Source organism: Clostridium sp. YIM B02569 (genome assembly GCF_022320765.1).
GTDB classification, from domain to species: domain Bacteria; phylum Bacillota; class Clostridia; order Clostridiales; family Clostridiaceae; genus Clostridium; species Clostridium beijerinckii.
In genome coordinates this window covers 57,672-115,342 of sequence record NZ_JAKJJX010000019.1, presented here as the reverse complement: position 1 = coordinate 115,342, position 57,671 = coordinate 57,672, and the positions used below count along the sequence as shown (strand labels likewise).

At 30.0% G+C, this 57,671-nt stretch carries 48 protein-coding genes, 7 tRNA genes, 1 riboswitch and 1 other annotated feature (1 of these 57 only partly in view); of the genes, 8 read left to right on the top strand and 47 right to left on the bottom strand.

Features of this window, described 5'->3' with window-relative positions; all coding sequences use genetic code 11:
- Positions 1–184: 184 nt before the first annotated feature.
- The 29 genes from ftsH to purR all read right to left on the bottom strand — a co-directional run bounded on the left by ftsH (position 185) and on the right by purR (position 26,764).
- Entirely contained in the window at positions 185–1,993 is a 1,809-nt protein-coding gene (gene ftsH, locus L3B96_RS17545) for an ATP-dependent zinc metalloprotease FtsH (protein ID WP_023976915.1), read from the bottom strand.
- A 74-nt stretch (positions 1,994–2,067) separates the two neighbouring features.
- Positions 2,068–2,607, bottom strand: a complete 540-nt coding sequence (gene hpt, locus L3B96_RS17540; protein ID WP_011967463.1) for a hypoxanthine phosphoribosyltransferase — start codon at positions 2,605–2,607, stop codon at positions 2,068–2,070.
- A 2-nt stretch (positions 2,608–2,609) separates the two neighbouring features.
- Positions 2,610–4,016 (bottom strand): tRNA lysidine(34) synthetase TilS, encoded by a 1,407-nt coding sequence (gene tilS / locus L3B96_RS17535; RefSeq protein WP_011967462.1) that lies wholly within the window; start codon positions 4,014–4,016, stop codon positions 2,610–2,612.
- A gap of 266 nt (positions 4,017–4,282) precedes the next feature.
- The gene (spoIIE, locus tag L3B96_RS17530; RefSeq protein ID WP_238948199.1) at positions 4,283–6,694 is read right to left on the bottom strand and encodes a stage II sporulation protein E; all 2,412 of its coding nucleotides are present in this window, start codon (positions 6,692–6,694) and stop codon (positions 4,283–4,285) included.
- 664 nt (positions 6,695–7,358) lie between these two features.
- Positions 7,359–7,434, bottom strand: a tRNA-Met gene (locus L3B96_RS17525).
- A gap of 21 nt (positions 7,435–7,455) precedes the next feature.
- Positions 7,456–7,544: transfer RNA gene (locus tag L3B96_RS17520), tRNA-Leu, on the bottom strand.
- A 71-nt stretch (positions 7,545–7,615) separates the two neighbouring features.
- Positions 7,616–7,691: transfer RNA gene (locus L3B96_RS17515), tRNA-Met, on the bottom strand.
- A 21-nt stretch (positions 7,692–7,712) separates the two neighbouring features.
- A tRNA-Leu gene (locus L3B96_RS17510) sits at positions 7,713–7,801 on the bottom strand.
- 6 nt (positions 7,802–7,807) lie between these two features.
- A tRNA-Met gene (locus L3B96_RS17505) sits at positions 7,808–7,884 on the bottom strand.
- Positions 7,885–7,891: 7 nt separating this feature from the next.
- Positions 7,892–7,967 (bottom strand) — tRNA-Met (locus L3B96_RS17500).
- Between the two features lie 21 nt (positions 7,968–7,988).
- Positions 7,989–8,077, bottom strand: a tRNA-Leu gene (locus L3B96_RS17495).
- A gap of 273 nt (positions 8,078–8,350) precedes the next feature.
- The gene (locus L3B96_RS17490; RefSeq protein WP_011967460.1) at positions 8,351–8,761 is read right to left on the bottom strand and encodes a S1 domain-containing RNA-binding protein; all 411 of its coding nucleotides are present in this window, start codon (positions 8,759–8,761) and stop codon (positions 8,351–8,353) included.
- A gap of 149 nt (positions 8,762–8,910) precedes the next feature.
- Positions 8,911–9,198, bottom strand: a complete 288-nt coding sequence (locus L3B96_RS17485; protein ID WP_077837368.1) for a septum formation initiator family protein — start codon at positions 9,196–9,198, stop codon at positions 8,911–8,913.
- Between the two features lie 77 nt (positions 9,199–9,275).
- Positions 9,276–9,668, bottom strand: a complete 393-nt coding sequence (gene yabQ, locus L3B96_RS17480; protein WP_238948197.1) for a spore cortex biosynthesis protein YabQ — start codon at positions 9,666–9,668, stop codon at positions 9,276–9,278.
- A 9-nt stretch (positions 9,669–9,677) separates the two neighbouring features.
- Positions 9,678–9,971, bottom strand: coding sequence for a sporulation protein YabP (gene yabP / locus L3B96_RS17475; RefSeq protein ID WP_011967457.1), 294 nt, complete (start codon positions 9,969–9,971; stop codon positions 9,678–9,680).
- 203 nt (positions 9,972–10,174) lie between these two features.
- Complete coding sequence (locus L3B96_RS17470) at positions 10,175–10,435, bottom strand: RNA-binding S4 domain-containing protein (protein ID WP_011967456.1); 261 nt, start codon at positions 10,433–10,435, stop codon at positions 10,175–10,177.
- Between the two features lie 70 nt (positions 10,436–10,505).
- The gene (locus L3B96_RS17465) at positions 10,506–10,781 is read right to left on the bottom strand and encodes an HU family DNA-binding protein (protein ID WP_008422747.1); all 276 of its coding nucleotides are present in this window, start codon (positions 10,779–10,781) and stop codon (positions 10,506–10,508) included.
- Positions 10,782–11,001: 220 nt separating this feature from the next.
- Positions 11,002–12,453: a nucleoside triphosphate pyrophosphohydrolase gene (mazG, locus tag L3B96_RS17460; RefSeq protein WP_017209501.1), complete on the bottom strand. Its 1,452-nt coding sequence runs from the start codon at positions 12,451–12,453 to the stop codon at positions 11,002–11,004.
- Positions 12,454–12,470: 17 nt separating this feature from the next.
- Positions 12,471–14,006, bottom strand: a complete 1,536-nt coding sequence (locus tag L3B96_RS17455) for a polysaccharide biosynthesis protein (protein ID WP_011967454.1) — start codon at positions 14,004–14,006, stop codon at positions 12,471–12,473.
- 95 nt (positions 14,007–14,101) lie between these two features.
- Positions 14,102–14,650, bottom strand: coding sequence for a stage V sporulation protein T (spoVT, locus tag L3B96_RS17450; RefSeq protein WP_011967453.1), 549 nt, complete (start codon positions 14,648–14,650; stop codon positions 14,102–14,104).
- A 254-nt stretch (positions 14,651–14,904) separates the two neighbouring features.
- A complete protein-coding gene (locus L3B96_RS17445; protein ID WP_238900300.1) occupies positions 14,905–15,939 on the bottom strand; it encodes a peptidylprolyl isomerase in 1,035 nt (344 codons plus the stop codon).
- A gap of 287 nt (positions 15,940–16,226) precedes the next feature.
- Positions 16,227–19,727: a transcription-repair coupling factor gene (mfd, locus tag L3B96_RS17440; protein WP_238948196.1), complete on the bottom strand. Its 3,501-nt coding sequence runs from the start codon at positions 19,725–19,727 to the stop codon at positions 16,227–16,229.
- Positions 19,728–19,741: 14 nt separating this feature from the next.
- Positions 19,742–20,317: an aminoacyl-tRNA hydrolase gene (gene pth, locus L3B96_RS17435; protein WP_238900302.1), complete on the bottom strand. Its 576-nt coding sequence runs from the start codon at positions 20,315–20,317 to the stop codon at positions 19,742–19,744.
- A gap of 22 nt (positions 20,318–20,339) precedes the next feature.
- Positions 20,340–21,761, bottom strand: a complete 1,422-nt coding sequence (locus L3B96_RS17430; RefSeq protein ID WP_238900303.1) for a HAMP domain-containing sensor histidine kinase — start codon at positions 21,759–21,761, stop codon at positions 20,340–20,342.
- Positions 21,762–22,448, bottom strand: a complete 687-nt coding sequence (locus tag L3B96_RS17425; RefSeq protein ID WP_011967448.1) for a response regulator transcription factor — start codon at positions 22,446–22,448, stop codon at positions 21,762–21,764.
- 318 nt (positions 22,449–22,766) lie between these two features.
- Positions 22,767–23,732, bottom strand: coding sequence for a ribose-phosphate diphosphokinase (locus L3B96_RS17420; RefSeq protein WP_011967447.1), 966 nt, complete (start codon positions 23,730–23,732; stop codon positions 22,767–22,769).
- A gap of 47 nt (positions 23,733–23,779) precedes the next feature.
- Positions 23,780–25,147, bottom strand: coding sequence for a bifunctional UDP-N-acetylglucosamine diphosphorylase/glucosamine-1-phosphate N-acetyltransferase GlmU (gene glmU / locus L3B96_RS17415; RefSeq protein ID WP_238948195.1), 1,368 nt, complete (start codon positions 25,145–25,147; stop codon positions 23,780–23,782).
- 195 nt (positions 25,148–25,342) lie between these two features.
- On the bottom strand, positions 25,343–25,618 hold the full coding sequence (gene spoVG / locus L3B96_RS17410; RefSeq protein ID WP_011967445.1) for a septation regulator SpoVG: 276 nt from the start codon (positions 25,616–25,618) through the stop codon (positions 25,343–25,345).
- 330 nt (positions 25,619–25,948) lie between these two features.
- Positions 25,949–26,764 carry a pur operon repressor gene (gene purR, locus L3B96_RS17405; RefSeq protein WP_011967444.1) on the bottom strand — a complete coding sequence of 272 codons (816 nt, stop codon included), beginning with the start codon at positions 26,762–26,764 and terminating at the stop codon, positions 25,949–25,951.
- 286 nt (positions 26,765–27,050) lie between these two features.
- On the opposite strand from purR, the gene murC reads away from it, so the two are divergent.
- The 3 genes from murC to asnS all read left to right on the top strand — a co-directional run bounded on the left by murC (position 27,051) and on the right by asnS (position 30,892).
- Positions 27,051–28,430, top strand: a complete 1,380-nt coding sequence (gene murC / locus L3B96_RS17400; protein WP_238948194.1) for a UDP-N-acetylmuramate--L-alanine ligase — start codon at positions 27,051–27,053, stop codon at positions 28,428–28,430.
- Between the two features lie 36 nt (positions 28,431–28,466).
- Positions 28,467–29,165 (top strand): metallophosphoesterase family protein, encoded by a 699-nt coding sequence (locus tag L3B96_RS17395; protein ID WP_238900305.1) that lies wholly within the window; start codon positions 28,467–28,469, stop codon positions 29,163–29,165.
- 332 nt (positions 29,166–29,497) lie between these two features.
- Complete coding sequence (gene asnS, locus L3B96_RS17390) at positions 29,498–30,892, top strand: asparagine--tRNA ligase (RefSeq protein ID WP_238948193.1); 1,395 nt, start codon at positions 29,498–29,500, stop codon at positions 30,890–30,892.
- Positions 30,893–31,395: 503 nt separating this feature from the next.
- Here asnS and serC read toward each other — a convergent pair.
- Positions 31,396–32,478, bottom strand: a complete 1,083-nt coding sequence (gene serC, locus L3B96_RS17385; RefSeq protein WP_011967440.1) for a 3-phosphoserine/phosphohydroxythreonine transaminase — start codon at positions 32,476–32,478, stop codon at positions 31,396–31,398.
- 381 nt (positions 32,479–32,859) lie between these two features.
- On the opposite strand from serC, the gene L3B96_RS17380 reads away from it, so the two are divergent.
- Positions 32,860–33,945, top strand: a complete 1,086-nt coding sequence (locus L3B96_RS17380) for an HD-GYP domain-containing protein (protein WP_011967439.1) — start codon at positions 32,860–32,862, stop codon at positions 33,943–33,945.
- Positions 33,946–34,020: 75 nt separating this feature from the next.
- Positions 34,021–34,986 (top strand): glycosyltransferase family 2 protein, encoded by a 966-nt coding sequence (locus tag L3B96_RS17375; RefSeq protein ID WP_011967438.1) that lies wholly within the window; start codon positions 34,021–34,023, stop codon positions 34,984–34,986.
- Between the two features lie 55 nt (positions 34,987–35,041).
- On the opposite strand, the gene L3B96_RS17370 is transcribed toward L3B96_RS17375, so the two are convergent.
- The 6 genes from L3B96_RS17370 to L3B96_RS17345 form a co-directional block, all read right to left on the bottom strand.
- Entirely contained in the window at positions 35,042–35,239 is a 198-nt protein-coding gene (locus tag L3B96_RS17370) for a hypothetical protein (protein WP_038457010.1), read from the bottom strand.
- Positions 35,240–35,365: 126 nt separating this feature from the next.
- Entirely contained in the window at positions 35,366–35,977 is a 612-nt protein-coding gene (locus tag L3B96_RS17365; RefSeq protein WP_238948192.1) for a DNA-3-methyladenine glycosylase, read from the bottom strand.
- A gap of 166 nt (positions 35,978–36,143) precedes the next feature.
- Entirely contained in the window at positions 36,144–36,653 is a 510-nt protein-coding gene (gene nrdG, locus L3B96_RS17360; RefSeq protein WP_011967436.1) for an anaerobic ribonucleoside-triphosphate reductase activating protein, read from the bottom strand.
- Between the two features lie 205 nt (positions 36,654–36,858).
- Positions 36,859–38,781, bottom strand: a complete 1,923-nt coding sequence (locus tag L3B96_RS17355; RefSeq protein WP_011967435.1) for an aconitate hydratase — start codon at positions 38,779–38,781, stop codon at positions 36,859–36,861.
- Between the two features lie 14 nt (positions 38,782–38,795).
- On the bottom strand, positions 38,796–39,965 hold the full coding sequence (gene nifV / locus L3B96_RS17350) for a homocitrate synthase (protein WP_011967434.1): 1,170 nt from the start codon (positions 39,963–39,965) through the stop codon (positions 38,796–38,798).
- A gap of 595 nt (positions 39,966–40,560) precedes the next feature.
- Positions 40,561–42,669 carry an anaerobic ribonucleoside triphosphate reductase gene (locus tag L3B96_RS17345; RefSeq protein WP_238948191.1) on the bottom strand — a complete coding sequence of 703 codons (2,109 nt, stop codon included), beginning with the start codon at positions 42,667–42,669 and terminating at the stop codon, positions 40,561–40,563.
- A 460-nt stretch (positions 42,670–43,129) separates the two neighbouring features.
- Here L3B96_RS17345 and L3B96_RS17340 point away from each other — a divergent pair, with 460 nt between their 5' ends.
- The 3 genes from L3B96_RS17340 to thiT all read left to right on the top strand — a co-directional run bounded on the left by L3B96_RS17340 (position 43,130) and on the right by thiT (position 45,215).
- Positions 43,130–43,978 carry a DegV family protein gene (locus tag L3B96_RS17340; RefSeq protein ID WP_238948190.1) on the top strand — a complete coding sequence of 283 codons (849 nt, stop codon included), beginning with the start codon at positions 43,130–43,132 and terminating at the stop codon, positions 43,976–43,978.
- A 161-nt stretch (positions 43,979–44,139) separates the two neighbouring features.
- On the top strand, positions 44,140–44,346 hold the full coding sequence (locus L3B96_RS17335; RefSeq protein WP_238948189.1) for a hypothetical protein: 207 nt from the start codon (positions 44,140–44,142) through the stop codon (positions 44,344–44,346).
- Between the two features lie 35 nt (positions 44,347–44,381).
- A riboswitch (TPP riboswitch) is annotated at positions 44,382–44,482 on the top strand.
- 55 nt (positions 44,483–44,537) lie between these two features.
- Positions 44,538–45,215, top strand: coding sequence for an energy-coupled thiamine transporter ThiT (thiT, locus tag L3B96_RS17330; RefSeq protein ID WP_017209520.1), 678 nt, complete (start codon positions 44,538–44,540; stop codon positions 45,213–45,215).
- Between the two features lie 230 nt (positions 45,216–45,445).
- Here thiT and L3B96_RS17325 read toward each other — a convergent pair whose 3' ends face one another.
- The 11 genes from L3B96_RS17325 to metG all read right to left on the bottom strand — a co-directional run bounded on the left by L3B96_RS17325 (position 45,446) and on the right by metG (position 57,349).
- Positions 45,446–45,637: a ferredoxin gene (locus L3B96_RS17325; protein ID WP_011967430.1), complete on the bottom strand. Its 192-nt coding sequence runs from the start codon at positions 45,635–45,637 to the stop codon at positions 45,446–45,448.
- Between the two features lie 129 nt (positions 45,638–45,766).
- Complete coding sequence (locus tag L3B96_RS17320; protein ID WP_238948188.1) at positions 45,767–46,606, bottom strand: Mrp/NBP35 family ATP-binding protein; 840 nt, start codon at positions 46,604–46,606, stop codon at positions 45,767–45,769.
- 18 nt (positions 46,607–46,624) lie between these two features.
- A complete protein-coding gene (locus tag L3B96_RS17315; RefSeq protein ID WP_011967428.1) occupies positions 46,625–47,461 on the bottom strand; it encodes a hypothetical protein in 837 nt (278 codons plus the stop codon).
- Positions 47,451–48,221, bottom strand: a complete 771-nt coding sequence (locus L3B96_RS17310) for a prolipoprotein diacylglyceryl transferase (RefSeq protein WP_077854027.1) — start codon at positions 48,219–48,221, stop codon at positions 47,451–47,453. The genes L3B96_RS17315 and L3B96_RS17310 overlap by 11 nt, the downstream gene beginning before the upstream one ends.
- Before the next feature lie 219 nt (positions 48,222–48,440).
- Positions 48,441–49,013: a hypothetical protein gene (locus L3B96_RS17305; protein ID WP_011967426.1), complete on the bottom strand. Its 573-nt coding sequence runs from the start codon at positions 49,011–49,013 to the stop codon at positions 48,441–48,443.
- Positions 49,014–49,024: 11 nt separating this feature from the next.
- The gene (locus L3B96_RS17300; RefSeq protein ID WP_238948187.1) at positions 49,025–51,184 is read right to left on the bottom strand and encodes a hypothetical protein; all 2,160 of its coding nucleotides are present in this window, start codon (positions 51,182–51,184) and stop codon (positions 49,025–49,027) included.
- A gap of 169 nt (positions 51,185–51,353) precedes the next feature.
- Positions 51,354–52,199 (bottom strand): 16S rRNA (adenine(1518)-N(6)/adenine(1519)-N(6))-dimethyltransferase RsmA, encoded by an 846-nt coding sequence (gene rsmA / locus L3B96_RS17295; RefSeq protein WP_011967424.1) that lies wholly within the window; start codon positions 52,197–52,199, stop codon positions 51,354–51,356.
- Positions 52,200–52,757 (bottom strand): ribonuclease M5, encoded by a 558-nt coding sequence (gene rnmV / locus L3B96_RS17290; protein WP_238948186.1) that lies wholly within the window; start codon positions 52,755–52,757, stop codon positions 52,200–52,202. It abuts the gene before it with no gap.
- A gap of 162 nt (positions 52,758–52,919) precedes the next feature.
- Positions 52,920–53,972 carry a 3D domain-containing protein gene (locus L3B96_RS17285; RefSeq protein ID WP_011967422.1) on the bottom strand — a complete coding sequence of 351 codons (1,053 nt, stop codon included), beginning with the start codon at positions 53,970–53,972 and terminating at the stop codon, positions 52,920–52,922.
- A 295-nt stretch (positions 53,973–54,267) separates the two neighbouring features.
- The gene (locus tag L3B96_RS17280) at positions 54,268–55,053 is read right to left on the bottom strand and encodes a TatD family hydrolase (protein ID WP_026015684.1); all 786 of its coding nucleotides are present in this window, start codon (positions 55,051–55,053) and stop codon (positions 54,268–54,270) included.
- Positions 55,054–55,411: 358 nt separating this feature from the next.
- A complete protein-coding gene (gene metG / locus L3B96_RS17275) occupies positions 55,412–57,349 on the bottom strand; it encodes a methionine--tRNA ligase (protein WP_238948185.1) in 1,938 nt (645 codons plus the stop codon).
- 265 nt (positions 57,350–57,614) lie between these two features.
- Positions 57,615–57,671 (bottom strand) — a binding site (T-box leader); it runs 187 nt beyond the window's last position.

Here is a 57,671-nt window from a genome sequence, read left to right as displayed (position 1 = left end):
TAAACCCAAAATCATACTTAATATAATTTATTATATCATTTCACTATACATAATAAAAGTTTTTTCGAATAATAAGTATAAATAAACTCCGAATATTCGTATTAATATGAATATTCTATGATTCTACATATAAAAAATTAAATGGCTATTTCAAACCCATTTTGTGTCTGAAATAGCCTGTGTATTAATTATTTACAAAAATATCTTCGAATTCTTCTGCATCAAGTTTTTCTTTTTCAATTAAAGCTTTTGCAACAGCATGTAATTTGTTTATATTTTCTTTTAGAAGCTTATTAGCTCTATCATAAGCCTCATCTATAAATTTCTTTATTTCTTTATCTATTTTAGAACCTATCTCTTCGCTAAAGTTTCTCCCCTTACCTAAGTCTCTTCCAAGGAAAACTTCATCATGCCCTGAAGTACTAAATGATATAGTTCCAATTTCTTCGCTCATACCATAATCCATAACCATACTTCTAGCTATATGACTTGCTCTATCTATATCATTTTTTGCACCAGTACTTATATCTCCCATAATCAATCTTTCAGCAACTCTTCCACCTAGGAGTCCAACCATCTCATCTTTTAATTTAGACTTAGATGTATAGGAAGTATCCTCCTTTGGAAGATGCATAGTATATCCACCAGCTCTACCTCTTGGAATTACACTTATTTCGTGAACCGGATCACAGTGTGGAAGCAATCTCATAACGACCGCATGACCTGCTTCATGATAAGCCGTTAATTTCCTATCATGTTCAGTTATTACCCTACTCTTTTTCTCAGGACCTGCAATTACTTTTGTTATTGCTTCTTCCATTTCAGACATAGAAATTTGTTTTTTGTCTTTTCTAACAGCAAGTAATGCCGCTTCATTTGTTAAGTTTTCTAAATCTGCTCCCGAAAACCCTGGAGTTCTTCTAGCAAGGACATCTAACTTCACATCATCATTTAGTGGTTTCTTTCTTGTATGAACTTTAAGAATTTCCTCTCTACCTTTTACATCTGGAGCTCCAACAATTATTTGCCTATCAAATCTTCCTGGTCTTAATAACGCTGGATCTAATATATCAGGCCTATTTGTTGCAGCTATCATTATGATACCTTCATTAGCACCGAATCCATCCATTTCAACAAGAAGTTGATTTAATGTCTGTTCTCTTTCGTCATGTCCTCCACCTAAGCCTGCACCTCTCTGTCTTCCAACTGCATCAATTTCATCTATAAATACTATACAAGGTGAATTTTTCTTTGCTTCTTCAAATAAGCTTCTAACTCTCGATGCACCAACACCAACAAACATTTCAACAAAATCTGATCCTGATATACTAAAGAATGGCACGCCTGCCTCTCCCGCTATCGCTTTTGCAAGTAATGTTTTTCCAGTCCCAGGAGGCCCAACTAATAAAACCCCTTTAGGAATTCTTGCGCCTATCTGTATATACTTTGATGGCAATTTTAAAAATTCAACAATTTCTTCAAGCTCAGCTTTCTCTTCATCCGCACCTGCTATATCTTCAAATGTAACTGTTTGTGTATCTGGAGTTACCATTTTAGCTTTGCTTTTACCAAAATTCATAACCCCTCTTCCACCACTTCCGCTTTGGGATTGTTGAGTAAATATAAATAGGAATATAAATATAAATACTGCCATTAATATAAATGGAAGTAATGTTGCTATCCATGTTGCATTATTAGATGGTTTCTCAAAAACGACTTTAACATCTAATTTAGGCTGATTTACTATAAGCGAACTAACAAGTTCACCCGGAGCAATAGTAACAAAACTTTTATTATCAGTAGTTTTTCCTTCTATAGTCATGCTGTCTTCCTTGACTAAGATACTTTCTATTTCATTTGAATTCCACTTTTGTATAAATGAACTATAAGTTATCTCATTAGAACCTTTTCCTGTTTGCCACATAGTAACTGCTGCTAAAATCAGCATAACTGAGCATACAATCCATACAGCCGCACTTGAATATTTTTTCATTCAAGGCCCCCCTCTCTCATCATATTTAAAATTTTACCATAGGAATATTTTTATTACAATTAAATTTGAACTTTCTATTTTTCATATACTTCAGGCTTTAATATCCCTATAAAAGGTAAATTTCTGTATTTTTCAGCATAATCTATTCCATAACCTACTATGAATCCATCAGGAACCTCAAATCCAATATATTTAACATCTAAATCAGATTTACGCCTCGCTTGCTTATTTAGTAATGCAACTATTTCTATACTATTTGCTTTTCTCGCTTTTAAATATTTAAGTAAATATGTTAATGTTACTCCTGTATCAACGATATCCTCAACCACTAAAATATCTTTTCCTTCTATACTATTATCTAAGTCTTTTAATATTCTTACGACACCAGATGTTTCTGTAGAACTTCCATAGCTTGAAACTGCCATAAAATCTATTTCACATTTAATAGATATGTTTTTTATTAGCTCGGCAGCAAATATTACTGATCCTTTTAAAATACCAACTATAAGTAAATCTTTTCCTCTATAATCTGTACTTATTTCACTTGCAAGTTCTTTAATTCTCTTACTTAAAATTTCTTCTGAGTATAGTATCTCTTGTATATCTTGTTTCATATTTAATATTCCTTTCTTTGAACGACTACTTTTAATATATTCGTACTTTTACTTGTAAGTTTATATTCTTCTGAGATTCTAATTCCAATAACCCATGCAATCCTTTCATCAAAGCATAAAATAGGGATGCATTCTCTTTCATTCTTAGGAATCTTCATATCAATAAAAATATCTTTTAATTTTTTGCTACCACTCATTCCTAGTGGAATAATTTTATCTCCATTCTTTCTATTTCGTATTGAAATATTATTATTAATTTTATCAAAATCAAAATACTTAACGAAATCTCCTTGCTTTAAGTTTATAGAATTTTCATTATAACCATTAATTATAGAAAATTGAATAACATACTTATGAAACTCAACTGTATTTATATATATGTTATCTTTACCTAAAATTATTTCTTCTTTTTTACTATTTATATCTGATTTTTTTGTCTTTGTTTTTATGTATATATCTCCATAAACATTTTCAGCACAAACTCCATTTGGAAGATGCACTAACTTTCCAGAGTATTTTTGAGCCAAACAAGATATTTCATATATATGCTTAACTTCAAAATCGTAATTAGACTTTGAATACCTTGTTAACGCATGCCTTAATACTCTATTAACCAAAGGTTCTTCCTCTTTAAATATTTCCTTTTTTATTATAAAATAATCATTACATTCCATACAATATTTATTGTATAAACCAGCGGATAATTTTTCAAGGAATTCATTATCTTTTTGCAATAATGTAGACATCCTATTCAAAGTTTGTACTATATCTTCATTAAAATTTTCTTTCATATATGGCAATATATCTAATCTTATTTTATTTCTATTATAAATTTTTTCAAAGTTAGTTTTATCGATTCTTGGATTTAAGTTCTTTAGTTTTACGTAGTTTTCTACTTCTTCTCTACTCAAGCATAAAATAGGTCTTATTATTTTATCATCTCTAGAAGCCCTAATTCCTCCCAACCCTTCAAGGCCTGTTCCTCTCATAAGCCTAAATAAGACTGTCTCCGCCTGATCATTTGCATTATGCGCAGTAGCAATCTTATTAAAGCCTTCTTTTTCTAAGATTTCATCAAAAAAATCATATCTAGCATTCCTCCCAGCCATTTCCGAAGACAACTTACTTTCCTTAGAATAAGCATTAATATCTACACGTTTGACAAAACATTTTATTCCCATATCATTGCATGTATTAATGACATATCTCTCATCTTCAAATGCATCTTCGCCTCTTAAAAGATGATTTAAGTGTGCAGCAGCTATACTTATATTTAATTTTTCTCTTAGCTCAAATAAAACATTCAAAAGACATATAGAATCTGGTCCTCCAGAAAGAGCAATCAAAATTTTATCATTGGGTTTAATAAGGTTATTGTCTTTTATATAAGACAGTACTTTTCTATACAAAAATAACACTCCTACTTATTTATTATTATGTCATATACAATTCCGCTTCTTATATTTTACGTATATATGTTCTAAATGTAAACATTATTGCTTCAATTTAACAGTTCAAAACTCATTCTATATAAATATAACATTATTCTTAAAAACAATCTTATTTATTTACTTAAATATGAAACAAATATAAATAGCTGTTTCAAATTTAACTTACGATTTAAATTTTTGAAACAGCTATTTATAATATTTTAATAACTTATTGCATGATAATCTTAGCTATCTAAATAAACTTTTGAAACTACTACTGTCATATCATCTTTAATTGTTCCATTACTTAATTTTTTCGCTCTTTCTAGCACCTTTTCTGACAGTTCTCTAGGATCTGAATTAATTGTCTTTAAATAGTCTTCAATCCAAGTTGATTCTCCAGAGTTTGATTTATCTATATCTAAAATACCATCGCTAACATTAATTAAAATATCACCAGGTCGTAGCACTTCTCTTATAACTTCCACGTCCACTTCATCTACAAGTCCAAAAGGTAAATTCTTAGAATTAATAGATATTACATCACGGCCTCTTTTTATAAAGCTAGGTGCTGCGCCTATCTTTACAAATATTGCATTACCATTATATAAGTCAATTCTATTTAAATCTAAAGTTGCATATTTTTCATCTTCCGAAAATCTCATTCCCATTATAGAATTAACTGTGTTGACCGTTATATCTTCATCGAACCCTGCTTCAATAAGCTTTTCTACCAAATCAACAGTTGCTTTGCTTTCTTCCTTAGCCTCTGGTCCAGACCCCATCCCATCACTTAGAATCGTCATATACGTTCCATTTCTTGTCCTTCCAAAACTATAACTATCACCTATTTGAGTTTCTCCACCTTTTGGTTCCATTGCACCATAAGACACCATATAATACTTTGGTTTTTCTTCTATCGTTATAATACATTCATTTGTCTGTGGATTTATTTTACAACCATCATCCCCAATACATAATTTCATTCTCATAGCACTGCTCAATAGAGAAACTATGTTTTTTCCATAATAATCAGCTCCTTCGCAATTATTTACACTTAATCTAATCTTAACCCTACCGCTTTTATCTATATAGCAAAAAATATCATTGTAATATATGGAGTTTTTATTCAGTATACGTTTCGTCAATCTTTCTAAATCAGTATCTATTCTAACCTCCTTTTTAAAATCATTAAGAAGATTATCTAAAGTACACGATATGTTAGTTATATGGGATGATAATATATTTCTTCCTTCTGCTAATCTTTCCTTTATTGATTCATTTACATTATAATTAGTTACAATGCCCTCTGCATTTTTTAAAAGTGTAAAATTCTTAATACATCTTTTTTGCAAATCCATAGGAATTGCTAATTTGCCCTCCTCCTTACTTTGAATTAACATTTGAAAAGAATTAAATGTTTGATGAAACTCTCTTTCCCAGCATAAAGGCCTATTTTCGCAGCTTGAACAACTTCTATCTGCCAAGTTTTCTACCAATGCACTCCCTTTCGATTTAATCAATAAATTTTCATTATCATTGTTAGTTAATAAGCATCTTGATACATTTGTAAGTACACTTGTAAGCTCTTTTAATTTAAAAGTAAATTCCTCCTTTATTGCATTTAATTGAATTTCCCCTAAAGATGCTTTCTTTCTATATGGATTTATCTCAATTTCAATACTTGTAAATACAGGTTTTGGAACACACAAAAATAAAACAGAACTAGTAAGAACCTCAACTCCCAACTTCAATGTTACTGCATTAGAGTACAAAGCTAATGCAGTATAAATTATTATACCTGATAGTATTGAAAATATTTTCCCCGTATCTTTAAATATACCAACAATTAAGCCTCCAACTCCAAAAAAGGCTACACTATACATCATGTCATTTGAAGCAACTCCAAGCATTATACCCATAGAAACTCCAATCATAGTTCCATATGTTGCGCCACCTACATACGCAATTGTCAAAACTAATGTAAGTGCGCATATATTTCTTATAGAGTAATTACTAATATTTATATTACCTATTCCTGCAACTAATAAACACAAAAATATTCCAATACTTACTATTTCCTCTGAAGAAAAGAAGTAATTGGTATTAATCTCTTCCAAAGAATTTAACGCATACTTTATAACATAGTATATGGGCAATACAATTAATGTCTGTATTAAACATAAAGTTATATTTACGCCAAGTTCATATTTATTAACTAGTAAACCATAACAAAAAAAACTACTTAGAATTATTACAAAACCTACTAATTCTTTTTTTCTATTTTTAGCTGTTGCTATAAACACATAGTAAATTGTAACTAAAGCTACAGCTACTAAATATACATAACCGTCTGTCAGTAAACTACTTATTGTTAGATATCCTATAGCGATTCCTATCGCCACAGTTAAACTATTTCTCCTATTCTCTTTTGTAACTACAGCTATCAAATACGCAATTCCTATTGGAGCTATACCAAGACTATCTGATTGATTTAATAATAAATTCACTCTACCGAGCAAGATTCCTGACATTAGAATAATCCCTAACTTCACTATAGATGTTTTCATCCACAACTTTTTTCTTAAGTTTTCTACTCTAGTTATTCCTTCATACTTATCCAACCCTAATCCATACTGCACATTAGCTCGCCTCATTTCCAAATAATGTAATTTGATTATAGCATCATGACCTTACGATAAATGTCATAAGGTGTTTATCGCATAAAGTTTTCGTAGGACAACTTCATCTATATTTCTCTAATATCTAATGATTTAATAGATTATTTTCTTTATTACATTTTGATCTAATATCATACTTAGTCAAGGTAAATCAAGATATCTGGCTAATTATTAAAATTAGAACGTTATAATTAATTTGTCGTTAATCTTATTTTATTAGAAATTTATATATAAAATATTTTTCATAAAATTATAAATCGTGAATACACTTTTTAATTACTCCTTAAAATAATATTTTTTACGATTATTCTCGGATTTTCTTGGCTTAAGTGACCAAAATTCGTATTCAGTAATCAATCTTATGACAAGTTAACTTACAGTACTCAAAATATTAAGTACTAAAAAAAGCCTAACATAAGTGTAGTCATCTACATTCATATTAAACTTCTATCTATAACTAATTTAAACACCATGTTAGAAAAGTAAACTTTAAATATCTCATTCTTAGCATTATAAATCGATGCTAAAGTTTTCTTCTCAATGGCTAGGAATTTATTCAGAATATTATACCTTTATCTTATACTTCATATAATAAATATTTTCCAAACAAAAAAAGACCTGAGCTATTGCTTAAGTCTTATGGTTGCGGAGGCAGGACTTGAACCTACGACCTTCGGGTTATGAGCCCGACGAGCTACCAACTGCTCCACCCCGCGATATTATTCTTTTCATATATATGGTGCCGAAGACCGGAATCGAACCGGTACGGTGTTTAACTACCGCAGGATTTTAAGTCCTGTGCGTCTGCCAGTTCCGCCACTTCGGCATATTCATTATATCCTACAAGGTTACGACATATAAGTTAAATGCTTTGATAACAAAACTTACTAAACTTTATGGTTGCGGAGACAGGACTTGAACCTATGACCTTCGGGTTATGAGCCCGACGAGCTACCAACTGCTCCACCCCGCGATATTATTTTTTTCATATATATGGTGCCGAAGACCGGAATCGAACCGGTACGGTGTTTAACTACCGCAGGATTTTAAGTCCTGTGCGTCTGCCAGTTCCGCCACTTCGGCACATATTGGTAGCGGAAATAGGACTTGAACCTACGACACCTCGGGTATGAACCGAGTGCTCTAGCCAGCTGAGCTATTCCGCCATATCAATGGTTGCGGGGGCAGGACTTGAACCTACGACCTTCGGGTTATGAGCCCGACGAGCTACCAACTGCTCCACCCCGCGATATTATTTTTTTCATATACATGGTGCCGAAGACCGGAATCGAACCGGTACGGTGTTTAACCACCGCAGGATTTTAAGTCCTGTGCGTCTGCCAGTTCCGCCACTTCGGCATATCTTATAAACTAAGTGCCAACGACAAGGCTAATTATAATACATATTCTTTTTAGTGTCAACAACATTTTTTTATTAATATTATATATTAATATTTTAATTGTAATAATCAGTGAATTACAAGTTTTAATCACTGTAAATATCTATTTATAATCTTAATAATGCAGAACAAACTGTAAACAAATATAAAAATTTCTCTACAAATCTATTCTGCATTTGAAATTTATCAAGCAAATTTTATATTTATTTTCCCATAAAGATTAAAAGAACTCTTAGCAGCCTTTTTTTCCACCTTTACTTTTAAATTCTTGATGCTTCTTTACATCTTGCATTCTTTCTTCGCTATCCTTTAGAAACTTAGACATAATATCTTCGAAATTTCCTGAATTAGTAGTTTTCTTCTTATCAGGTGCCTTCCAATCAATCTCTGCTGGTTTAACCGATTTTCTTTGAACATTTGCTTGCTTTATTGAAAGACTGATTTTGCCATTATCATCAATTGAGATAACTTTCACTTTCACTTTATCTTGCTCACTAAGATGTTCTCTAATATCTTTTACGTAAGAATCTGCCACTTCTGAAATATGAACTAATCCAGTTTTGCCTTCAACTTCAATAAAAGCTCCAAAGTTTGTGATGTTTATCACTGTGCCCTCTACTATGTTTCCTGCCATTAAGGTCATGTTTAAAAGACTCCTCCTTAAATTTAAAAATATATAAATTTATAAGAACAAATCTGCTATGCAGATGCTCTTTAATTTAGAATACAAATTTAATTATTTAGCTACTATAATATTACCAGAGTTTTATAAGTTTTTCTATAAATTGAAATTTAATTTTGATTTGTTATCTCTCCATTAACAACTTTTTCACCAGGCTTAATCATCCCAAGTCTTTCCCTTGCTAATTTTTCAAGATAATCCGATGAATTTGAATTAATTTTATCAACTTCATCTTGAAGTCTTTCGTTTTTTTGATTAATTTCATTTAACTGAACTTGCTTACTGTCAATTTCCTTTTGAATTCTATTCATTGTTATACTTTGCCTAATATAACTAAAGGCAAAGAAAATGATAAATCCAGTAATTATTGTCCGCTTTAATATTAACTTCGTTTTCATCTATAAGAACCTCTATTTTGCAAATTCTCTTAAGTCTATTGTAAACACTATATTAGTATTATTCAAGTAATTTTTTATCATTTCCTTTTATCTGTAATTTTATATGCAATTATTTTTAATGGATACAATAAATTTTTTAATAAAATTCTAATCAATTTATAAGATAATTTTGCAATCAGCATCTCGCTGTTGTAAAAATACTTACTAATAAATTTGAAGTATAATATAATGGCCATAATTATGAAAATATATACATAGGGAGTTAAAAATGCATAATTAGTATATAATAAAAAGGTAAAAACAATCAAAGCAATAAGTACACAAAATAGCATATCTTCTATTATTGTTAATATCTTCATAGAGTTTAATCCTCTTATTCCTCTATATATATCAAACAATATTCCCGTTATAACACCTCCAATTAAGCTGCATATAACAAGATTAATCTGCATATTCAATCCTAAAGGCATACTATATTCCTACTTAAACAATCTGCTTATTATGCTTTCATTGCTTTTCTTAGATATCTTTCCGTTATATACCATAGATGCAATGCTTCCAGCAATTATAACATCACCATTTTGCACATCCAACTTGTTCATTTTTAACTCTTCTCCCTTGATAGTTAAATTTCCTAGATTAGTTGTTAAATCTATTTTTTGCTCATCAAAACTTATAACCTCTATAACACCACTTAAAGTTAATTTTTTTCTATTCTCTAGAGATAAACTTGATTTATTATCTTCTACTTTATTTTCCACTCTTTTCTCCATTAAAAATTCCTCCATTTATTTTTCTTATACAATATATGTTTGTATTTTGCATTTTAGAATTTAGAACCTTTAATAAGTTAAGTATAGTGGAATTTATTTCTTAAAAGCTGTTAAGTGTTATTATTTATGATAATTTCACTTAACATAAATCTTTTTTGTTCAATCCCCATATATAGATAAAGAGTAGATAAACTATATAGTTTCTACTCTTTATCTTCTTCACCCTCAAGGATAATATACATTTCTTTTGCTTCTTCTTTTCTAACATGTTCTACTACGCTAGCAATTTCCGCTTTTAATACTTTATTAGCAAACGTTATTTCAATTATATCCCCTTCTTTTATTTTTGTAGAAGGCTTTGCTACTTTCCCGTTTATTAATATACGGCCACTCTCACATATTTCTTTCGCTACAGTTCTTCTTTTTATAATACGCGATACCTTTAAATATTTATCTAGCCTCAAAATTTCTCCTCCATTCAAAAGAACCCGAGAAAACTCGGGTTCATATTTACTCTGTCTAACTTGTATTTTATTACTTGTTAACTTTATCTTTGAATTCCTTACCTGCTTTAAATACTGGAACTGTTGTTGCAGGAATGTTTATAACTTCTTTAGTTCTAGGATTTCTTCCTTCTCTAGCTGCTCTTTCTCTAGTTTCAAAAGTTCCAAATCCAACTAATTGAACCTTTTCTCCTTTTTCTAGTGCTTCCTCAACACTTTCAATTAAAGCTTTTAATGCTAATTCTGCATCTTTTTTTGTTAATTTACTTTTTTCCGCCATACTAGTAATTAATTCTGCTTTATTCACAATAACATCCTCCTTAAAATCCAGTTACATATTTTCTAACTGTTTTCTTTATGTACTAAATTGCACTTCTTTATTATATAACCTCTTCAGCTACCCGTCTATAGAAAAACGCTTTCTTTTCCTATATATAACTAAATAATCCAATAAATCGTTACAAAGTAGTTCTTTATAAAATTATTATTCTTCATAAACTAGAAAATTCCTTTATTTAAATTACCTATTAACCTAAGTTTTTTGAAATTTCCCATAGTTCATTCATTTCATCTAAAGTCATACTTGTTAATTCAATATTCTTATCCTTAGCTGCTCTTTCAATATACTGAAATCTTTTTATAAACTTGTCTATAGTATAATTTAATGCTATTTCTTCGTCTACTTTCAGAAACCTTGCAATATTTACACATGAAAATATTAAATCTCCGACTTCTTCTTCTATTTTCTCCACATTTTCTGTATTATATACATCAATTACTTCTTTTAACTCTTCTTTTACCTTACTTACAGCAAAATCTATATTTTCAAAGTCAAATCCAACCTTACTTGCCTTTTCTTGAATCTTATGTGCTCTTAAAAGTGCAGGTAGTCCCTTTGTTATTCCTTTCAGTTCATCTACAACACTATTATATCCCTTTTCTTTCTTCTTTAACTCATCCCACTTTATTAGTACATCTTCTGAAGAATTCAATCCATCGGCATCTTTAAATACATGAGGATGCCTACTTATCATTTTATTGCAAATTCCTTCTATCACATCTCCTATATCGAAATATCCGTCTTCTTTTCCAATAGATGCATGAAAAACAACTTGAAGAAGTACATCTCCTAATTCTTCGATTAACGAATTATCATCATCTTGATCTATTGCGTCTATTACCTCATAGCTTTCTTCTATTAAAGCCTTCTTAAGAGACTTATGAGTTTGTTCTCTATCCCACGGACATCCATCTTCACCTCTCAAAACTTCTATTATATCTAAAAAGTCATTAAAGTCTTTTTTGTTTTTTAAATCCTTTGGTATATAAATAGATGTTAAATAATCTATATCCTCCTGCATATCCAGTTCAAATAACGGTATCTTTCTTATGCTTTCCTGACCTTCTATTCCGGCTGCTCTTACATAATAAATCTCTGTTTCATCATTATAGCATTCTAGCAATCTTAATTTAACTTCTGATGCTATCAATTGATTGTATACCTGAGTAACAATTGTTCCTATTCTTTTGTCTAAAATTTGGTTACTTATGTCAAAAGAGTCTATAACCTTTAACCCCTCTATAGGATCAATCTTAAGGCTTTCAATCATTGCATCGATAAAACTTACTGCTGGTATAACTTTATATTCTATTCCATTTTCTTTACATAGTTCTATTAAGTTAAATACTGATTTTTCTGCAACCAATGGATGACCTGGAACTGCATAAATTAAATCAGTCATATTCTTATGTTTATTAATTATGTCTTTTGCGATATTTAAGTATACTTCATCAAAATTATCTATGCTATCATAAATATTATCATAAGTATCAAATACAATATTTTTTTCCTTCAGGTAATCTACTGTTGGATGCTTTTCTGTTCTTAGAAATATATGCTTGCTTGCTTCGAGTTCATTTATTGTTCCTATTGTCAATGCATCCTTACTTCCTGGTCCTAATCCCACTATCTTAATCATTAGAATTTCTCTCCTTTTTACTTTCTTTTAAATCTATCTCTTATTTCTTCAACATTAAATACCTTGAATACAATTATCATTATAATATATACTATCATACCCAAAAATATAGATGTCAAGCAAGATATTCCATTACTAATTGTATTCTTATATAAAATATTATAACTTATTAATACAATTAACATCATAATACTGGATGCATAGCAAGGTTTTATTAATATTTCGTATAAATTAAGTCTTACTCTTAGTGTAAATTTCATCATCACTATATTTAAAATACTTACTGTTAAATAAGCTCCAAAGCTCGCCAAAACAGCACCATATATGTTAAACATTTGCATAGGAACTAATACCCACGTTAATACAATTTTAATCAAACACCCAATCAAGAGGTTAATAACAGGTTTTATATAATGCCCTGTTCCTTGTAGTATTGCTGTTGTTGTTTGAGTAATTATTATAAAAGGAATTGTTAATGATAAATATTTTAATATCTCTATTCCTTCAAACCTGCCTGGAAATATAAACTTCATTACTGGTTCAGCTAAAAAGAATAACCCAAAAGTGCACGGAATAGCAATTACTGATGCCATTTTCATAGATGCATCTATTTTACTTTTTAGCTCTTTCTGTTTCTTAAGTATGAAATTCTCAGCTATGATAGGAATTAGAGATGTACAAATAGCCATAGAAAGAGTTAATGGAATATTTACAATTACAGACGCTTTACCTGTTAATTGCGCATATAATACAGTTGATTGTACATTTGTGAATCCCGCATCTAATAGTTTTTGTGGTACTAAAATGGAATCTATTAAATTCATAATACTTGATACTGTAGTACCTAATGATATTGGTATTGCAATCTTTAATATAGTATTTAATATTTCTGGATTGCTTTTTATTTTTTTAATGGCATAACGTTTCTTTACTCTTTTATAATTCGAGTATAAATAAGCTCCTCCAAGAACAGCTCCCGCAGTTGCTCCAAATGCTGCACCACCTGCTGAGTACTCTATGCCTCTAGGTAGTAAAAATACAGCAAGTCCAACACCGAATATGACTCTACCAATCTGCTCTATTATCTGTGATATAGCTGACGGAGTCATATTTTGTAACCCTTGAAAGAATCCTCTAAATATAGTTACAAATGATATTACAATTGGTGCAAATGATATTCCGATTAATGAATAATACGCTTTTGGATCCCACTTCAAAAATAATACTATTGGTTTTGCAAAAAAGAATAATGCTAAAGTTGTGCCTGTCCCTATTATTGTCATTAAAATAGCAGATTCTTTCATTACTTCAAAGCTTCCATATATATCATTTGTTGCATTCTTTTCTGATATCATCTTAGAAATTGCAACTGGAACTCCAGAAGCCATAGCTATAAAAAACATATATAGCGGGTATGACATTTGATAATATCCAATTCCCTCATCTCCAATTAACATTATTAGTGGCCATCTAAAGAATAGACCTAAAAATCTTGTTAATATTCCTGCAACTCCAAGAATTATGCTCCCTCTTATTAGGGATTGTTTTTTCATAAAACACCTCCAACCTTACATGTTACTAATTAATTATTATTGTAAGTTTGGAGGTATTATTCCTTTTATTTTCATAATGTGGTTATTTATAAGTATTATTGCTCCATTTGTTTACCTAAGAATGCTGCTGCTGTCTCAACTAGCTTTGTTTCAACTTCACCAAGCTCTCCATCTTCTTTTGAAAGAATAATTACAGCTCCTATTTCATCACCCTCAGCTATGATTGGTGATATAACTTGACTAGTATACTCTGTTTCATCGTCATCATTATGTAATGGTATTACTGCGTTATCAGCTTTATTTAATAATACAGTTTTTCTTCCGTCCATTATCTTTTCTAGCTCACTGCTTACTTTTCTTTCTATGTAGTCTTTTTTTGGTGCACCACTTACTGAAACAAATGCATCTTTATCAGCTATTAGTACTACATGACCTATAACTTGTTGCAAGCTTTCACAATATTCCTTTGAAAAGTTAGTAAGTTCTTCAATCGGTGAATATTTTTTTAAAATTACTCCACCATCTCTATCGGTAAAAATTTCTAAAGGATCCCCTTCTCTTATTCTTAAAGTTCTCCTTATTTCCTTTGGTATTACTACTCTTCCTAAATCATCAATTCTTCTAACAATTCCTGTTGCCTTCATTGGTTATATAACCTCCTTTGAACTCTATTAATTGGTTGCACTATTATTATTTGAATTTCTAGAAATTTTATACACTTATAGACAAATTTTATATTAATTATTTTTTTGTTAATATAAATGCTGTTATTTCAATGTAATACATATAGTAGAAACAAAAATAGGACTACTTTGAATAATCAGAGATATTTCAAAGTAGTCCTAACTTTCATTATTAACAGCTAAATTATTAATAGCTACCTAATTATATTTTAGTATTATAATTTATCTTCATAAGTTTTTACTTTTAGGTCTGTTTTCCATTCTGTAATCTTAGAACTTAAAGCATCTTGTTGCTTTTGTTGTAATAATGATGATTTTATTTGATCTTTAACTTGTTCAAAAGGAGTTACTTGTGAGTCTTTTAATCCAGTAGCCTTAATTATATGATATCCGAACTGACTCTTTACTGGCGCTGAAATTTCCCCTTCTTTCAAATTCTTAAACCCATCCATAAATTCAGCAACTAATTGTGTTGAGTTATATGCTACAAATCCTAAACTACCACCATTATCTTTAGTTCCTGAATCTGTTGAGTTTTCCTTAGCTAATTTCGCAAAATCAGCTCCAGAATCTAATTTTGCTTTTATAGCGTTAGCTTTTGTTAATGATGCATCATAATCTATTGATCCATCACTAGCCTTTTCAGCTATTAGAATATGTGATGCATTCGCTCCAGCTCCTTGTGTATATTTTGAATCCTTATTTTCATTATAATATGTTTGAACATCGTCATCAGTAACTTCTATATCTTTCACTATATCTTGTTGAACAGCCTGCATTATAACATTATTTTTTACAACATCTTTTAGCTGATCTTCAGTCAATCCATTTTGCTCTAGAACACTTTCAAATTGTCCTTCTTCTGAATACTGAGATTTAATTTGAGCTATCTGATCATCAACTTGCTTATTTATATCATCATCAGATGGCTTAAGATTTAACTCAGTAGCCTTTTGTAATACTACTTTTTGAGTTACTAAGCTATCTAATTCCTGTTTTTTTGCTTGTTGTAACTGATCTTTAACTTGAGCATTACTTTCATAATTATCTCCATACTGCTGTTTTAGTTGTGCAGTATACTTTTCCATTTCTTTATCTAAATCACCTTTTGTTATTTTTTCATTTCCAACTGTTGCAAGAACTGTTTTCTGTATCGCTTCTGGTGTTTTCTCAATCATTTTGCAACCCATAGCCGATACCGCAATTGTCACCATAGCTAAAGCTGCAACAAATTTTTTTAATTTTTTCAAAGTTTTCCCCTCGCTTATTCTAGATTTAAACCCACTAAAAATAACTTTCCACATAAATATATATAATTTAGACAAGCTAAAATCACTTTTCAAATTCTACTTAAACAAAACTTTCTAGAATTATAAAACGAAATTTGAAAAGCTAAATTAATTTTTGTCGGACGATATTATTCTTTTAGGTTTCTTACTGTAAAAATTCATAACATTAGTATATCAATATTGCTTTTATAATTCAAATTTTTTACACTATTTTATTTCTTCTACTTTTCTTTTATATCATAGATTTGTTACAATATTATGTCATCGAAAACTTCCTTCAGAAACTCCAATTTATTTTCCTTCTTAATATATTTTAATTTAAATGCGAAATAAGGGTTTGAACCAAACTTTAGTACTACGCTATTCTTATATTTTTCCATCAATATTTTAAATATATTTTTATATTCACTTTCACCTTGTGAAAACTTGAACAATAATTCTTTTGGAGTTTCTTTTATCTCTTCAATGAATATAGATTTAGCTCTACTCTTTATATAAGCAATATCCATTAAATTATACACAGGTTCTGGTATCTTAGAGTATCTATCTTCTAGTTCTTCTTTGATATCACTATAATCGTCTAATCCCTCAATTGCAGCAATTTTCTTATAAACTTCAATTTTTTGAATTTCATCTTCTATATAATTTTCTGATATAAAGGCATCTACTTTTATATCTAAGGTTGTTTCTATAGGTTCTTTTTGAATTTCACCTTTAAGAAGTTTAACAGTATCTTCAAGCATTCTGCAATACAGATCATATCCTATAGAGGCCATATGTCCATGTTGAGAAGATCCCATCATATTACCTGCACCTCTAATTTCCAAATCTCTCATAGCTATTTTAAAACCAGAGCCCAATTCAGTGAAATCCTTTAATGCTTTAAGCCTTTTTTCAGCAACTTCTGTTAATACTTTATCCTTAGTATATAGCAAATACGCATATGCAATTCTATTTGATCTTCCAACTCTACCTCTAAGCTGATATAACTGAGAAAGTCCCATCTTATCTGCATCATATATTATTATAGTATTTACATTTTGAATATCCATTCCAGTTTCTATTATAGTAGTGCAGACTAATACGTTATACTCTTCTGACATAAAGTCAAACATTTCCTTCTCAAGTTGTCTTTCTGCCATTTGACCATGAGCAATTCCGACCTTACTCTCTGGAACTAACGATTGAACATACTTAGCCATCCTTTCGATATCTTCCACTCTATTGTATACGAAGTAAACTTGACCGCCTCTACCTATTTCCCTAAGAATTGCGTCTCTTATAAGCTGATCATTTTGTTCAACAACATATGTTTGGACAGGGTATCTTTCTTCTGGTGGTGTTTCTATGACTGAAATATCCCTAACTCCACTTAGCGACATATGCAGGGTTCTAGGAATTGGAGTTGCACTTAGAGTTAAAACATCAACATTTTTCTTAATTCCCTTAATCTTTTCTTTTTGCTTAACTCCAAACCTTTGCTCCTCGTCTACTATTAATAAGCCCAGATCTTTAAATTGAATGTCTTTAGATACCAATCTATGAGTACCTATTAAAATATCTAAATTACCTTCCTTCACCTTTTGAAGTATTTCTTTTTGCTGTTTCGCCGTCCTAAACCTGCTGACCATGTCTATCTTTATCGGAAAATCCGAAAATCTATTTTTTATATTTTTATAATGTTGCTCTGCTAAAATGGTAGTTGGAACTAAAAGAGCAACTTGTTTTCCATCCATTACTGCTTTAAATGCAGCCCTTATAGCAACTTCTGTTTTACCATATCCAACATCTCCACATAAAAGTCTATCCATAGGTTTATCAGATTCCATATCTATCTTTATTTCTTCTAGTGATGTTAATTGGTCTGGAGTTTCTTCAAACGGAAACTCATCTTCAAATTGTTTTTGCCATTCAGTGTCCTTGGAAAACTTATGTCCTTTTACAGTACTTCTCATTGCGTAAAGCTTAACTAGATCTTCAGCTATTTCATTTATTGATTTTCTTGCCTTTGCTTTTGCTTTTTGCCATTCAGCGCTTCCAAGTTTATTAACTTTAGGTGACTTTCCTTCACTTCCAATATACTTTTGAATTAAATCTAATTGATCTACTGGAACATATAATTTATCGCCTTTATCATAAACAATATCTAAATAATCTCTTTTATGGCCTCCAACATCTATTTGTTTAATTCCCTTGTATACTCCGATACCATGATTTGCATGTACTACGTAATCTCCCGGCTTTAATTCCGCAAAGCTCTTGATTTTAGAAATTCCCTTTTTCTTTGCCTTACTACTTTTTAATTTTCTCTTTGCCGCACCAAATACTTCTTTATCTGATATTATACATACTTTATATTGGGGATATTCAAATCCTCTCAACTGATTACCAAAAGTTATTACAACTTCACCATATTCAATTTTATCAACAGTATCCTTATAGACACTTTCTATACCTCTATCTCTTAATGTTCCAACTAAACGTTCCCCTCTAGCTCGAGTTCCTGATAAAATTAGTGTCTTATATCCTAAATTCTTTTTACCTAATATTTCGTCAATTAATAAATCTAGCTGACCTTGATAGTTATTTAATGTTGTTTGAGCTACATTTACTATTGATAGTGGCTTTAGCCAGCCAGAAACTTTTGTCAATGCTTCGATAAAAGCAATCTTTTCATCTTCAAATGATTCTAATACTTCTTCTTTATTTATTAATAAATTTCCTTGCCCGGGAAATATATCTCCTCTTTGAGAAAAAGCTGTGAAATTTTCTTCAAACTCTAAATAAGTTGATTCTAATTTTCCATTACATCTTTGAACATTATCTACTATAAAGAAATAATTCTTAAAATAATCAAAAAGACTTTCTGTTTCTTTGGTAAAGTACGGAAGATAACTATCTATTGTTTCAAAAGACGAAGTCTCTTCTAGTAGTTCTAAGTTTTTATTTAATATTTTTCTTAGTTTTTCTACTCTTTCACTATCTTTATCACTTTCCGCAATTTTATTAAACTCTTCCTTAAGCTTATTTCTTCCAACCTCTAACATCTCTTCTGAAACTATTACTTCTTTTGCTGGGAAAATATCTATCTTTTTAACTTTCTCAATACTTCGTTGAGATTCTGTATTAAAGGTTCTTATTGATTCTATTTCATCGCCAAAAAGTTCAACTCTATATGGATAAGTTGAACCTGTTGGAAATACGTCTAATATGCCTCCTCTAAGTGAAAATTGTCCTTTGCCCTCAACCATTTCCACTCTTTCATAACCTGATTGAATTAATTTCTTTGATATATCGGCAAGATTAACTTCATCGCCTTCTTTAAATTTCATGCTGTATTCCAAAAACAAATTATGAGGAGTATATTTTGCAGCAAAAGCTTCTATTGATGTCACTATTATTTTTTTCTTATTATTTAATATTTCATTTATTACTTTTAATCTTGCCCATCTCAAATCTCCAGAGATAGCATCAATATTATAGAAAACCATTTCCTTTACTGGAAAATAATATACCTCACTAGTATAAAATATCAAATCTTCATAAAGATTTTTTGCCTCCATATCGCTTTGAGTTACAATCACAATTGATCTGTTAGTATTTTCAAATATTCCACTTATAATGTATCCTCGACCTGATTCAGATGCACCATATATACCAATAGGGTATCTTTTACTTTCAATCCCTTGTATTATGTCTTGAAATTCTAAACTACTTTCCAAGGGCTCCAATAACCCTTTTAATCTCATCCCATGCACCTTCCTTAAACTGTTGTACTCGCCTTGAACCCATTGAACTGATTCATAGCTGTCTTAACATCATTTTTAATTATTTCCGCCACCGCCTTTGTGGACGCTTCTATACTTTCACTTAAAATAGCAGTTTCTTCTTTTGTAAATTTACCTAATACATGCTTTACTAAATCTCCATTAGGTTGTCCTACCCCTACTTTTATCCTTGAGAAAATTTCACTATTTAAATGTGCTATAATGCTCTTTATTCCATTATGCCCTCCAGCACTTCCTTTTTCTCTTATTCTTAATTTTCCAACTTCTAGGCTGATATCATCATATATAACTAATATCTCATCGTTGTTAAGGTTATAAAAATCAACTACTTCTCTTACACTTTCACCACTTAAGTTCATGTAAGTAGTTGGCTTTAAAAGCATAACCTTTTTTCCATTTATAAAACCTTCTCCATACATACCTTTAAATTTTTGCCTGTTTATTTCAATATTATACTCTTTTGCAATATTATCAATAACTTTAAAACCAATATTATGTCTTGTATTCTCATACTCATTCCCTGGGTTTCCAAGACCTACTATTAAAAACATACTTGTGTCCTCCTTAGCGCTCTTATCTAATCTTATTATTTTTATATTTTGTAAGAGAAAATGTAAATGTGACTCCTATATTAGGATGATTCTTGACCCATACTTCCTCACCTTGTTGCATAATTATCATTCTTACTATTGGCAATCCGAGTCCAGTACTAACTTTGTTTGTTCTAGATTTATCTGATTTATAAAATCTATTCCATATATGCCTTATTTCTTCATCTGCAATTTTAGGTCCATTATTATATATCTCAACAAATACTTTAGACCCCTTGGAATATGTACTAATTCTTATAATTCCATTATTTCCGCAGTATTTTATTGCATTATCTAATAAATTAGTTATGACTTGCATTGTCTTGTCTTCATCAGCTTTTACATAACAATTCTGGTCTTTCAAATCTATTTTTAACATTATTTGCTTTTCTCTTATCTTTTGTTCATTATTTATAACACATAATCTAATTAACTCATTTATATCGTTCTTTCTTATATTGAATTTTAATTTACCTGATTCAATGGCTGATAAATCTAGTAAATCATTAATTAATCTTGTAAGTCTTTTTATCTCACTGTATACTATGTCTAAATAATATCCTTCTTTATCCCTTGGAATTACTCCATCTATTATTCCAGCAATAAATCCCTTTATAGAAGTTATTGGTGATCTCAACTCATGAGAAACATTTGATATAAAATCTCTTCTATTATTCTCAACCTTTTCTAAAGACTCCGCCATTATATTAAATGAACTTGCCAACTCACCAATCTCATCACACGATTCTATATGAACTCTTTTATTAACTTCTCCATTAGCAAACCTTTTGGCTGCCTTGTTTATTTCAGCTAAAGGATTAATCAATATTTTCTTTGAAACTAATGATAAAACTACAGATGCAAATACCATTGCTCCTAATGCCGATATCCATACAATAAGATATATTCTATGCAACTGTTTACCTATTGTTGATAAAGGAGCTGTCATGACAATATATCCTTGAAACTCATCATCTTCTAATATCGGATATATATAGGTGTAACGATCTCCAATATACTCTACTGGCTTTCCATCCAATAAAGAATATTTACTATTATCTAGATTCTCTGGTTTATTGTCTATCTCCTTAGTACTTGAAGTTTTGGAGTATATATATATATTATCAAACTTATCAGAAACAGTAATATCAGCATTTGCTCCAACACTTGACATATCCACTATAGCCTGTAATTTATCATATTCCAATGAATTTTTGTTAGAATTGTATGTTTTTATAGATTCGGATATATACTCTCCATCTTTCTGAAACTGCACCTTCTTTTCAGTAAAATATGTTATTCTAAACCATATAGATAATAACCAAGCTAATGAAACTAAAACAATAGTCAAAATAACTATAAATGTTATTATAAGTTTTTGAAGTAAGCTTCCACTCTTTTTCATTTAATTTACCTCAAATTTATAACCAACACCCCATACTGTTTGGATTTCCCACTGTTCTCCACTACTTAATTTTTCTCTTAATCTTTTTATATGAACATCTACAGTTCTAGAATCTCCTGGATAATCATATCCCCATACTTCACAAAGTAATTGCTCTCTCGTAAAAACTTTATTTTTATTATTAGCCAAATAATATAATAGTTCAAATTCCTTTGGTGGCATTTTTATTTCTTCTTCATTATATATAACTTTATACGAAGTTGAATCTATTGATAAATCACTTAATTTTATTACTTCATTTTTAATATTCTCTGAAGAATATCTCCTTAATACAGCTTTTACTCTGGCTAACAACTCTTTAGGTTCAAAAGGTTTTACTATATAATCATCTGCACCAATTTCCAGTGCTAAAACCTTATCAAAGGTGTCCCCCTTTGCTGTAATCATTATAACTGGAGTTTCCTTCTGTTTTCGTATCCATTTTAGAATATCAATTCCATCTATATACGGTATCATAACATCAAGCAAGACAATATCTGGATTATATTCTAAATAAAATTCTTGAGCCTCTTTACCATTCAAGGCTATCTTTGTATTATATCCAGAGCTTTTTAAATACATGTCTATAACTTCACTAATGTTTTCATCGTCATCCACAATCAGAACCTTGGTTGTAACTCCATCCACTCTTCTTTCCTCCTTAATTTATTACTATTACATAAGCATTCATATCCTAATATAACATAAATATACTATTTATTATAGAAAACAAAATTATCCTTTAATTATAATAAATATTCTAAAAATATATAAGTATACTAATTATTTAATAGATCCTATTTTAATTAAATCATAAAACTTTTCTCGTTTACAATCTTAATATCGACTTAATAAAATAAATTTATTTAACTATAAAAAATAGAATATATATTCACCCTAATTACTTAGAGTAAATATACATTCCTTTCAATATCTTATTTATTTAAAAACTCTTTAAATTATTATTTATTGTTGACATTCAAATAACTTACTTATTGGTTGATCATCATAAATTCTCTTTATTGCTTCTGCAAATAAAGGAGCTACTGATATAGATCTAATTTTGCTATTATCGTTACCTTCTTTTAACGGAATTGTATTTAATAGTACTAATTCTTCAATTGCTGAAGTATTTATCCTGTCCATTGCAGGGCCAGACAATACTCCATGTGTACAGCAAGCATATACATTCTTAGCCCCTAAATCCTTAAGTGCATTCGCTGCATTTGCAATAGTTCCTGCTGTATCTATCATATCATCAATTAATATACATCTTTTTCCTTCAATATCACCAATAATATTCATTATTTCTGAAACATTTGCCTTTGGCCTTCTCTTATCTATGATTGCTATTGGAGCATGTAAATTATCCGCAAATTTTCTTGCCCTCGTTACACTTCCTAAATCTGGTGAAACTACAACAACATCATCTTGATCTACTAATCCTTTTGATATATAATGCTCAGCAAGTATCGGTGCTCCAAGTAAATGATCTACTGGAATATTAAAGTATCCTTGAATCTGAGATGCATGTAAATCCATAGTTAAGACCCTGTTTGCTCCCGCTGCAGTCAATAAATCTGCAACCAGTTTTGCGGTTATAGGATCTCTTGATTTAACTTTCCTATCCTGCCTAGCATATCCATAATACGGAATAACCGCTGTAATTCTACCCGCTGATGCCCTTTTAAATGCATCAATCATAATTAGCAATTCCATTAGATTGTTATTAACAGGTGAAGATGTAGATTGAACTATGAACACATCATTCCCTCTAACAGTTTCATTAATATCAACAGATATTTCACCATCGCTAAAAGTTGAAACCTTAGAGTTTCCTACTGGAACTCCTAAAATCTCTGCTATATCTTGAGCTAACTGTGAGTGCGAATTTCCAGTAAATACTTTTATATTTCTTCCATGAGTTATCATAATTGAGAAGACCTCCTTAAAATTTTGGCTGATTTATTATTAAAAAATTATTTTTTTAATCCCTTTTTATCTACCCATCCACTGATATTTCTTTGCTTAGCTCTTGCAACTGCAAGATCACCTTCTTTTACTTCAGATGTAATGGTCGATCCTGCCGCAATATAAGTATTATCGTGAATTGTGACAGGTGATACCAAATTGGTATTACAGCCTATAAAGCTATGATCTCCTATAATAGTCTTATGTTTATTCTTACCATCATAATTTACAACTACTGTACCACATCCGAAATTACATTCCGATCCCACTTCTGCATCTCCTATATAAGTTAAGTGAGAGACTTTAGTTCCATCTCCAATAGTAGATTTCTTTATTTCTACAAAATCTCCTATTCTTGCATGCTTACCAATTGTCGTTTCTGGTCTTATATACGCAAACGGACCAACAGTAGTATTATCACCAATATTACTATTTAATATAACTGAAGCTTGAACATCTACCTCATTACCAATATTACTATCAACAATTCTTGAATTTTGATAAATTAAGCAGTTATTACCTATCTTTGTATTTCCCTCTAAAATATTATTAGGATATATTATTGTATCTTTGCCTATTTCAACATCAATCCCTATATATGTTGTTCTATGATCAATTAGAGTAACTCCATTTTCCATATGCATAAGATTTATTCTATTCTTAAGTATTTCTTCTGCTTCTGCTAACTGAACTCTTGAATTTACTCCGATAGTTTCCTCATATTCAGTTACGACTGCACCTATTTTTTTACCTTGAGATTTTAATATTCCTATAGCATCTGTAAGATAATACTCACCTTGTCCATTATTATTTGTTATCTTGTTTAATGCATCTACAAGTAGCTCAATATCAAAACAATATATTCCTGAATTCATCTCATTTATCTTAAGTTCTTCTTCAGTGCAATCTTTATGCTCTACAATTTTTGATACGCCGTCATTCGTTCTTACTATTCTTCCATAACCTGTAGGATCATTAACTATTGCTGTTAATATAGTTGCTGAATTTTTTGCTTCTATATGTTCATTAAATAGCCTTTCAATTGTTAATTGCTTTATTAAAGGAGTATCACCAGTAAAAATTGCGACTACTCCTTTCTTATCCTTTAAGAACTCTTCAGCACACTTAACAGCATGACCAGTTCCTAATTGTTCAGCTTGCATTGAATAACTAACATTTCTATCTAATGTTCTCTCTTTAACAAGCTCAGCACCTTTCCCTATAATTACATCTATATCATCAATTCCTGATTTTCTTATCGAATCTATAACATGTTTTAGCATTTCTTTACCACATACTTTATGCAATACTTTAGGTAAATCAGATTTTATTCTTTTACCTTGACCCGCTGCTAAAACCAGTGCACATTTATACATTATATACCACACCTCATTTATAAATTTATATTAACACGATTATTTACTTACAATAATCGGTTAAATATTCATATCAATTTAATTATATTGGAAAGCTACTCTTATTTCAACCCATTAGTACATTTAATATTTGGCTATAGAAATACTTTATGACAAAACAAAAGGAAGTTATTAAAACTTCCTTTTGTTAAAATCCTAGCCTTCTACAACTTCTTCTGAGACTGCTTTTTCATAAGCTTCTAAAATTGCAGTTTGTATTTTTTCTCTTGCTTCTGTATTTATTGGGTGAGCTATATCCTTAAATTCTCCATCTGGTGTTTTTCTACTAGGCATAGCAATAAATAAACCCATTTGTCCTTCTATAACTTTGATATCATGAACTACAAATTCATTATCAAATGTGACAGAAACTATTCCTTTCATTTTACCTTCTGATGCAATTTTTCTAATCCTAACATCTGTTATTTGCATTTTACTCCACCCCTCCCAGTTGCCTTAAAAATATTTAATATTATATAATTTCTCCACAAATTTCTAAATTCCTTTTTTATATTTGATAAATCCTTATAAAATTTATTTTTTTGTGTAATCTTATACAAATACCAAATTTCTGGGATTGTCCTATTTGAACTTCAGAACAATTTCTATTCACGACAACTTGAAGTAACAATAAATATTTACCATAAAATTAATATTTTTCTTGTTGGGCCTATCTACAAATTTAATGTTCATTTATATGTATACTGAATTAAAAGTATTTGGAATTACGCAGCATCTTTAGAGTAAAATTTTCTGTTAATTTTAAGAAAATGTTTTTGAAGGTTGTATCCCTATAATTGCTGATTTATCAACAGCTTTTAACTCTACAATAGAAACATATTCGTCTACTAATTTTTTTTCAATTTGCTTATTATCGACTAATACTCCTATTCCTACTAGCTCGCTATCGAACTCTTTCAATAAGTCCTTAATACCTATTGCAGTTCCTCCACCCTTCATGAAATCATCAATGAATATACATTTACTTGATGGTTTCATGGACTTTTTTGATAGAGACATTTGTTGCAATCTTCCATTGCTTCCTGATACATAGTTTATAGTAACTGTAGGACCTTCCGTTACTTGACTATCTCTTCTAGCAATAACTAATTGTACGCCTAAATTTCTAGCAACCTCATAAGCTAAAGGAATACCTTTAGTTTCTACCGTTATTACATAATCAATCTCTTTTCCTTGAAAACACGATGAAAGCATGACTCCTGCTTTATTTATTATCTTAGGATCATACATTAGATCCGTCATATATATTATATTTCCAGGTATAACTCTTCCATCATCACTTAATTGCTGACATAATTCTAATGCAAAAGCTTTCTTCTCTTCTTCGCCACTTTGAGGAATGTATTTTATCCCACCTGCTACTCCTGCAATTGTTTCAACTTTACCCATTTCAAGTCTTTCTAGAATTTCTCTAACAACAACAATATCTTCACTTATAGTAGATTTAGCTGCATTTAGTAATTCTGAAAATTTATTTAATCCCAATATTTTATTTGGGTTTTCTAATAATATTTTTGTTATGGCAACTACCCTATTATTTCTTGTAAACTTCTCCATAAAATCACCCACACGAATTTTTTTATATTAAATCGCTTTAATATTCATATTTTATGCTAATTTCAAGTTAATATCAATATTTTTAGTTATAAAGTTAATTTATATTTATAACTTGTTCACAAACTCGCTAAATATGCATAAAATATTGTGTATTTATTTTTTACTATGGTTGATTTTTTGAAAAATGTATATAATTATAGTTAAAGTATAAAACTAAAAATTCTATACTCAAATTTTGGAACTTATAATAACATTTAGTTTTATTAATTAAAAAGGAGTTGATCATTTGTCTTTCAATTTTATAAAAGATAAAGATAAAAAAATTCATTTCATTGGCATTGGTGGAATTAGTATGAGCGGACTTGCTGCTGTTTTATTAAATAGTGGTTATAGTGTATCTGGCTCTGACTTTAAGGATTCTGCAATCATTGATAAATTAAGATCTTCAGGTGCTGAAATTTACATAGGTCATAGAAGAGAGAATATTAATAATGTAGATTTAGTAGTCTATACCGCTGCAATCCCATCTGATAATCCTGAACTTTTAGAAGCCAAGGAAAAAAATATTGCATTAATGGACAGAGCTGAATTCTTAGGGCAAATTATGAAGGGGCATAAATACAGTGTTGCAATATCTGGAACTCATGGAAAGACTACATGTACATCCATGCTTTCTCATATAACACTTGCTGATAATTTAGATCCAACTATCTTAGTTGGTGGTGAATTAGATGCAATTGGAGGAAATTTCAGAATTGGTAATAGTGAATATTTCTTAACTGAAGCTTGTGAATATAAACGTTCATTTTTAAAATTCCCACCTTACGTTGGAATAATTCTAAATATTGATTCTGATCATCTTGATTACTATAAAGATATAGATGAAATTGCTGATACATTTTTACAATTCTCAAGACTTATCCCAGAAGATGGTTATCTTGTTGGATATGCTGACGATCAAAGGGTAAATGAAATTCTGTCTGAGACAAATTGCAATACTCTAAGTTATGGATTTAGTGACAATGCTAATTTAACTGCTAAAAATATTCATTTCAATACAAATGGTTGTGCCACTTTTGATGTGTATAAGGACGGTAAAAACTTATTCAATATTACTTTAAATGTGCCAGGTAAGCATAATATATTGAATGCCCTTGCTTCGATTTGTGTTTCTCTTATATTTAATATTTCTAATGACTGTATTATTGAAGGATTATCGAACTGCAAAGGAGCGCATAAAAGATTTGAATATAAGGGAGAATTAAATGGTGTAACTGTTATAGATGACTACGCTCATCACCCTACAGAAATTAGAGCCACATTAAGTACTGCTAAACAAATGAATCATAATAAGACTTATTGTATTTTTCAACCTCACACTTATACTAGAACAAAGGCCCTATTTGATGAATTTACAGAATGTTTCAATGATGCAGATGAACTTATACTAATGGACATCTATGCAGCTAGAGAGAAAAATACTGGACTTGTATCTTCTGACGAACTTGGTGATGCATTAAGAAATAAAGGATTGAAATGTATCAATGTTCACTCACATGATGAAGCACTTAGTTACGTAAAATCAAAACTAGTTTCTGGTGACCTGCTATTAACAGTAGGTGCTGGTGATGTAGTTATTGTTGGGGAAAAATACCTAAAAGCCTAAATACTTAATTTGCTAAATAACTTAGGAGGAATGCTCATGAAAATAGCAATAATTTCAGATATTCATGCTAATGTCTATGCTCTTATTAATCTTTTAGAAGATATTGATATTGAGAAAGTTGATACAATTATTTGCCTAGGAGATTTGGTTGGTTATGGTCCTCACCCTAACGAAGTAATTTCCATGATCAGGAGACGTCATATTCTTTGCATAAGAGGAAATTATGATAGTTCCGTAGTTGATAATGAATATTCATATATAAGAGAAACTCCTATTAATGCTTTTTCTCTTCCTTGGACAGTTAAAGAATTAAGAGAAGAAAATAGACTATTTCTTGCTAATCTACCTTCAACTTTAACTTTGAATATTGCTAATAAAAGTCTCTTATTTGTTCATGGAAGTCCAGATAAAATAGATGAATATCTCTTAAAGGATGGAGATAATACTTCAGAAGTTATGAACTCCATTTCTAATGATGTATTAATTTGTGCACATACGCATATACCTGGAATGAAGGATTTTAAAAATAAGGTATATATAAACTCTGGTAGTGTTGGAAAGCCTAAGATTGGTAGGCCAAATAGCACTTATTGTATTTTAAATATCAGTAAGGAAGATGGAATGAAAGTTCGGATAAAAGAAATTCCCTACGCATATAAAAGGATAGTTAAAGATATGACAATGTTAAACTTTCCAAAAGAATTGATTCAGAGTTTTGAAAACGGCTTAGAATAGACAAGCATGTTAAATAAATACTCTTAATATAAAAAAAGCTTTATTTTTTATAATTTTACTATAAAAAATAAAGCTTTTTTATGATAAATTACATATATTTGTAGTTTATATATTTATTTCACGTATTATTTATACTCAGACGCTCTAAGGCACTGGTTTATTATATGTTTAGGGACAGGTCCTAAGTTGCATTCACCAAAAAAGTATTGTAAAATCTATTTATTATCAAGGGTAATAGGTTACATAAATGATATTTTAAAATAGTGAAAAATTTTTTTCATTAATAATATGTTTTGATCACAAGATTAATTATAAAATGGAGGTCATGCAATATGGCAAAATCAATTTTAATTAGAAGTCTTTACAGAAATACTGATGATTTCTTATCAAAGGAAATAACAATATCAGGTTGGATAAAAACTTTAAGATCATCTAACGCTTTTGGATTTATAGAAGTTAATGATGGTTCTTTCTTTAAAAATATTCAAGTAGTTTTTGACGATAAGTTAAATAACTTCAAAGAAATATCTAAATTACCTATAAGTTCATCAATTTCAGTTATTGGTATCTTAGTTGCTACTCCTGAAGCAAAACAACCTTTTGAAATTCAGGCTAAGAATATTATTATCGAGGGTATGTCAAACTCTGATTATCCACTTCAAAAAAAGAGACACACTTTCGAATACTTAAGAACAATAGCTCATTTGAGGCCTAGAAGTAATGCATTTGCTGCAACTTTTAGAGTTCGCTCTGTTGCTGCTTATGCAATACATAAGTTCTTTCAAGATCAAAATTTCGTGTATACTCACACACCAATAATAACTGGTAGCGATTGTGAAGGTGCTGGAGAAATGTTTAGGGTAACAACACTTGATCCTAAAACTCCTGAATTAAGTAAAGATGGAAGTGTAGATTTCAGCAAGGATTTCTTTGGCAAAGAGACTAATCTTACTGTATCTGGTCAGTTAAATGCTGAATGCTTTGCTTTAGCGTTTAGAAATATCTATACATTTGGACCAACATTCAGAGCTGAAAATTCAAACACTACAAGACATGCTGCTGAATTTTGGATGATTGAACCTGAAATTGCCTTTGCAGATTTACAAGATGATATGGAACTTGCTGAAAATATGCTTAAATATGTTATTAAATATGTTATGGATGAATGTCCTGAGGAATTAGAGTTCTTTAATCAATTTGTTGATAAAGGTTTATTAGAAAGATTAAATCACGTAGTTTCATCAGATTTTGCTAAAGTTACGTATACAGAAGCTGTTGAAATACTACAAAAGTGTGGAAAGAAATTTGATTACGATGTATCATGGGGCATTGATTTACAAACAGAACACGAAAGATATCTTACTGAAGAACACTTTAAAAAGCCACTATTTGTAACAGACTATCCTAAAGATATTAAAGCTTTCTATATGAGATTAAATGATGATGAAAAAACAGTAGCTGCTACTGATCTTTTGGTACCAGGAATCGGAGAAATTATAGGTGGTAGCCAAAGAGAAGAAAGACTAGATGTGCTAAAAGATAGAATGACTGAATTAAACCTATCTGAAGATGATTACTGGTGGTATTTAGAATTAAGAAAATATGGAGAAACTAAGCACGCTGGTTTTGGTTTAGGTTTCGAAAGATTAATTATGTATATAACAGGAATGACTAATATTAGAGACGTAGTTCCATTCCCTAGAACTCCTGGAACAAGCGAGTTCTAATTACTTAACTGTTAATTTTATATTATCAATAAAGAGGGGTATATCGATTAATTCGATAGCTCCTTTTTTGATATTATGTAATGATTAATTTAATATATATATATTGCAATAGTAACTTTGCATTTAAAATTCTATCAAGTTAGTTAGCAAATTAAGATTTATGAACTAATCCAAAACATATTTATATTAAATTTTTCCACCTTGTATTCTGCTTGACTATCTTTATATGGCTATTATACTTCTATAGATTTATTTAAAATTTATTTCATCTGTAATCTATACCTGAGTATTCTTTTATATGTCTTTTATATGGCAATTAATCTAATATTCGCTTATAAAAACATTACATGTACTAACAATATTTAAAATTGTATATATTGTATTGATTATCTATACATAATACATATTATAATTCAGATATTAGTATAATTTTATTTATAAAATTAATTAAGGAGATAACCAAAACCTGATTATCTCCTTAAATTCAGTTGATTTTTATTCTATTACTTATTGTCTTCTTCGAATTTTCTCATGAATTCTACTAAATCTTTAACACCTTCAATTGGCATAGCATTATATATACTTGCTCTCATCCCACCAACTGTTCTATGTCCTTTTAGATTTTCAAATCCTACTGCTTTAGCTTCTTTTACAAATTTAGCATCTAGTTCATCTGAACCTGTTACAAATGGTACATTCATTAAAGAACGATCTTTCTTTACAACAGTTCCTTTAAACATGCTACTTGAATCAAGAAAATCATATAAAATAGAAGCTTTTTCTTCATTAATTTTCTTCATAGCTTCTAGTCCACCCTTATTCTTAACCCATTTAAATACTTTTCCGCATATATATATTCCATATGCTGGTGGTGTATTATATAGTGATTTATTGTCTGCATGAACCTTATATCTTAACATTGTTGGAGTCCCTGGTAATACATCTTCTGTGATTAAATCTTCACGAATTATTACTACAACAACACCAGCTGGTCCTGCATTTTTTTGTACTCCTGCAAATATTAGTCCATATTTTGATACATCTACTGGCTCAGATAAGAAATCTGATGACATATCTGCTACTAATATCTTATCCCCAACGTTTGGTAATTCTTTATACGTAGTTCCATAGATTGTATTGTTATGACATATGTAAACATAGTCTGCATCCTCTGAAACTTTTAAATCCTTTAAATCTGGTATATATGAAAAAGTTTTATCCTCTGAAGACGCTAATATATTAACTTTTCCAAATATTTTTGCTTCTGACGCTGCCTTTTTTGCCCATTGCCCTGTAATAATATGATCCACAACTTTATTTTTCATTAGATTCATTGGAATCATTGCAAATTGTTGTGATGCCCCACCTTGAAGGAATAATACCTTATAGTTATCCGGAATATTCATTAATTCTCTTAATGTTTTTTCAGCATCGGTGATGATTTCTTCGAACGCTTTAGAACGATGACTCATCTCCATAACTGACATACCTGTCCCCTTGTAGTCTAGCATTTCCCCCGCAGCTTCTCTTAGGACTGACTCCGGTAATACAGCTGGTCCTGCTGAAAAATTATAAACTCTTGACATTGAAAAAGCCCCCTTTGATATTTTTATTTGTAATCTATAATATTATAACACAATTTAAATATCAAGTAACAAAATTATCATTTATTGATATAAAAAGTTAATGGACTTATATATACTTAAATCTGCTAAAATACTTAATTTATTATCAATTATGAGTTTAGTATCTTATATCAAATCTGTTGTATAAAAATCTAATTATCAGACCTGTTTTCTAACTAGTAGTTAGTTCTATTTTTTAAATATGTTAAACAAAATAATATATTTTTTCATCATAATACTATAAATACGCCAATTTTACTGATATACTACTATTATGTTTAACATTTAACTAAGAATTATGTTGTAAATTGTACTATAACCAACATTTGAGGAGAAGATAATATGAGATTAATTCCAATTGAATGTGTAAAACCGAATACAGTTATTGGTAAGACATTATACGATTCTGATGGTAGAGTATTAGTAAGAGCTGGTATGGTCCTTAGTGAAAGAATTATTTTTAAGATAAAGGATTTAAATATTTTATCAATATATATAATTGATGAATTTAGTTCTGATGAAATTGAAGATATTATTAAACCTGAATTGAGACAAAAAGCAATTCTAACAATAAAAGAAGCTTTTTCAAATATAAATAGACTTACTGTTGCTGATAAGTTTTCAAAAAATGAATCAGTATATTTCAATAATATTGAGTCTATGGCTGAAGATTTAATTGAAAATGTTCTAAATAATAAAAGTGTCTTACTTTCACTAATAGACATAAGAAGCATGGATAATTATATCTACTCTCATTCTGTGAATGTTGCCGTAATATCACTAGTCCTTGGAATTGCATTGAAGCTTCCAAAAAGACAACTTCAATATCTTTGTATTGGATCATTGCTTCATGATGTTGGGAAAACATTTATTCCAAAGGAAATTCTTATGAAAGAGGAAGAACTAACGGATGAAGAAGTTACAATATTAGACCAACATCCAATACTCGGATATAAATATTTATCAGACTCTTATAATCTGAGCGCTAATAGCAAAATAATAACACTACAGCATCATGAAAGACCTGACGGATTAGGTTATCCTAATAGGCTAGCTAATGATGAGATAAGTACCTTAAGTAAAATTGTAAGCATTGCTAACGCATATGACTCTTTATCAACCGGTAGACCTAATAAAAGAGCAATGTTTCCAAGTGATGTTCTTGAATATTTAATGTCTAATGCAGGCAAAAAATTTGACTATGAAATTGTTAATATATTCTGCAAAATTGTAATTCCCTTCTCAAAAGGAACTTTAGTTGATCTAAGTAATGGTGACATAGCTGTTGTGCAAGAAACTATACCTAACTTCCCACTAAGGCCTATTGTAAAAATTCTTAAAAGTTCTAGACCAGGTAGGGTTAACACTGAAATTAATTTAATAAGCGAAACCTCTGTAGTTATATCAAATATAAGATATGAATTATAAAATAATGAATATTAAGATTACGATTGAATAATATTGTTAATTTATTTGGTTATACTAATCATTGGAGGCGATTTTATGAAGGATATACTATATCTTGTAATTCCTTGCTATAATGAAGAAGAAGTTTTACATGAAACTAGTAAAAGATTGCTCGTAAAAATTAAGACTATGATTTCAAATAACCTAATATCTAATAAAAGCAAAATACTTTTTGTTAATGATGGTTCAAAAGATAGAACTTGGAGAATAATTGAAGAGCTTCATTCCAAAAATAATATATTTTCAGGAATCAACCTTTCAAGGAACAGGGGCCACCAGAATGCCTTACTTGCTGGGCTCATGGTTGCTAAAGATTATTCAGATATGACTATATCATTAGATGCAGATTTACAAGATGATATAGATGTCATAGATGCATTTGTAGAAAAATATTATGATGGATGCGATATTGTTTATGGAGTAAGATCCACTAGAGAAACTGATACCTTTTTCAAGAGAACAACTGCATTAGGTTTTTATAAATTAATGCGTATTCTTGGCGTAGACATGGTCTATAATCATGCAGATTATAGGCTTATGAGCAAACGTGTTGTAGACGGGTTAAGTCAATATAAGGAAGTTAATTTATTTCTTCGCGGAATGATTCCATTAATAGGATATAAATACTCAGTTGTTGAATATGAACGTCATGAAAGATTTGCTGGTGAATCTAAATATCCTCTAAAAAAGATGATTGCCTTTGCCTTGGACGGAATTACATCCTTTAGCATAAAACCAATAAGATTAATAACCCTCCTTGGTTTTACTATATTTTTTGCTGGAGGCGCAGCCCTAATTTATACTCTTATAGTTAAAATTTCAGGCCGTACAGTTACTGGTTGGACTTCATTAACCCTTTCCATTTGGGTACTTGGCGGAGTTCAGCTCTTATCTCTTGGCGTAATAGGAGAATATATCGGAAAAATATATAATGAAGCTAAACACAGACCTAGATTTATCATTTCTGATAAATTAATCAATGTTGATAAAGAAAATAAGTAATACAAAGATGACAATACATGTCTTAATTAATCCATGTACTGTCATCTTTATATTACTACTTTTTTATAGACTTAGATATATTTCTATTAAGATCTGATACTGATATAATTCCTTTTTTCCTAAGCATTTGTACATTCTCGAGTATTTCACTAAACGATATAATATTTTCTTTAGTAACTTTTATTTTTAAAGATGCTTTTCTCTTTTTATATTTATACGTACTAAAATTTCTATTAATTACTCTAGTAATCATAAATCTATCTCCTATAAAAAATATCTCATGATAGATTTATCGTATTAAATATATTACTCTTTATTTCTTTTTAGTAAAAATTTGTATTTTAGTTAAATGCTTAATAGGAATTACATTAAAAGTTTGCTACTTTTTCGATATGTATTTATTTTCCTCTATATAAAATCTCCATGGAAAATCTATTGCTTCTTCTGCATAATCTATTCCGATTCTTTTCGTTTCCACTATTTTAAACGTATCTTTTTCTCCTTCTTCTATATAAAAATCACCTTCATCGTATAACCTTTTATAATTTTCCGATTTATCTATTGAAAATGCAATACACAGTTTTGATGGTCCATTTGTAATTGCCTTTTTCTTTGTTTCTGAAAGTTCATCATAATTTTGATTAAACCTTTTTTTTGCAAGATAATCAAATTCATTTAACGGTTCCAATGCTCTTATTAGAACTCCCTCTCCCTTATCTTCTAATCCACTTATAACATTAAAACAATAGTATTTTCCATAAATAAAATAAACATAAGCAATCCCACCTTCTCTAAATAAAGGTTCAGTTCTTTCAGTCCTTCTTCCATTATAAGCATGCGATGCCTTATCTATTTCTCCTATATACGCTTCTGTTTCAACAATTTTAGCTCTTAATGTCACTCCGTCAACCTTTCTTATAATAACTTTTCCCAAAAGTTCTTTCGCTAAAATTAATGCACCTTGTTTATAAAATTCTTTATTTAAAATCAAGCTTCATTCACCTAACTTTCACTATAAGTAATATAACTTATATTGTGATATATGGGCCTATTTTATTACTCCAAAATTTATCCACATAGTTCAAATAATAATCCACAACTTTTTTTAATTATACTCACACATTTGTGGATATTTTCAAAAACATCTTATATTAATGTTAAAGTTCTATAATAACAATTTGTTCTTTTTTTATACTTTCTTTAACATCTATTATTCTTTGATTAGTTGAACCTCTAAACTTAAGTCCATCTGACATCTTACTTTCTTCAAATTTTCCATCTACAAGAACATCAATATTGTTTAATAAATCACTCCAGCCCAATCTCGAATCCTTATTTTCTAAAATATATTCATAAGTATATCCTGTATAGCTCCAAATATTTAAACCTTTTTTTCTAAACTCCTTTGCCATATATGCAAATTTATCTGCCTGTTCCCACGGATCTCCGCCACTAAATGTTACTCCCTTTATAATTTCATTATTTAATGTATCATTAATTAATTCATCTATATCTCTTTGCTCTCCTCCATAAAAATCATGAGTATCAGGATTAAAACAACTTTTACAGTTATGCTTACAACCTTGTGAAAAAAATACTCTCCTTATACCGGGCCCATTAACTAAACTCTCATATGCTATCCCTGCTAATCTTATAGTCTTTTCCATTAAACTTACACTTCTTTCTCATCAATCTATTTATATACATTCTATTAGATAATTAATTATAACGTAAGTATAATCACATTTACAAATCACCTGCCTATTACACCTATCTTGAATTTGAATTATAGACCTTAAGCATTTACATGCTTATTGGTATAAAAAAATGCAGAGTCTTAAAGACCCTGCATTTTCACTCTTTATCTTATAATTAACTATTTGCTTTAACGTAATTAAGTCTTCCGCCTTCTTTAATAACAGCAATTTCCTTCTCTGTTAGATCAACTGTTGCCTCAAATTCAGTTCCTTTAGTTAAGTTCTTAACTTTAACTACTCCTGATTCTAAAGCAGCTTGGATATCTTCCATCTTCAAGTCATCAACTAAATCAATCTTTTCATAATCAGCTTCATTCTTAAATTCAATTGGAACTATTCCATTATTTATTAAGTTAGCTTTATGAATTCTTGCAAATGATTTAGCTATAACAGCCTTAACTCCTAAGTATAATGGTGCAAGTGCTGCATGTTCTCTACTTGAACCTTGTCCGTAATTTCCTCCAGCGATTATAAATCCACCATTAAATTCCTTAGCTCTCTTAGGGAATTCTGTGTCAACTGTGTTGAAGCAGTATTCTGCAAGGTAAGGTATATTTGATCTAAATGGCAATAACTTAGAATTCGAAGGCATAATATGGTCAGTTGTAATATTATCTTCAACCTTTATTAATACTTTACCATCTAATTCTTCAGCTAATGGTTTGCTTACTGGGAATGGCTTAATATTTGGCCCTCTAACAACTTCAACTTCAGCATTTGTTGGTGCTGGTGCTAAAATCATAGAATCATCTATTAAAAATTCCTTAGGCATATCTATTGTTAAATCTACATCCACTTCGGTTGGATCAGTTAAAACTCCATTTATAGCTGAAACTGCTGCAGTTTCAGGACTCACTATATATATTTGTGCTGATAATGTTCCACTTCTACCATAAAAGTTTCTATTTACAGTTCTAAGGGAAATTGCATCAGTTCCAGGTGATTGTCCCATACCGATACATGGTCCACAACCATTTTCAAGTATTCTTGCCCCTGAACTAATTATATCTGCTAATGCACCGTTTCTAGCTATCATTTCCATAACTTGTCTTGATCCAGGTCCTATTACTAAGCTAACATCTGGATGTACCTTTTTACCTTTTAATATCTTAGCAACCTTCATTAAGTCTTCATAAGAAGAGTTAGTACAGCTTCCTATAACTACTTGGTCAACTTTAATCTTACCAACTTCGCTAACCTTAGCTACATTGTCTGGGCTATGAGGCTTAGCTGTAAGTGGTGTCAATTCACTTAAATTAATTGTTACTACTTCGTCATATACAGCATCTGCATCTGGCTTAAATTCTATAAAGTCTTCTTCTCTTCCTTGTGCCTTAAAGAATTCTAAAGTTCTTTCGTCACTTGGGAAAATCGAAGTTGTAGCTCCAAGTTCTGCTCCCATATTAGTTATAGTTGCTCTTTCAGGAACTGAAAGTGTTTTAACACCTTCACCAGCGTATTCAAATACTTTCCCTACTCCACCTTTAACAGTTAATATTCTTAGAACTTCTAATATAACATCTTTAGCCGCTACCATTTTATTCAATTTTCCAGTAAGCTCAATCTTAACTACCTTAGGAGTATTAATATTATAAGCTCCTCCTCCCATAGCAAGAGCAACGTCTAATCCACCAGCTCCCATAGCAAGCATACCAACACCACCTGCTGTTGGTGTATGGCTATCAGAACCTATTAATGTATCTCCTGGCGTTGAAAATCTTTCTAAGAATATTTGATGACATATTCCATTCCCTGGCTTTGAAAAATATACTCCATATTTAGATGCAACTGTTTGAATAAACTTATGATCGTCTGCATTTTCAAAACCTTGTTGTAACATATTATGATCTATAAATGCTACTGATTTCTTTGTCTTAACTCTATCTATTCCCATAGCTTCTAATTGAAGATATGCCATTGTTCCTGTTGAATCTTGAGTTAACGTTTGATCAATCTTTAATGCTATAGGCTCTCCTGCCTTTAATTCACCTTCAACAATGTGGCTTTTTAAAATCTTATAAACTAAATTATCTCCCATGTTTAATCCCCCTATTATTGCTTATTTCTTTCTTCTAATCGTCTATGATACTCTTTATATAATTGAACTACTTCTTTATCAAATAAAGTTCTCTTTAATCTAACTGATGTAGCTCTTACAAGTTCAAGTATTCCTTTTGCTTCATCCTCTGTAAGTTCTCTATTATATTCTCTAAATTTATTTATTATTGAAGCTCTTCCTGAATGCTTTCCTATAACAATTTGTCTTTCAAGACCAACTATATCTGGATCAAATGCTTCATAATTCTTAGGATCCTTTATTGCTCCATCTGCATGAATTCCTGATTCATGTGCAAACATATTTGTTCCAACAATGGCTTTCCAGATTGGAAGTTCTCTTCCTGATGCTCTTGATACATATTGTGATACTTCTCTAAACATTTGTGTATTTATTCCATCACCGTTATATCCGTAAACAAGCATTAATGCCATTATAACTTCTTCTAATGCTGCATTACCTGCTCTTTCTCCAAGACCATTTACAGTTACTCCAACATGCGATGCTCCACCCTTAATACCTGCTACCGCATTAGCTGTTGCCATTCCAAAGTCATCATGAGTATGCATTTCTATATCAAAGCCTGTTTTATCATATATATATTTAATATCATCTCTAATTTTAAATGGCTCCATAATTCCTACAGTATCGCAATATCTAAATCTATCTGCACCTGCTTGTTTAGCTGCATTAATATATTCAACTAAAAAGTCCTTATCTGCTCTAGATGCATCTTCCCCATTAACAGATACATAAAGACCATTTTTCTTTGCAAATTCTACAGATTTAACCATGCTTTCTAATACCCATTCTCTAGATGTTTTAAGTTTATGCTGAATGTGTATATCCGATACTGATATTGATATGGCAACTGCATCAACTCCACAATCTATTGATTGTTCTATATCACTGACTACAGCTCTATTCCATGCCATAATACTAGGTTTTAAATTTCTTTTTACAATTTCTTTTATAGCCTTCTTTTCGTCCCCACCCATTGTAGGAATCCCTACTTCTAGCTGATCAACACCTAAGTCACTTAACATTTCTGCTATTACTATTTTTTCTTCATTAGCAAAAACCACCCCTGCTGTTTGCTCACCATCTCTAAGAGTAGTATCTACTATAGAAACTTTTTTATTAGTTTTTAAATTACTAAGTGCCATTTTAGTCCCCCCATTTATATTATTTTCTTATTACTTAAAGCATATTTTTAATAAATTAACATTTTTACTGTATATTTATAATATCATATATTAATAAATCTATACAAGATTTATTTTATTTTTTTTGCAACGAAACAGCCACTCTCCTGCATGTATTTTCAAATTTTAATTGTTTTTAATGAAAATACTCTCAATTATTGCAAGTTTTTTTTTTGATGTTGCAATACATTGATAAATTAACAGTCCATTTTCTTTAGCAGATTTATCCAAAGCATTTGGTGTTCATACCAAATAGTTACATTATATTCTCTATTAATTTCATTAATATATTAAAGTTTACTTTTTATACCTCTATTTTTTAATAATTCTTATAGAAAATATGTTTTTTTGCTTCCTTAATATATAACTTCTGTATTATATAACTCATTCCTCATAAAATTATTTGTTTCATATTGCCTTATAAGCCAATATAACATCTGATGAATTAAATATATATTGATATATTTTTATATAAAAAAAGAAGATGAGATTAATAAATCCATCTTCTTTTTCTATATTATAATTTATAAATTAAAAATCTATTATCATTATGCTTTTAGTAGTGATGCCCATGTCTCTCAGTATGTGATATTCTATCTTCTCTTTCATGATACTTTCCAGCACCGAATCTTTCATCTAAACTTAAATATCCTGTAACTCTTGATATTCCTTGAATATTCTGACTGCCACATTTAGGACACTTGCTTTCATTGTTTTGAAGATAAGTACCACATTCTCTACAATATCTTATATGAAAATTAATACCCATATAACTGATATTAGTATTTCTATATGCATAATTTATTATATCCATTATTGTTTCTGCATCTGGTGTGTCATCTACTTCAATATAACTTATATGACCACCATTACAAAGTTTATGGTATGGTGCTTCAATATCAATCTTATCTTTAATAGATATTGGGTACGAAACAGGTATATGATAACTATTTGTGTAATATTCCTTATCAGTTACTCCTTTTATTAATCCAAATATCTTTTGATCTTGCTTTATAAATTTACCTGAAAGCCCTTCTGCTGGAGTCGCATAACAACTCCAATTTAGTTTATATTCCTCTGTAAGCCTATCGCAATATTGTCTTATATGTTCAACAATCTTTATTCCTAATTTTCTTGCTTCTTCATCTTCACCATGATGCTTTCCAACCAAAGCTAATAATGCTTCTGCAACACCTATGAATCCGATTCCCCAAGTTCCTTGCTTTAATATTGGTTCTATAGAATCATCAGGTTTTAATCCTTCTGAACCCTTCATAAGTCCTTGACCTGCAACAAAAGGTAAATCCTTAACTTTTAGATTTTTCAAAATCTCATATCTATGCATTAAAGAATCTTTTGCTAATTCTAATCTTGCATCTAATATACTGAAAAACTTATTTATATCATTTTTAGCTTGCAACCCTATTCTTGGAAGATTAAGAGTTGTTGGTGCTATATTCCCTCTTCCCTTACAACCAGGCTCACCATTTACATTTTTCATAAGATAAGTTCTACATCCCATTGTAGCTGGAACATAACCTTTATCGTAATATTCCTTATTAAAATCTGCATCAATATTCATAAAAGTTGGATTCATTCTCTTTGCAGCTACTCTACATGCTAGTTTGTATAAATAAAAATATTCATCATTCTCTTCCCTATTAACGCCTGACTTAACTCTAAAAATTATGTTAGGAAAAATTGGTTGTTCACCTTTACCTAATCCTTTTTCATATTCTAAAAGAAAAACTTCACATACTAATGCTGCATCTGAGCTTGTAGGTAAACCAATATTAATTGAACTAAATGGTACTTGAGATCCCGCTCTAGAATGCATTGTATTAAGATTATAAACTACACCTTGCATTGCTTGTTGTACCTTTTTTCTTACTTTCTTTTCTACCATAGCTTCTAACTTTTCTTCTGATACACCTAGTTCCAATAATTCTTCTCTAATTTCTTCTCTAGTTGGCTCTACAAATATACCCATGTCATTATCAAAATCCGGATGAGATTGACCACCAAACATATCATTTTGAGTTGATTGCAATAATATACATGATAATTCAGCAGCAGTTTCAATTCTCTTAGGAGCATTAATTGTTCCATATCCAGTATTAAATCCATTCTCTAATATCTCTTTTGTTGGTATATGCAAGCAGTTTACAGTTAAATTATAGCTATCTAAGTCATGATAATATAAATCACCATTCTCATGAGCCTTTGCCAAATTCTTTGGCATAGTAGCTAGTGTATTCCACTTATTTGATTCAGATGCTATTCTTAATAACTTAGAACTGAAATTATTTCCTACATTTGCATTATCTCTATCAGTTTCAACTCCAATTTGTCTTATAGCCTTCATTAAATCTGATTTTATATCTCTGACTTTAGTTCTTTCACGTCTGTATGCTGAATAAGCGACTGCTATATCTTTGTGTCCCTCATTTCTTAATGCTTTCTCTACAAAATTTTGTATTTGTTCTACAGTTATAGTCTTCTTATAGTCTTCTTCTATATAAGTAATCACCTTATGTACAGTATCTAGAACTTGACTTTCTTTTAAATTTAAACCGATTTCACTAGCTGATCCTTTAATTGCTTGAGCTATCTTATCTGAATTAAATTCAACTTCTCTTCCATCGCGTTTCACAACATATAGCATTATTATTCCCTCCATGGCACAATATATAGTATTTTTACTACCGTACTATTATACTGTATTAGGTATTCATTAGCAACACTTCTAATTTTTTATTTTTAAACCACTAGATTTTAATTATCTCAATTTATATCCTATTATCTTTCGATTTATTCAATTTTTACGACTTTTTTATGTTTGACTTATTGTAGATAATCTTTATTGTTGTAATTTACTATGATTTATAGTATTTTTTCATAACAAACTATAAGAAAATTATTATTATATGTGTTCTAAAAAGTTAAATTGATTAAAATTTACTGTAAATTATCATCTTGTGCGAACCAAAAAGTTTTATGAAAAACATAGTTTATTATCTATAAATATAATATAAATTATTTCTTTAAGTAATATATAAGAAATGTATTTTTTACAAATAGTGTTATAATTAAACTAAGACTATATATTTCTAGGAGGAACTAAGATGGATAAAATAGCATTAATAACTGATAGTGCTTCTGATTTGAATACAAATTTCGTAATAGAAAATAATATTAAAATAGTCCCGTTTAAAATTATATTCTCTGATAAAGAGTATATTGATGGAATAGATATAACGCCAAAGGCCCTATATGAATATTTGCCTAAGGAGATACCCAAAACTTCCTTACCTGGTGTTGATGATTTTACATTTGCTTTAGAGCAAGTAAAAAACGAAGGATATACACATGCAATTATTATAACAATATCAAGTGGCCTTTCTGGCGCTTATAACTCTGCAAGACTTGCATCTGAAAATGTCCCTGAAGTGAAAACTTTTGTATTTGATTCTATGACTTTAACCATGTCAGAAGGAGCTATGGTCATTGAAACTCTAAACCTAATAAAGCAAGAAAAATCCTTTGATGAAATAGTGATAACTTTACCTTCATTTAGAGATAAGATTGATGTGTTTTTTACAATAGATACATTAGAATACTTAATAAAGGGAGGACGAGTTGGTAAAGTTGCCGGAACTATAGCGGGCGTGCTCAATTTAAAGCCTATTATTACTGTTGGAGATGATGGTATATATCATACAGTTTGTAAAATAAGAGGCATAAAGCAATGCATATCTAAATTAACAAATATATTAATAAGTTATCTAGAAAATCATAAGTGTAAAGTTTGGATTTTAGATGGGGATGCACCTGAAAAATCTAAAATGCTTTATGATTCTATAAAAGATCTTCCTAATCTAATTGAATGTACCTTAGGCGGATCAATAGGACCTGCTCTTGGCGTTCATACTGGACCTGGTCTTGTTGGATTTATAGTTGAAAGATTAGATTAATCAAAAAATATCTATGTTAACTATTTACTCATAATTAAAGAGCTAAATATTAAAATTCATATTTTTTATTTAGCTCTTTAGCCTTTTACAGGTATACTTACTTTTCTACTTGTAAATAATAATAACAAAGAAATCTTTACTGAAAGGACTGTTTTGTTATTATGAAAGATTTTATATTAGATTCAACATATAAAGATGCTACTATTGTTAATAGAAATGATGATATCTTCACCATTTCATCAAATAGATTACCAAATAGCACAATCCCACATCACTCTATAAATTTGATTGCTTCTAGCTCAAATTCACATTCCAATTTAAGTAATAATAACAAATTTAGCACATACAATGTAATTGACTATCTATAATAATAGGTATAAAATAGTATAAGTGTAATATATTTATAATGTGCTAGGGGAGCCGAGAGGCTGAGATTTGATATTCATAAACCCTTAAAACCTGATCTAGTTAATTCTAGCGTAGGGAATGCAACCTCTTAAAAACTTTAAACTATTTATTTGGTTGATAATCTCCGAGCACAATTAAGGAGGTTTTTTTTATGTCAATTTTTAATGATTGGATCGAACAATTTTCTAAACTTTTCCAGAATTTCTCCCAAAACATTCAAGATATTCTTGCAAGTCCAATGTCCATTATAACTTTATTAGGATGTATTTTACTACTTATAGCATTAGCTAAGGCAAAAAAGATAAAATTCACGCCAGAACTAATTGCTAGAATTGGTATAGCATTAGCGTTAGCCACTATATTAAAAATGCTAAGATTATATCATTTTCCTCAAGGTGGTAGCATAACTTTAGGCAGCATGATACCAGTATTGCTCATAGCATTCATATACGGTCCTGAAGTCGGATGTTTAACAGGATTTCTTTATGGTGTAATAACCCTAATACTGGATCCATATATACTACATCCGGTTCAAGTTTTATTTGATTATCCATTGCCCTTTACAGCATTAGGTCTTGCCGGATTCTTCAAACAAAGAAGATTAGTTGGAGTGAGTATTGCAATACTGGTCAGATTTTTATGTCATCTTATTTCTGGTATAGTTTTCTTCGGGTCATTTGCCCCAGAAGGGATGTCCCCAGTAGTTTATTCTTTACTTGTTAATGGTCCAATGATTGGAATAGAAGGAATCATATGCTTAGTAATTTTAGCCGTTCTTCCTATAGAAAGAATTTTTCATGCATCATCAGTAAATACTATTTCAAACTAATTGTATATATAAAACAATTTATATATACAATTAGTTTCGAAGCCATACTTAGTAACTAAAAATTTCACTTATCAGCATTTTAAGCTTATTAATGCAAAATATATAGAATAAAAATAGGATTAATTTTGTTTTATAAAACAAAATTAATCCTATTTTTGATCAAATAATAAATAACTATTATTTATAAATTATTTATTTTAGACGTTTTAGTTGTATTTTGCAATCAAATTTTATTCTTCTATTTCAATTGCATTTACTGGACAGCTTTCTTCTGCTTCTTTTGCCTCATCTACACAACCTTCTGGAACTTCATCAACTATAGCTCCTGCTTTTCCATCATCTTGCATGTCAAAGCACTCTGGACATATAGATGGACATAATCCGCAAGCTATACAAGTATCTTTATCTACTTTTGGTTTCATGGTTTACTTCATCTCCTCTAATATCAAATTACAAGCTTATTATTTCCCAAGAAATATTAAGTTATGTATATTTAATAATATAATTTAAAATGATGAAATAAATATAGTATAAGGAAAAGAAGTTTTCTTTTAATACAATCCTTCAAATATTAGTGAATATAGCGGATTCTCCTTAACGTATTCCTCTGCTTTTCCTTGCTCCAATGCTTCTGTAAGTTCAATATTAATTGGTAACTCTCCTATTAAATGAATTCCAAGATACTCCGCATTTTCTTCTGATGACTTTCTGCTAAATACTCGTATCTTTTTATCACAATCTGGACAGTTTATATATGCCATGTTCTCTACTACGCCCTTAATCTTCACTCCTATCTTTTGGGCCATAATAACAACTTTCTTGACTATCATGGACACCATATCTTGTGGTGTAGAAACTATTACAATTTCATCAATAGGGAATTCCTGCATTACAGTTAAAGCAATATCTCCTGTACCTGGTGGCATATCTATAAGTAAATAGTCAAGCTCTTCCCAATTAGTTTCTACAAACATCTGCTTTAACACCCCTGTAATTACAGGTCCTCTCCAGATTACAGGTTCATCTTCTACCGCTGTTAAAAGATTCATGGAGATTATTTTTATCCCGCTTTCTGTTTCCACTGGCTCAAATTTTACCATATCATTTTCTAATGGAATTATTTTAGCTCTTTTATTGTTAACCCCAAAAAATCTAGGCATAGATGGACCTGTAATATCTGCATCCAACACTCCTACTTTATATCCCTTCTTAGATAACATACTTGCCATCATTCCAGTTACAGTTGATTTACCAACTCCACCTTTTCCACTTATAATACCTATAACATTTTTAATATTTCCATATCTGGATATTAACTTTAAACTTTCTTCACTACATCCTGTTCCTTTAGATTGACATGTGTCTTTACTTTTACAACTTTCACAACTCATTTATATATGCTCCTTTACTTACCAATCTTGTGGGACCTTATTAGGCTCACTTATTTTAATATCCCAGTCTTTATAATTATATTCTGCCGTTACATAGTAACTTTCAAAGGAATTATCCTTTTTATTATCTACTGTTATTAGTGTTTTGAAAACAGTACTATTATATCCTCTATTTTTTACTTTAATTATTGTATCAAAATCTTCATAATTATTGTTTACTAAATCAACACTAGGTAAAGTTTTGTTCAAACTTTTCTTAAAATCTTCTAAATCCACAGAAAATATGTATTTCAAACAATCTGTATCTCCAGCTATGTTCACTCCAACTTTGTTTCCGTTGGATAAGCTATCTTTTTTCTTATCAATAACTTTTAATATTGATTGATAATATATATAATTAAAGTCTCTTGGCTTTCTTATGAATGAAAGATTTTGCATTATTGTATTCTCTAAATTTTTAGGTACTGAAAATGCCTTATCGTCATCATAAAAGTTTCCTGTCCCATGTTCGTTAGCTCCAACTACATACTGATACTTTCTCACTTCATCTCCGGTACACACCTCAAAAATATAATCTGGATCTAATGAGCTTTTCTTTGAAACTTCACTTCCATCTGATAAAATCTTGTAAATGTCATCTATGGCTTTAGGATCATTAACTACAAACCTAAATCCACTATCTCTAACACTTTGTATAATAATTTTATCCACCTTATTTTGCTTTATATAATCAAATTGTTGATTTTTAAGATTCATTTTAACTTCTATATTATCAATGAAGCTACATCCTGAGAGCATCATACTAGAGACCAATACCAATGGTAAAACTATTGTTAAAAACTTACTATTTCTCACTGTTCTTCTTCGCTCCTTTGAAAATCCTATGGTTATTAAATACAACAATACCAATCACCAAAGTAAATATTGCGATAAATTGTGATGTTGATAGAATCCCGATACTCCCTCTTGGATCATCTCTTAAAAACTCTACTAAAAATCTACCTATACTATATACTATTAAATATAGTCCCACTATCTTTCCTGTTTGTTTTTCTTTCTTACTATAGTACAAAAGTATAAATCCTAGCAAAAAGTCAAATATTGATGAATAAATTTGCGTTGGATGCACGTGTATTCCTGCTGGTGCTAAAGATCCTTTTGGAAATGTAACACCTATTGGTAATTTGGTTTCTGCTCCATAACAACATCCAGCCAGAAAACATCCAATTCTACCAAAACCTTGGGCTATTGCAAGACCTGGAACCGTCATATCCAACATTTCAACAATGTTCCAAGACTTTTTCCTAGAATATAAGTACATAGCCAAGGCTCCTCCACCTATGGCACCATATATAACAAATCCATATCCAAAGTTCAGTAATATGCTTGGCTCTTTAATAATATCTTTAATCTCAGTTAATATAAATAATCCCTTTCCACCAAGCGCTCCACCTATTACAGCTAAAATTACTAAATTTAATAAAGAATCCTCATCATAGCCTTTTTTCTTTCCTTTATTTATAAATATAGCAGCTGCAACTATTATTCCAATTGCAATCATTAATCCATAACTCTTTATTTGTATCCCAAATATCTCAAATAATATTATCCTCATTGCTCGCCTCCAAACGTCAAATAAGTATCAAGGAGAAGCTATTCTGGCCTCTCCTTGATACTTAAATTATAATACTTATGCTTATCCTTGGCAAATCTTATTTAACTCATCAACTCAACATTCACACAATTATATATTTTATATCAAACATATAATGTAGTCTTTTCATATTAACCACTTATAATCCATAAAACTTTATATACAATAAATTGGCTAATTTCAACTTTGAGATGATTTAATACTTGAAATAATCGTATTTAAAATAGTCTTCATATTATCCTTATAATCCTTTGACTTAAGATTAAATAATATCTTTGCTGTTTTACCTTCTCCTAAATTTAGATAATAGCATTCATTGTTAAAATCATATCCATTCTTTACTTTTGTTTCATATTTAACTAATACCCCAGAATTATAGGAATTTTTAAAAGATGTTAATTCTGAATTATAATATTCTAGGCATTGACTATTTAAATCTTTTTCTGCAAACACGTTTATATCCTCTTTGGTATTTACTACTTGCAATAAACCAGTAAGCTTATTATTTTTGTCTTTAAAATCCAATTCATAACTCACATATTGCCCTTTACTTTCTTTTTCCTCCACATTCCATTCACTTGGCAGAGATATAACATATTTATTATCGTCAAAAGAATATTCTTTAAATTTGCTTATCCCCTGATCCATAAGAATTACCTGTTCGAAATTTTCTTTAAAGAAGCCCTGGGTTATGACCAGTATCAACATCAATGATAACAATATTGACGTAACAATCAACTGCTTCTTATTCATAACAATGTTCTCTATCTTGCCGGAATTACGATTGAAGAATTTTTAAAATCATAGAACATCAACCAATATCCTTGGCCATTATTACCATCATTAGTCCATGTTACGAAACCTGTTCTTCCACCATACGGTTGATCATTTTTTTCTTTGCTTCCTGGTATTGCATATATAATATATTGCATTTCTCCATCTTTATTACATTTATATCCTAATAAGAAATGTCCTGTTTTACTAATGTAAGGATAATAATTTAACATTGGATAATATGCTAATGTATATTTGTTATAATTTGAATCATTTGATAAATCTTCTATACCATTTACAATGATTTTATACCACTTACAGAAGTTTATATCATTCAATTTTCCAATAAACGGTTTAAAATCTTGTGCTAACTTCTCAAAATACTTACCTATATCTCCACTTATAGTGAATCCCTGATTTGAGGCATTTTGATTATTATTATTTTCATTTGATGTATCTCCCATATTTAAGTCTAGCTGTCCCATGCCTCCGGTTTCACCGCTAGTCTCTGGCTGTCCCATTGTTCCTGTGTTCATTTGATTCATTCCAGCATTTGATGATGTTTGATCTGTTACAGTATTAGTGCCTGTCTGGTTCATATCTCCTGTGCTAGTCTGATTTGCCGAGTTCCCTGACCATGGTTGCCACATTGTTCCTGCATCAACCTGGCCCATTCCAGTATTTGAGTTACCTTGCTCCATAGACTCCACTGTACCAGTCGTATTCATCGTAGATGTATCATTTGCTCCTGTGGCTCCACCTAAATTTCCTTGTTGAATATTATTTTCATATTCATCGAAATCTATTATGTCCATTCTGTCTGATGTATCCACGTCATTCAATTTATCCAATTTAAAGTTTTCTTCTATTCTCCTAGAGCTAACTTGCACATTATCTATATCCTGATTTTCATTTCTACATTTCTTTTCTAATTTGAATTTCTTCCATTTAGAATTATGATTCTTCTTATCCTTTATAAATCCATATACTATAACATCTTCATACATGTGATGACTTACTTTTAGATCTATTACACCATCATAAGTATCTAATTTCTTAGCTATTTTACCAATAACATCATCTATATCTTCTTCTTTTTCGAAATAGTCATACTTATCATGTTTATCATATTTATCACACTTATTATATTTTTCATCTTTATCCCATTTATCATATTTGTCGTACTTATCATATTTATCCGCTTTATCATATTTGTCATGTTTATCGCACTTATCTTCTTTATCACATTTATCATGTTTATCACACTTATCGTATTTTTCTTCTTTATCGCATTTATCGTGTTTATCACACTTATCATATTTGTCTTCTTTATCACATTTATCGTGTTTATCACACTTATCATATTTACCTTCTTTATCATGCTTATCGCACTTGTCATGTTTATAATCTTTCTCACATTTTTTGCTCTCTTTATTCTTGTTTCTTTCCTCATCTAAATTATCTATAGTTTCAGTTATGTTTTGATGATCTTCTGGAATCCTATTTTGTTTATCTTCAACTTTAGATTCTATGTTCGCTTTAGGTTGAAGATCAATATCATCTTTTTTTCGTTCAACTGATTCATCTTGTAATTTAGGTGCCTTTACTAATTCATCCTCTTTCGTACCTGATTGAGTGATAGTTTTATTTAATGTACTTACAGTCAAATTTTCTTTTTCCTTAGTTTGTAATGTTGTTTTATCAACATATTTCCTAGAATCAGCTTTTATAATCTTAAACTTTCTCCAATTATCAGCAGATTCTTCTCCATTCATAAAACCATGCATTACAAATTCTGTTTCATTATCTTTTACCCTACATATAGCAGCACCAGATATTTTTTCATAAGATATTCCAAGACTAGCTATGTTATTTACATAATATTCTTTGCTAGTATCTCCTTTTCCGACTTCATTTATTGCTAAAGGTCCAATATCAATTAATTGTTTTAAATCCTTCTTACAACATATAAGTACCATGGAATAATTATCTTCCTGCCTAAGATTCTGCGCATAAAATGAGATTTTACACTTATCACCTTTAGCCTCCACCTTAGCATATCCAGACAAAGCTTTATCATTAGATTGAGAATATCCTCTTTCATCTTCTTGTAATATTATAAAGTTTCTATACAATTTGTTGTGTGCCAACCCTATATTCCCTCCACATATATTTATTCCATATAGTATATGTTTGGAAATTAGAATTATGATTTAACTAATACTTTTCTATATTTTCATACTCTATATAGCCCAGCAATTTTAATAGAAACTAAAAAGTAGAGAACGAATAATTCAATAATTACTCATTCTCCACCTTTTAGTTTCTTATATCATATATACAATCTGATAAGGCCGCAAATTCTTCTAATGTTAATGTTTCAGCTCTTCTCTTAGGATCAATTCCTGATTTCTTAAATGCTTCTTCTAATTTCTCTTTATCTACTTTTAATGTTTTTGCTGCATTCCATAAAGTTTTTCTTCTCATATTGAAACCTGCTCTTACAATCTCAAACATAATATTGATATCCTTAGTTTTAACTCTTGGTTCATCTAATCTATCTAGTCTTATTACTATAGATTCAACCTTTGGTCTAGGAATAAAACAAGTTGGTGGTACCTTCCTTATTATGTCTGTATTACAATAATACTGAACTAAAACCGACAATGCACCATATTCCTTACAATTAGGTTCAGCATTAATTCTCTCTGCAACTTCCTTTTGAATCATTATAGTTAATGATTTAAAATTATATCCACCTTTTAGAAGCTTAACTATTATAGGGGTTGTAACATAGTATGGAAGATTTGCTACAAGCTTAACACTTTTCTCATCTCCAATAAGTTCATTAAAATCCACTTTAAGTGCATCTTTATGTATTAAACTAAAATTCTTGTGCTCCCCCAACTCTTGCTCAAGTATCGGAATTAAATCATTATCTAATTCAATAGATGTTACTTTTTTAGCTTTCATCAAAAGTTGAGCGGTAAGCGTACCTACACCTGGTCCAATCTCTATAATAAAATCTTCATTGTTAACTTCTGCTCCATTAACTATATCATCAAGAACAGAATCATCAACCAAGAAATTTTGCCCAAGGCTTTTTGAGAACTTAAAATTATATTTTTTGACTAGTTCCTGAGTTTTTATATCTTTTAAATCCATTTATTTCTTACCTACTTCCAATTGTTTTTCTATTTCTTTTATAGCATTAGTAAATTCTTCTTTAGTTATTCCATAATTATTTAATCTAGAAACCATCTGCGCCGCATTTCCATAACCTATTCCTAATAACTTACCAAGAATATTTCTTCTAATCTTTGAAGTATTATCTCCTGTAAGCTTGAAATAAAACATATCCTGCATAGTAAAAAATGATTGTTTTTCTTCTTGTGTTATCTTTGCCATTTCAAGCGCCTTCAAAATAACTTCTGGGCATGCATTTTCTACTCCAATATCTCCGTTCTTAAGTCCATCTTCTTTTGCAATATATGCATGTTTTATTCCTTTAACTCTTTTTGCTATTATTCTTCTTATTTTTTCCCCTGCAAAATCTGGGTCTGTTAATACAATTACCCCTTTTCTTTTCTGGGCCTCCTGTATTCTTGCTATGACCTTTGCATTTATTCCAAATCCTCCTACAGCGATTATTTCTGCATCTATAGCTTTCTTTACAGCGTCAACGTCATCTCTACCCTCAACGACTATTACTTCTTTTATCAATGTGTTACTTCCTTTCTTTATTAATAATTACTTTATTGCATTCATATATCTATACCATAAAATAGCCTTAAATTTATTTTATCTCATTTCTAATAATATGATAAAACATCCACAAATTCAAAGAAAAAAATAGAGATAACATCTGTTATCTCTTAAAATAGCTTACCATTGCCCTGGGTAAGCAACTACTAATACATCAACTGGTCTTCTTCCCCACGAATCACATTCATTTGACGAATTAAGGTATATGTCAATTCTGTCGCCCTTTATAGCACCACCTGTATCTGATGCAATTGCATATCCATACCCTTCCACATATACTTTACTTCCTAGTGGTATTACGGATGGATCTACTGCAATCGTACTCATACCACCTTGATTTCTAACAGGCGTTCTTCCTGTAGCTGTAGTAGAATGGTTACTATAAGCTGTTGCTGTGCAATTAATCTTTTTCTTATAAGTTATTCTGTCTCCACCTCTGCTTGCGTACACTTGACCAGTTCCTTTGACCACAACTTCATTTTGTGGTTCCAATATGGTTTTAGTACTCTTTACATTACGAGAAATTTCTACCCCATCTTTATATATTATTTGATAAGTAATTTGTTTCTCACCATTAACTCCTTCACTCTTAACCTTCTGAACACTACTGTCCAAATTTTCATCTTTTTCTACAATTGTATCGAAGTTAATTGGCTGTTTTTCGGTGACATCTTTTGTTTCCACTTTGACAAGTTGGACACTTTCGTTACCCTCTAACTTAGACTCTAGGGATGGTGATACTTCATCTACGTCTTTGTCAAATTCTATTCCTTGATCTTTTAATGTATTTTTCTCTGCATCCAGCATATCCTCAACCGTATCCTCTGCCGTTTGCAATTGTACTTCCATTCCACCAGCCTTAATATCTACTGGAACAGCCTTTTTTACTTTAATAGTTTCTTTTTCAGATACTTTGGATTCCAAGGACGGTTGCACTTTATCTTTAGGCGATACTTCTATCCCATTTTCTTGCAACACACCTTTAACAGTCCCCTTGTAAGTGACAAAAGTCGCTTCTTTACCGTCTATACTTATTACGAGCGTTTTTCTTATGCTCATTATAGTCACTGCTGTAACAACTACAAATGCTATCGCAATTGTTCCAATTATAATTTTTGCCTTCGGACCGTTAGAAAAACTTTGCCTAATAAATTGTCTCAATTTTTCTATCATTATTTTCCCTCCTTTGGCAAGAGTGTCTTTTGAATTATATATTAATATTCTAGACTTGTCAAATTAGTAAACTCTTGCAATATAATGAAGCATTGTAATAATGCACTTTGTGCATAAAATATAATATATAAAAATGATAGCGGTATTTAATATTACTTCATTATGAAATTAAAAATTTAATGATATGAAATTATAGAAACATTTATTAAACTTAATGATAATTTCAGTTTAATATTAGATTTACTTTATGTTGAATACAGAAATTATATTTAAAGTGTACATTTAATATTTTACCTTATTTTTCCTTTCTTATCAATCTAAAAAAATTCTCGTTAAATCTCAAATTTGCCTCATAAGGGTCAATATTCTTAATTTCTGCTATCTTAGTTATTATATATTCAATATAGTCTGATTTATTTCTCTTTCCTCTGTTTGGTTCAGGTGCCATATACGGGCAATCAGTTTCTACAAGTATTTTTTCTAAAGGGATTTCTCTAACTACTTCAACAACTTTTTTTGCATTTTTAAATGTAACAACACCTGTTATTCCTATATAATATCCTAGTTTTACGCATTCCCTTGCAAATTCTACACTCCCTGAAAAACAGTGAACTACACCTGTAACTTCTGGGAATTCCTTAATTATTTCTAATGTGTCTTGATGTGCATCTCTATCATGAATAACAACTGGATAATTTAGTTCTTTAGCTAAATTCATATGACTTCTAAATACATCCTTTTGAATATCTTTAGGTGGATTTTCATCCCAATAATAGTCTAATCCAATCTCCCCAATAGCTACTATTTTGTCATTATTCTTAATATAAGATTTAATTTCATCTAGTGTATCGCCTTTCATCTCATTCGCATTTTCCGGATGTATTCCTAAAGCTCCAAAGATAAAATTATGATCTTTAGTTAGTTGATCTGTTGTTTTTAAACTATCATATGATGATGCGCAATTTAGGATTCCAATAACTCCATTTTGATTAATCTCATTTAGCAAGGACTCCCTATCTTCATTAAAAGCTTCATCATCATAATGAGCATGACTATCTATTATTTTAAATTTTTGATTCATAAACCAATATTCCTTTCCTATTAACATTATTTCCAAATTGTCATATTCTAAAACTACTGCATTTAAATTTAGGATTACTTATTTAAATAATAACATAAAATTATTACTTATACCTCTTTATGATAGCTTTACTTAAAACTATATGATCAAATGCAAATCATAGCAATTAAAATAAAAATAAATTCGTAAATACTAATTTTTTTACGAATTTATTATTTGACACTTAAATGACATATTAATGCATTAAAATTAATATTGTAAAGTAGTTAAAGCATTATTATTTACCCCTTTTAACCATTTATTTAGTATGGTTAATGAACGTCTCACTCCCCTAAGTGAGACGTTCTATTTTTTATAATTATCTTACAATGCTACCTGTTGGAATCTCACCTGGATCCACTGCTTTTAATATACTGTCATCATCTGTTGCAGCACATAAAATCATTCCTTGTGATAATTCGCCTCTAAGTTTTACTGGCTTTAAGTTAGCAACTAAAACTACATTTTTACCTACTATTTCTTCTGGTTTATAGAACTTAGATATTCCAGAAACCACTTGTCTTTCTTCTCCACCTAAATCAACTTTTAATTTTAATAGTTTCTTAGCTCCCTTTATTGGTTCACATGCTAATACTTTTACTACTCTTAAATCAACCTTTTCAAAATCATCTATTGTTATTTCTTCTTTTATAGGTGTAATTTCTCTCTTAGCTGGTGTTTGAGCAGCCTTTAAAGCTTCTAATTCTTCTAATTTCTTATCTACATCTATTCTTGGGAATAAGTTGTCAGCCTTTACTACCTTAGTTCCTGCCTTAATTCCATCAAATGACTTTAATGATTCCCATGAAATTTCTGTAGTATTAATTTGCTCATTAATCTTCTTAGATGTTTCTGGCAAGAACGCTGAAATCATTACTGATGCAAATCTTAAGCTTTCGGCTAAATTATAAAGAACTGTTCCAAGTCTAGCCTTTTTACTTTCATCTTTAGCTAATATCCATGGAGTTGTTTCATCTATATATTTGTTTGCTCTTCTTATTAATTCAAAAACATATTCTAAAGCTTGAGGTATATTTAATTCGTTTATTGCCTCCTCAATTTTAGCTGGTGCTGATAATGCTAAATTTATTAATTCATCATCAATAGCTTCTTTTTCATCTTGAGCTGGCATTTCTCCACCAAAATATTTTTCAACCATTGCAACTGTTCTTGATAAAAGATTACCTAAATCATTACAAAGGTCTGAATTTATTTTCTTTATAAATATTTCATTATTAAATAATCCATCTGCTCCAAATGGAATTTCTTTTAATAAATAATATCTTACAGGATCAACTCCAAATTCATTTACAAGAACAACTGGATCTACTACATTACCTTTAGATTTTGACATTTTCCCACCATCAACAAGTAGCCATCCATGACCGAAAACTTGCTTTGGAAGAGGTAGATCTAGCGCCATTAACATTATTGGCCAATAAATAGTATGGAATCTTAAAATATCTTTTCCTATTAGATGTACATCTGCTGGCCAATATTTATTATATAAATCTTTATTTTCTTGGCCATATCCAAGGGCAGTAATATAGTTTGATAATGCATCAATCCAAACATATACAACATGACTTTCATCAAAAGTTACAGGTACTCCCCAGTTGAAGCTTGTTCTTGAAACACAAAGATCTTGAAGACCTGGTTTTAAGAAATTATTTAGCATTTCATTTTTTCTTGATTCTGGTTGAATGAACTCTGGATGGTCTTCAATATATTTAATTAATTTATCAGCATACTTGCTCATCTTGAAGAAATATGCTTCTTCCTTTGATTTCTCAACTGGTCTTCCGCAATCAGGACAGTTTCCATTAACTAATTGCGTATCAGTCCAAAAAGATTCACAAGGCGTGCAATACCACCCTTCATAAGAACTCTTATATATATCTCCTTGATCATATAATCTCTTAAATATGTCTTGAACAGCTTTAATATGATAATCATCAGTAGTTCTAATGAACTTATCATAACTTATATTCATCATGCTCCAAAGATCCTTAATACCAGCAACAACTTCATCTACGTGTTGTTTTGGTGTTATTCCTTTTTCTTCAGCTATTCTTTGGATCTTTTGACCATGTTCATCTGTTCCTGTTAAGAACATTACATCATAGCCTGTTAATCTCTTAAATCTTGCTAAAGCATCAGCAGCTACAGTTGTATAGGTATTACCTATATGAAGCTTTGTTGATGGATAATAAATTGGTGTCGTAATATAATATGTTTTTTTACAATCTGTACACATTATTTGTGTCCTCCTTATATTAAAGCAATTATTTATTGCTATTTTTCTATCATAATATTAATTTTTACCTTCTATATATTGTGTCATAACATATCCAGCCCGCATTTTTCAAGCATATTCTTCAGAATATTAGAATATTAGAATATTAGAATATATATTCTAAAGATTATTATCGTCTTCATGTTTTTATCTTCAAATTATCTTGGCTCTATCTTTTAATCTTTTCATAAGCACAAAAAAATCTCTATATAAGTATTAAAACCTATATAGAGACGTATTATACGTGTTACCACTCTAATTCTTATTTACCTCACAGCAAATA

Bases quoted from the DNA above. Each gene is read 5' to 3' on its own strand.
- ftsH (WP_023976915.1), bottom strand. From the start codon at position 1,993: ATGAAAAAATATTCAAGTGCGGCTGTATGGATTGTATGCTCAGTTATG.
- hpt (WP_011967463.1), bottom strand. From the start codon at position 2,607: ATGAAACAAGATATACAAGAGATACTATACTCAGAAGAAATTTTAAGT.
- spoIIE (WP_238948199.1), bottom strand. From the start codon at position 6,694: ATGAGGCGAGCTAATGTGCAGTATGGATTAGGGTTGGATAAGTATGAA.
- L3B96_RS17490 (WP_011967460.1), bottom strand. From the start codon at position 8,761: ATGACCTTAATGGCAGGAAACATAGTAGAGGGCACAGTGATAAACATC.
- L3B96_RS17485 (WP_077837368.1), bottom strand. From the start codon at position 9,198: ATGAAAACGAAGTTAATATTAAAGCGGACAATAATTACTGGATTTATC.
- yabQ (WP_238948197.1), bottom strand. From the start codon at position 9,668: ATGCCTTTAGGATTGAATATGCAGATTAATCTTGTTATATGCAGCTTA.
- yabP (WP_011967457.1), bottom strand. From the start codon at position 9,971: ATGGAGAAAAGAGTGGAAAATAAAGTAGAAGATAATAAATCAAGTTTA.
- mazG (WP_017209501.1), bottom strand. From the start codon at position 12,453: ATGATTAAGATAGTGGGATTAGGACCAGGAAGTAAGGATGCATTGACA.
- L3B96_RS17455 (WP_011967454.1), bottom strand. From the start codon at position 14,006: ATGAAAAAACAATCCCTAATAAGAGGGAGCATAATTCTTGGAGTTGCA.
- spoVT (WP_011967453.1), bottom strand. From the start codon at position 14,650: ATGAAGGCAACAGGAATTGTTAGAAGAATTGATGATTTAGGAAGAGTA.
- mfd (WP_238948196.1), bottom strand. From the start codon at position 19,727: ATGAGATTAAAAGGGTTATTGGAGCCCTTGGAAAGTAGTTTAGAATTT.
- pth (WP_238900302.1), bottom strand. From the start codon at position 20,317: ATGTTTTTAATAGTAGGTCTTGGAAACCCAGGGAATGAGTATGAGAAT.
- L3B96_RS17430 (WP_238900303.1), bottom strand. From the start codon at position 21,761: ATGAAAAAGAGTGGAAGCTTACTTCAAAAACTTATAATAACATTTATA.
- L3B96_RS17420 (WP_011967447.1), bottom strand. From the start codon at position 23,732: ATGATAACTCATGGAAGAAATATAAAAGTATTTACTGGAAATTCGCAC.
- glmU (WP_238948195.1), bottom strand. From the start codon at position 25,147: ATGTATAAATGTGCACTGGTTTTAGCAGCGGGTCAAGGTAAAAGAATA.
- spoVG (WP_011967445.1), bottom strand. From the start codon at position 25,618: ATGCAAATAACAGATGTTAGGATTAGAAAAATTGCATCAGAAGGTAAA.
- purR (WP_011967444.1), bottom strand. From the start codon at position 26,764: ATGGAGAAGTTTACAAGAAATAATAGGGTAGTTGCCATAACAAAAATA.
- L3B96_RS17395 (WP_238900305.1), top strand. From the start codon at position 28,467: ATGAAAATAGCAATAATTTCAGATATTCATGCTAATGTCTATGCTCTT.
- asnS (WP_238948193.1), top strand. From the start codon at position 29,498: ATGGCAAAATCAATTTTAATTAGAAGTCTTTACAGAAATACTGATGAT.
- serC (WP_011967440.1), bottom strand. From the start codon at position 32,478: ATGTCAAGAGTTTATAATTTTTCAGCAGGACCAGCTGTATTACCGGAG.
- L3B96_RS17380 (WP_011967439.1), top strand. From the start codon at position 32,860: ATGAGATTAATTCCAATTGAATGTGTAAAACCGAATACAGTTATTGGT.
- L3B96_RS17375 (WP_011967438.1), top strand. From the start codon at position 34,021: ATGAAGGATATACTATATCTTGTAATTCCTTGCTATAATGAAGAAGAA.
- L3B96_RS17370 (WP_038457010.1), bottom strand. From the start codon at position 35,239: ATGATTACTAGAGTAATTAATAGAAATTTTAGTACGTATAAATATAAA.
- nrdG (WP_011967436.1), bottom strand. From the start codon at position 36,653: ATGGAAAAGACTATAAGATTAGCAGGGATAGCATATGAGAGTTTAGTT.
- L3B96_RS17355 (WP_011967435.1), bottom strand. From the start codon at position 38,781: ATGGGAGATAATTTAGTTTATAAGATTTTAAAAAGCCACATTGTTGAA.
- nifV (WP_011967434.1), bottom strand. From the start codon at position 39,965: ATGGCACTTAGTAATTTAAAAACTAATAAAAAAGTTTCTATAGTAGAT.
- L3B96_RS17345 (WP_238948191.1), bottom strand. From the start codon at position 42,669: ATGCTATATGTTGTGAAACGCGATGGAAGAGAAGTTGAATTTAATTCA.
- L3B96_RS17340 (WP_238948190.1), top strand. From the start codon at position 43,130: ATGGATAAAATAGCATTAATAACTGATAGTGCTTCTGATTTGAATACA.
- L3B96_RS17335 (WP_238948189.1), top strand. From the start codon at position 44,140: ATGAAAGATTTTATATTAGATTCAACATATAAAGATGCTACTATTGTT.
- thiT (WP_017209520.1), top strand. From the start codon at position 44,538: ATGTCAATTTTTAATGATTGGATCGAACAATTTTCTAAACTTTTCCAG.
- L3B96_RS17325 (WP_011967430.1), bottom strand. From the start codon at position 45,637: ATGAAACCAAAAGTAGATAAAGATACTTGTATAGCTTGCGGATTATGT.
- L3B96_RS17320 (WP_238948188.1), bottom strand. From the start codon at position 46,606: ATGAGTTGTGAAAGTTGTAAAAGTAAAGACACATGTCAATCTAAAGGA.
- L3B96_RS17310 (WP_077854027.1), bottom strand. From the start codon at position 48,221: ATGAGGATAATATTATTTGAGATATTTGGGATACAAATAAAGAGTTAT.
- L3B96_RS17305 (WP_011967426.1), bottom strand. From the start codon at position 49,013: ATGAATAAGAAGCAGTTGATTGTTACGTCAATATTGTTATCATTGATG.
- rsmA (WP_011967424.1), bottom strand. From the start codon at position 52,199: ATGGATTTAAAAGATATAAAAACTCAGGAACTAGTCAAAAAATATAAT.
- L3B96_RS17285 (WP_011967422.1), bottom strand. From the start codon at position 53,972: ATGATAGAAAAATTGAGACAATTTATTAGGCAAAGTTTTTCTAACGGT.
- L3B96_RS17280 (WP_026015684.1), bottom strand. From the start codon at position 55,053: ATGAATCAAAAATTTAAAATAATAGATAGTCATGCTCATTATGATGAT.
- metG (WP_238948185.1), bottom strand. From the start codon at position 57,349: ATGTGTACAGATTGTAAAAAAACATATTATATTACGACACCAATTTAT.